Here is a 56,022-nt window from a genome sequence, read left to right on the forward strand (position 1 = left end):
GACGCCCAAGATCAAACGCGAGATGCGAAGGCGCTCCGCCATCGAGCCGGTCATCGGCCACCTCAAATCCGAGCATCGGATGGGCCGGAACTATCTCTGGCACCGCNAGGGCGATGCCACCAATGCCGTCCTCGCCGCCGCCGGCTACAACTTCCGGCGTCTCATCCGCTGGCTGGAGCTCTTGTTGCGGCTCGCCCAGCTCATCCTTCGACCTCAGTTCGTCCCGAGCTGAAATCCAGGTTCTTCACGGACGACTAGGTATGCGACATCGCGTCCGCGCTCTTGTCGTCCGCGCCTTTCAGCCCAATGTGACTTGTTTTTCGGCGAGGAGCGCTGGGAATTCTTCTCCTGCCAGATAGGCGTGCTCCCGCTCGCGCTGATCGGTGAAGGGGTCGAGGCTGGCCAGAACGTCATCGACGAATCCGGGATGGCACATCACTACGGCCTGGTCGGGCAAGCCTTCTAGAAATTCGCACATCAATCGGCCGAAATCGGGCTTTCTGGAGAAATCATAGGCGCCGGCGAAGGCGGGGTTGACCGCGATGCCGGCGCGCGCCGCCCGCGCGCGAAATTGCGCGCTCAAGGCGTCGAGAAAGAGGGCTTTCGGGGCGTTGAGCCGGCCGGCAAAGGGTCCCGGCCGACCGGCCTGGCGAACCCAGGCCGTGGGCGCCAATTCCTTCACCGCGTCGAGGAACGCATCGCGTACCAGCGGGAAGAGCTGCACGTGCTGATGGCCGTCGACAAAATCCGGCGCGCGACCGAACATCTCGCTGAAGGTTGAAAGCTGCAGCTTCAATTCGGCATTGACGATCTCGGGATCGAACCGCCGCAACAAGCCCAAACGAAACAGTTTCGCAAAGGGCGGAAACAGGCCGCCGTCGAGCGGGCGGAAATGCATGGAGAGCGGGCGGAACGGCGCGGTCAGCGTGGCGTGCAGGCCGATGGCGCAGCGCGGGCTCGCGCGCGCCGTACTTTCCAACGCCTGAACTTCCTCGCGGCCGATCGCGGGGCCGACGACCATGACGGAGGCGGCATTGAGACGCCCGCGCTCGATCAGGTCACGAATGCCGCGGTTGACGCCGGGGCTGATACCGTAGTCGTCGGCGCACAGCCAGATGCGCGCGAGCGGCGCGGCGGCGCTCATTCGGCCGCGGTCCTTTCGCCGGCGCTCTCGTCCCGGTCCGCCTCGAAGCGCTTCTCGCTGTGTTCGGCCACGAAGTAGATCGGACGCGCCTTCAGCTCCGACAGGATCTTGCCGATATATTCGCCGACGATGCCGATCATGATGAGCTGCACGCCGCCGATGGTCATCAGGCCGACCACCAGCGAGGGATAGCCGGGCACCTGCTTTCCGGTGGTCCAGACTTCCCAGATGATCGACAGGCCGAACAGGAAGGCGGCCGAGGCGAGAAGAACGCCGAGCAGGCTCGCAAAGCGCAGAGGCGCCACCGAGAACGAGGTCAGGCCCTCGATCGACAGGCCAAGCAGCCGCATGAAATTGAAGGTAGTGACGCCATGCGCGCGCGGTGCCGGCTCGTAATCGACCCGGATCTGCCGGAAGCCGATCCAGCTCGCCAATCCCTTGAAGAAGCGGTTGCGCTCGGGAAGCTGCCGCAGCGCCGCGACCGCGCGGGGTGAGAGCAGGCGGAAGTCGCCGGCATCCTCCGGAATCTTTTGCCGCGCGCCCCAATTGATCAGCGCGTAGAAGCCGTGCACCGCAAGGCGCCGCAAGAATGATTCATTGTCGCGATGGGCCTTGGCGGTATAGACCACGTCATAGCCGCCATCGATCCAGTGGCTGACGAGCTGTTCGACCAGCGCCGGCGGATGCTGGCCGTCGCCGTCCATGAACAGCACGGCGCCGAGCCGGGCATGATCGAGCCCCGCCATCAACGCGGCCTCCTTGCCGAAATTGCGCGATAGCGAGACCACCTGAACGTCGAGCGCATCGGCCGGCAAAGCGCGCGCGATCGCAAGCGTTCCATCCTTGCTGCCGTCGTCGACGTACACGATCTCGCAGCGAATCGCATAGCGGTGGCGCAGCGCCTTGGCGAGTTCGCAAAGGCGCTGGTGCAGCGCGGCCAGTCCCGCTGCTTCGTTGTACATCGGCACGACGATCGACAGCCCCTTCGCCGCGGCATTGGCCGCAGTGGTGGACAGGTTCGAAACGTCGCTACCCAGCATCATCGATCGGATTTCCCAACTCGTCCCACCGTTAACAAGTTAACATATTGCAATCATGCGCCCTTGTCGCCACCGCGCAACGCTTCGTCTCGTCGGCGCGGGCGAGGTGCAATCGCTCACGTCCGCAGGAATGCGTCGAGCTTGGCGAACAGCGGGTTCTCGCGGTCCAGCACATAGTCCAACGAGGCCACCGATACCGTATCGGCGCCGTGATCACGCAGGAAGCTGCCGAGCGCGTAGATCTGCGCCGGCGGACAGTGCAGCGTCAGCATGCCCGACGAAGTCGGTCCGCCGAAGGGGGCGACCACGCCGAAGCGGTTGTGCGCCTCGGCCAGCATTGCTGCATCGCATCCTTTGAAACGGGTGCGGACCTCGCGGTATTTGCTGGCGCGCGAGCGCGCGTGAATGTGGTCGAGGATCACGCGCGCCGTTTCGCGCGCATCGCTCGACCAGTCGGCGTCGCGCGAGGCGACGAGATTGGCCTGGCTGCGCAGGATCACACCGTCATCGAGCACCTTCAGCCCATTGGCGGCCAGTGTCGCGCCGGTCGTGGTGATGTCGACGATCAGCTCGGCCGTGCCGGTCGCGGGCGCCCCCTCGGTTGCGCCGGCGCTCTCGACGATGCGGTAGTCGACCACACCATGTGATGCGAAGAAGGTGCGGGTGAGATTGATGTATTTGGTCGCCACCCGCATCCGTCGGTTATGCTGGGCGCGGAAGCCCGTGGTGACGTCATCGAGATCGGCCATGGTGCGCACGTCGATCCAGGCCTGCGGCACGGCCACCACGACGTTGGCGTTGCCGAAGCCGAGCGCATCGATCAACAGCACGCGCTTGTCGGCGTTGACGATGGTCTCGCGCACCAGATCCTCGCCGGTTACGCCCATATGCACGGCGCCGCGCGCCAATTGCGAGGCGATCTCGCTCGCCGAGAGATAGGCGATCTCGACATTGTCGAGATCTGCGATGGTGCCGCGGTATTCGCGGGCGCCGCGCGGCTTGGCGAGGGTAAGGCCGGCGCGGCTGAAAAACGCTTCCGCGTTTTCCTGCAACCGGCCTTTGGACGGGACCGCGAGAACGAAGGGGGCGCTCATGATGTCCTCGCGCTGCGGCTATCGGCAGGCTTGCGGCCAATCCTGGTCAGCGCTTCGACCCAGATCGCAAATCCGACGGCCGGGATCGGCGTGGCCGAGCCGAGCCTCGTCATCAGCCCATCATAGCGGCCACCGGCGACCAGCGGTTCGCTGCCGCTGCCTCTGGCATGCACCTCGAATTCGAAGCCGGTATAGTAATCGAGGCCGCGCCCGAACGAGGTCGAGAAGCGCAAGCTGCTTACGTCGATGCCGCGGGCAGCCATGAAGCCGACCCGGGCCTCGAGCTGATCGATCGCCGTGGCGATGTCGAGCCTGGCGTCGCGCGCCAGCGCCCGCAGTTGCGCGACCGCCTCGTCGGCATCGCCGGAGACGGCGAGAAAGCGCTTGATCAGGCCGAGCGCGTTGCGCGGCAGCGCGCCGCCCTTCAACGTCGATTGTTCCAGGAAGCGGTCGGCGATCTCCGCGACCGTGCGTCCGCCGACCTGGGCGGTCCCGGCGATCGACATCAGGTCGGTCACCAGCGCCAGCGCCGCCTTGCGGTCGGAGCCGGCAAGCGCGGCCAGGACGCCCTCATATTCGTTGCGGCCGGCGCCGGTCGCGAGCGTCAGCCGCTCGAGATCCTGCTCCAGGGAGACCTTGCGATTGAAATCCTTGATCAGCCGCCGCCGCCAGACCGGGTAAAGATCGAGCGCGTCGATCAGCGCATTGAACAGCGCCACGTCCCCGGTGCGGATCTCCACCTCCTTGACGCCGAGCGCGCCGGTCGCTTCCAGCGCCAGCGCCAGCATCTCGGCATCCGCGGCGGCGCGATCCTGCCGCCCGAAGGACTCGATTCCGGCCTGCTGGAACTCGCTTCTCAGCCCTCCGCGATGACGAAAGACCGGACCGAGATAACTGAAGCCGGCCACCTGGCCGGCCCGCTTCGAGGCCAGATAGTCCCGCGCCACCGGGATCGTGAGGTCAGGCCGCAGGCAGAGTTCCTCGCCGCTCGCATCCGTGGTCAGGTAAAGGCTCTTGCGGATGTCCTCGCCGGAAAGGTCCAGGAAGGGCTCGGCCGGCTGCAGGATGGCAGGCTCCGCCCGCTCGTAGCCCGCCTGGGCGAACGAGGCCAGCAGGGCGCTCGCCCATGCGGCAGTTCCGGTCGAGGCAGCGGTTTCGGTCATCTAAACGGGATTCCAGGGGGCTCGAAGTTGGGCTGCCCATTAGCATGGCTTGCTGGCAGTTTCGACAGGCATCGGCCAGCTCGCTTAACGGAAAAGTCGGCCGAGGGAGGTTATTCCCGCGTGTCCGTCCAGTCGCCGAGTGCGGCTTGCACCAGCGCCAGCGCGGCCACAGCTGCCGTATCGGCCCGCAGGATGCGCGGGCCGAGTGAAAGCCGCAAAACATGCGGCTGGTGCACCAGAATTTTCCGCTCTTCCTCGGCGAAGCCGCCTTCAGGCCCGACGAGGACATCGATCCCGCGGCCATCCGCGCGGCCTTTCCGCAGCGCCTGGAGGGGATCGGCGGTCTCCGCGGCCTCGTCGCAGACAATCAAGAGGCGCTGCTCCTCGCGATTCTCGAGGTAACGCGCAAGCGGTACGGGGTCGGCCACCTCGGCGAGGCTCAAAATGCCGCATTGCTCGGCCGCTTCGATGACATTGGCCCGCATCCGCTCCCCATTGACGCGAGCGACCTGGGTGAAGCGGGTCAGCACCGGCTGCAGGCGCGATGCGCCCATTTCAACGGCCTTCTGCACCATGTAATCCAGCCGGGCATGTTTGAGCGGTGCAAAGACGTAAGCGAGGTCGGGGAGGCGATCCTGCGGGCGCGTCTGGCTGGCGATTGTAAGGGTGTCCGGCCGCTTTCGGCCCGAAATAGCTGCTTTCCATTCGCCGTCGCGTCCGTTGAACACCAAAATGTTGTCACCGGCCGCAAGCCGCAGCACATTGCCGAGATAATTGCTCTGGTCGCGCTCCAGCGTGACGGTCGCCCCCGTCGCCAGCGATGCGTCGACAAAAAGGCGGGGGGCGCGAAAGTCGAATTCAGGCATAAGTGATGTTCCCAATTAGGCCCAGGTTTTAGCCTAAAGGCTTAGAATCAGGGACAAATATTCGCCCGTGCCTGCGGCCTCGCGCCGCGCTGTTGCCAAATTCCACGGGTTGTTAACGACCTCTGGGAATCGTAATAACGCCCTTAATCGAACATCGCGCCGTGATCGGGTAGACGCTAGTGCCGGGACACTAGGGGGATCACAAGGACTTGCCGGAGAAACAGCCTTGATCATCCGCCGCTTGCTGGGACCGTTCACGGTCGCCGTCATTGCCGCCTACGCCGGTCATGCGTGGGCGCAAGGCGCGTTTCCCGCGCCGCTCCCCAACCAGGGTGTCGTGAAGAACGATCCTGCCTTTCCGCCGGTGAATGGCGCGGCCCCCAGCGCCTCGGTCGGCGCGCCGCCGAGCAGTACCTCGTTTCCAAGCAACGGCGCGGCGCCGATCATGGGTGGTGGCGGCGGCTTTGTGCCGGCGGCACCGCCACAGCAGGCCGGCCCCTCCGACGCCTGCATGAAGGAATTCCTGCCGCTGCGCGAGGAGGCGGAGCGACGCGGCAAACTGATCAAGGCTGCGAGCGACCGGCATGCTTCGCCGGATGAGGCTTGCAAGCTGATCGGCAATTTCGGCCAGGCCGAATTGAAGATGATCAAGTATGTCGAGGCGCATGCGGCCAAATGCGGAATCCCGCCGCAGATCGCCGATCAGTTGAAGTCCGGGCACAAGAACACCGAAGCGCTGCAGAAAAAGGTTTGCGCGGTGGCGCAGCAGGTGCAGGCACGCGGCCCTGCTGGCCCGACGCTCAGCGAGGTGCTGGGCTCCTCGGTTTCCGCGCCCGAGGCGACGCCGGTCAAGAAAGGCGGCAGCACCTTCGATACGCTGAACGGCAACGTGCTGGAGCGGTGAGACCGTGAGCGACGCGTCGGCACGCGTTGCGGATTCCACCGGCAACTGGGTCGATACCCATGCGCCGCTCTGGTTGCGGCCCTATTTGCGGCTGTCGCGTCTGGACCGGCCGATCGGATCCTGGCTGCTGCTGCTGCCGTGCTGGTGGTCGGCGGCGCTGGCGGCAGGCGTCGCGCACGACCTCTCGCAATTGCCCCTGACGATTGCCTTGTTCTTCCTCGGCGCGTTCGCGATGCGCGGTGCGGGGTGCACCTGGAACGACATCACCGACCGCGATCTCGATGCGAGGGTCGAACGCACGCGCTCGCGCCCGATTCCCGCGGGCCAGGTGAGCGTGAGGCAGGCGCTCATCTTTCTGGCGGCGCAAGCGCTGGTCGGTCTCCTCGTGTTGCTGCAGTTCAATCGTTTCGCCGTCATCACCGGCATCGCCTCGCTCCTGGTCGTTGCGATCTATCCGTTCATGAAGCGGATCACCTATTGGCCGCAGGTCGTGCTGGGACTCGCGTTCTCCTGGGGCGCGCTGATGGGCTTTGCGGTGATCCTGCAGCGTATCGACGCCACCGCGCTCCTCCTTTACGCGGGCTCGATCGCCTGGGTGATCGGCTATGACACCATCTATGCGCATCAGGATGCCGAGGACGACGCGCTGATCGGCGTCAAGTCGACGGCGCGCCTGTTCGGCACCCGCACGCACGAGGCGCTGGTGGTCTTCTACGGAGTTGCGGTGGTCCTGATCGGCACGGCGTTTCTGCTTGCCGGCGTGCATTGGCCGGCATGGCTCGGGCTTGCTGCATTTGCCGTCCATCTCGCCTGGCAGATCAGCCGCTTGAAGATCGACGATCCCTTGCTCTGCCTGCGCATCTTCAAATCCAACCGCGATGCCGGATTGTTGCTGTTCGCCGGCCTGCTGATCGACGCCGTGATGCGCATCTAACGCGCATAGCTGTTGATCGAAACGGACTCCCAAGTTTCACCGTCACCCTGAGGTGCTCGCCAACGGGTCGGCGCGAAGCGCGGCCCGATGACAGGCTCCTCGAGCCTCGAAGGCGACGGCCCGACTGCAGCAGCGAGGCCGTTCATCCTTCGAGGCCGCCGCTTCGCGTTGGCACCTCCAGCGACAAACGGCGGGATGACGGTTCGACAGAGCATGCCCGCTCATTCGGAGGCGAGCGCATATTTCAATTGCGCGAGATGATTTCGCGCTCGCCGCGGTGGATCTTCGCTGGCTCCAGCAAATTGCCGGCGCGCCGCCGCATCAGGAATTTCGGCCGTCGCGCGCGGATTGCGTTGCGACGCCGACGTCGCGGTGCGGGCTCGCAGGCCGCATCCTGCAACATCGGCAGCGCGAAAACATCGCTCCAGAGCTGCCAGGCGGCTGCGATCTCCTCCTCGTCGACGCCGACGCAGAGGGGAACGCTGAGCGAGGGATCGCGGTGCGCCAGCACCAGCATCCGTCCATCCTTGATGTCGCACAAGGCAACACCGAGAAAATCACTGACGCGGAGTCTGAGCGCCATGCGCATGCCGCGAACGGCACGACGCAGCACGACGCGTTCGCGATCGAGCTCGACCTGCCGCACGAACCCGTCGGCGCGGGCATCATGCGCGTGAAAGCTGACTGGCAAAGAGAGAGGGTCGAGCCGCAATGCGCGGCTCGACCCGGCGGGATTGGTCCCGCCCGTTGCTGTTTGACGCCTCACGGCTTTTGGTCTCCCCGCCGGGATTTTGTTCCCCGGTCGTTGCGCGAGACCTTACGCCGCGTCCCGTCGGTTTCGCCTTAAAAAGCCTGGTTAATCCAAAGTCACCGCCGCTCCTTTGCGCGGCATGATTGACAAGACCTTGGCTTGCATGATTGACGAGATGTTGCGAGAGAGCGGAGATTCTTAGGCTTCCGGCTCGTGAAAATGCTTGAAGTCCGCGCCAATTGCGCACATCTGACATGAATTGGGTTTGTTTCCGACACTCCCTCCATTGCTCGGGAATCTGTTCGTGATCTCTTCACCATCCTCATCGACGCACGCCAAAGGCACGAGTTCGGACCTGTTCGACCAAACCGCCTTGTCGGATCTTGCGCAGCGGCTGGTGGAAGCGGCCAAGCGTGCCGGCGCCGACGCCGCCGACGCGGTTGCGGTGCGCGGCGTCTCGCACGGCGTGGAAGTCCGCGATGGTCGCGTCGAGGAATCCGAGCGCTCGGAAGGCGACGACGTGGGCCTGCGTGTGCTCGTGGGGCAGCGGCAGGCGGTCGTCTCCACGAACGACGTCTCCGGCGACGGCGTGGCCAAGCTCGCGGAGCGGGCGGTCGCGATGGCGCGTGTCGCGCCGGAAGACAAATATGTCGGGCTGGCCGATCCCTCGTTGTTGGCGCGCGATCTGCCCGATCTCGATCTGGTCGATCCCGCCACTCCCTCGACTGCCGAACTCGAGCGACGCGCGCAGGAGGCCGAGGCCGCGGCGCTTGGGGTGAAAGGCGTCACCAGGTCTGGCGGCGCGTCGGCGTCTGCCGGCATTGGCGGCATGGTGCTGGTGACGAGCTCGGGTTTTCATGGTGCCTATTTGCGTTCCAGTCAGAGCATCTCCATGACGGCGATCTCGGGCGAGGGCACCACGATGGAGCGCGACTACGACTACAGCTCCGCGCCCCATGCCGCCGATCTCTATTCGCCCGAGCGCGTCGGCCGCAGCGCCGGCGAGCGCGCAGTTGCGCGGGCCAATCCGCGCAAGGTCGAAACCTGCCAGGTGCCGGTCGTCTATGATCCCCGAGTCTCGGGTTCGCTGGTCGGCCATCTCGTCGGCGCCATCAACGGCGCCTCGATCGCGCGCAAGACCAGTTTTCTGAAGGACAAGCTCGGCGCGCAGCTCTTCGCCGGCAACATCCGCATCATCGACGATCCGTTGCGCCGGCGCGGCTTGCGCTCCCAGCCTTTCGACGCCGAAGGCGTCAGCGTGAAAAAGCTGGCCATCATCGATCAGGGCATTCTGACCTCCTGGCTGCTCGATTGCGCCACCGCGCGTGAACTCGGCCTTGCGACCACCGGTCACGCCCATCGCGGCGTTTCCTCCTCGCCCTCGCCGGGGCCGTATAATCTGCATCTGGAAGCCGGCACCGTCACGCCCGCGGAGCTGATCTCGGATATCAAGCAGGGATTTTACGTCACCGACCTGATCGGCTCCGGCGTCAATGGCGTCACCGGCGATTACAGCCGCGGCGCGTCCGGCTTCTGGATCGAGAACGGCGAGATCACCTATCCGGTGAGCGAGGTCACGATCGCCGGCCACCTGTTGCCGATGTTCAAGTCGATGATTGCGGCCAACGACCTGGAGTTCCGTTACGGCGTCAACGCGCCGACCGTGCGCATCGAGGGACTGACGCTTGGCGGACGTTAGCCGTGAGACATTGTCGCGCGATGCAGAACTCCTGAAGGACACCGTGCGCGAGGCCGGCGCGCTGGCGCTCGCGCTGTTCCGCACCGATCTGAAAAAATGGATCAAGGGCAGCTCCTCCCCGGTGTCGGAGGCCGATATCGCGGTCAACGACCTGCTCGAGGCGAGGTTGCGCTCCGCAACCCCCCACTACGGTTGGCTGTCGGAGGAAAGCGCTGACGACGCGGACCGGCTGGCGAAACGGCGTGTTTGGATCGTCGATCCCATCGACGGCACGCGCGGCTATCTCGCCGGGCGCGAGGACTGGTGCGTGAGCGTGGCACTGGTTGAGGACAACACGCCGCTGTTCGCCGCGGTGTTCGCACCGGCCAGCGACGAATTCTTTTTCGCCGTGCGCGGACAGGGCGCCACCCGCAACGAGATGGAGCTGCTGGCCACGCCCGGTACGGCGCTGGATTTCACCCGCGTCGCCGGCCCGAAACCGCTGGTTGAGCGGCTCACTACCGATTCAGGCGACATCACGCTACATCCGCGAATCGCTTCACTGGCGCTTCGGCTGTGCCGGGTCGCGGATGGAAGTCTGGATGCGGCGTTTGCCGGCGGCAATAGTCACGACTGGGATCTTGCGGCGGCTCATTTGATCGTGCAGGAAGCGAATGGTAGGATGACCGCGCTTTCCGGCGAGGGGATTCTGTACAATTGCCGGGAAGTGACACACGGGGTGCTGGTGGCGGCAGGACGCGATCGTCATGCGAGCATTGTCGCGCATTTTCGAGATCGTTTGCCCGTTTAAGCGCCCTGACCCTGTCGCGAGATTCGAGCTTGCCGGGCATCCATCCTAGGAAAGAGAATCATGCCAGATAATGCCCCGCAGCAACAACTGCTTCATCTCGTCTTCGGCGGTGAACTGACCGACCTCGAACACAACACGTTCAAGGACCTCGAGAAAGTCGATATCGTCGGCCTCTTCCCCAACTACGCGACTGCTTACGTAGCCTGGAAAGCCAAGGCGCAGCAGACCGTCGACAACGCGCATATGCGCTACTTCATCGTGCACCTGCATCGGCTGCTCGATCCCGCCCAAGATACGAAACCCGGCCGTTGAAGAAGCTGCTTCGCAATATTTTGCGCAGCGGCTGGTTCCAGCGTGCTGTGGGGTTCCTCGCAGCCGAGTATCTGCGGCTGGTCTGGAAGACCAACAAATTCGTTATGGACCCGCCGCATGTCTATGACATGGTCGAGCCGCGCCAGCCCGCGATCTTCGTGTTCTGGCACGGCCAGCATTTCATGACGCCATTCATCAAGACCAAGAAGGACCACCGCGCCAAGGTCCTGATCTCGCGCCATCGCGACGGCGAATACAACGCCATCGCCGCCGAGCGGCTCGGCATCGGCACGATCCGCGGCTCCGGCGATCATGGTGGAGCCTTTCACCGCAAGGGTGGCGTCGGCGCGTTCAGGGAGATGGTGCGCGCGCTCGAGGAGAATTATAATGTTGCGCTGACCGCCGACGTGCCGAAGCGCGCGCGCGTCGCCGGTCTCGGCGTCATCATGCTGGCGAGAGAAACCGGACGGCCGATCATGCCCTTTGCGATGGCCACCAGCCGCTTCATACGACTAAAGAACTGGGACCGGACCACGATCAATCTGCCGTTCGGGCGCGGCGTATTGGTGGGGGTTGAGGAAATCAGCGTGCCCCGCGATGCGGACGCCGCGACCATGGAGCGGTTGCGCTTGAGGCTGGAGGCCTATCTGAACGAGGCGACCCGCCGCGCCTATGCCAAAGTGGGGCGTCCGGAGGCCGGCCGTGGCTAACTCGCTGCCGATGACGCTGCGCGTGTACCGCAAGCTGTCGTCGGTCGTGGTGCCGCTGGCGCCGGCCCTGATCAATCGGCGCTTGAGGCAGGGCAAGGAGGATCCGGAGCGCATCGGCGAGCGTCGCGGCATGTCGCGCGATCCGCGGCCCGCAGGCCCGTTGATCTGGATACATGGCGCCAGCGTCGGCGAGGTGCTGGCGGCAGCCGCCTTGATTGAGAGACTGCGGGCGCTCGACATCCGCATCCTCGTCACATCAGGCACGGTGACCTCGGCGGCGATCGTGGCCAAGCGCTTCCCGCCCGACATCATTCATCAATACGTGCCATACGATTCGCCGCGCTTCGTCGCGCGGTTCCTCGATCATTGGCGGCCCTCGCTGGCGCTGTTCATCGAATCCGACCTCTGGCCGAACATCATCCTGCAAAGCGCGGCACGGCGGCTGCCGATGGTCCTGATCAACGGACGAATGTCGCAGCGCTCGTTTCCGCGCTGGCGGCGGGTGTCGGGCACGATTTCGGCGCTGCTTGGAAAATTCGATATTTGCCTTGCGCAATCCCGCACCGATGCCGAACGCTTTTCCGCACTAGGCAGCCGCAACGTCGTCGTGACAGGCAATCTGAAGCTCGACGTTCCGGCACCACCCGCTGACGCGGTCAAGCTGGAACGGCTGACGGCGTTGACGCGCGGGCGGCCGATCGTGGTGGCGGCCTCGACCCATCCCGGCGAGGAAGAGATCCTGATCGAGACCCAGCGGGCGCTCGCCGGTTTGTTTCCGCAACTTTTGACCGTGATCGCCCCCCGGCATCCAGATCGCGGGCCCGCGATTGCGCAGATGATCGAGGCCGCGGGTCTGAAAACCGCGTTGCGCTCGCGCCAGCAATTGCCTGATACGGCGACCGAGATCTACGTCGCAGATACGCTCGGCGAATTGGGTCTGTTCTACCGCTTGGCCGAGATCGTCTTCATGGGCGGCTCGCTGGTCGAACATGGCGGGCAAAATCCGATCGAGGCGGTCAAGCTGAATGCGGCGATCGTGCACGGCCCGCACGTCTTCAACTTCGCTGATGTCTACAAGGCCCTCGACCAGGCCGGCGGTGCGCGAACCGCTGTCGACAAGGAGGCGCTGGTCAAGCAGCTCGGCCAGTTGCTGGCCGATCAGGACGCGCGCGAGAGGCTGGTTACGGCATCCACGCGCGTCGTGGCGCAGCTTGGCGGTGCACTGGACCGGACGCTGGCCGCTCTCGAGCCCTATCTCTTGCAGTTGCGGCTCGAGATGGGAGCCGCCAATGCGTGAGCCGGCCTTTTGGCACCGGCCGGCATCGTGGACATCGCATCTGCTGTGGCCGTTTGCCGCGCTCTACGGCGCGGTCGCGGGCCTGCGCATGGCTCGCAAGGGTTTTGACGCCGGCGTCCCCGTGTTCTGCGTCGGCAACTATCATCTGGGCGGCGCCGGCAAGACGCCGACCGTGCTCGCGCTTGCCGACATCCTGCGCGAGCTCGGCGAGACGCCGGTCGTGCTCAGCCGCGGCTATGGCGGACGGCGGCGCGGCCCCTTGATGGTCGACGCTGGCAGGCACACGGCTGTCGATGTCGGCGACGAGCCGCTGATGCTGGCGGTGCATATTCCGGCGGTGGTGTCGCGCGACCGCATCGATGGCGTCGCGCTCGCAAGATCGCAGCGCGCCAGCGTGATCCTGATGGATGACGGTTTCCAAAATCCCGCGCTTGCCAAGGACACCGCGCTGATCGTGATCGACAGCGAGCGCGGCCTCGGCAACGGCTGCGTCTTTCCCGCGGGCCCCTTGAGGGCGCCGCTCGCGCCGCAGCTTGCCCGCACCAGCGCGCTGATCGTGATCGGCGCGGGCACGGCGGCGAAGGACGTGGCTGCGGCGGTTGCCGCGTCCGGCAAGCCGGTGCTCGCGGCTCATCTTCGACCCGATGCGGCGGCGATCGAAAAGCTCAGGGGCAAGCGCGTGCTCGCCTTCGCCGGCATTGGCGATCCCGAGCGGTTTTTTCGCACCTTGGGAGCGGCCGGCGTCGAAGTCGCGCAACGGAAGGCGTTCGCCGATCACCACCCATTTTCAGCGCGTGAGATCGAGGCGCTGGTCACTGCGGCGAAACGAGACGGCCTGATGCTGGTGACCACGGAAAAGGATCTGGTGCGATTGCGCGGCGATGCGCAGCTTGCGGCGCTTTCGCAGGAGATCGTGCCGTTTCCGGTGAGCTTGCAATTCGAGGACGTCGCGCGCGTAAGGAAGTTGGTGTCCGACTGGCTGTTCAAGGCGCGCGAGAAAAGATTTCGAAAACCGTAGCTTGTAGGATGTATTGAGCCACCGGGTCGCGCAAATGCACGCCCGATGACAGGCCCCAAGGATCCCGTCCCACATTTTCGGACGCTACTTCTTCACCTGCTCCGGGTAATGCCGTTGCAGCACGGCGGTCGGCGTCGCATAGGCTTCCTGCAGATCGACGCTCCAATATTTCAGCTCATCGAGCGGTATCCGCACGTCGGTCACCGCGCAGCGCACATAGGTCCCGGGCGAAATCACGCGGAAATCGCCGTCAAGGTATTGCACCTGCGCTTCCCCATGGCCTGAGGGACCGAATTTGTTCAGCACGGTTGTGGGCTCCGAATTAAATCCCGGTAATCTGCCGGTGTGAGGCTCAAATCCTGCTAACATAAATAGGTCGTGCTGTCCGCCTGCGAAACCCACTGATTCGTGATGTTTTGCGGTTCGGACCGCATGGTACTTTTTTCCGCGGATGAGGCTGGTGTCCCCCGCCGGCATAGATTTGCAGAGTTCGATGCGCCGTCTTGCCGTCCTCGCATTGTTGCTGCTTGTCGCCCCGGCGCTTGCCCTGTCCTCGCCGGCGGCCCCGCGCCAGGTGGAGATCCCGTCCGGCAGCGTCACCCTGCGCGCCCAGCTCTATAAGCCGGATGGCGACGGGCCGTTTCCGACCGTCATCGCGCTCCACGGCTGCGGCGGCTTGGCCAGCCGTTCCGAGCCCGTGTTGCCGCGTTACCGCGATTGGGCCGAGCAGCTCGTGAAGAACGGCCGGGCGGTTTTGCTGCCGGACAGCTACGGCTCGCGCGGGCTTGGGCCCCAATGCCGGGCCAAGGAGCACCGGGTGACCGCGCGTCGCGAACGCGTGACCGATATTCTGGCGGCACGGCAATGGCTGATCCAGCAACCTTGGGCGAGGGCCGATCGGATCAGCCTGATCGGCTGGGCCAACGGCGCCAGCGCGTTGCTCTGGGCGGTGCGCCCGCAATTGCTCTCCGGCAACGGCGAGCCGGATTTCCGCTCGGCGATCGCCTTCTATCCGGATTGCCGGCTCTCGGCCGGGCTCGGCTGGAGCGCACGCGTGCCGACGCTACTCCTGATCGGCGCCAAGGACGATGTGTCCTCGCCACCGGCCTGCCGGCAGATGATCGATGGCGCGCGCGGCCGCAGCGCGCTGACGCGGATCGTGATCTATCCTGGCGCCTATCATGATTTCGATCGCGCCAACCTGCCGATCCACGCCGTGGCGGCCTCTGTCGACGATGCCGGCTTGCCCGAGCGCGGCCATGTCGGCACTGACCCCCAAGCGCGGCAGGACGCGCAAAAGCTCGTCGCGGAGTGGCTGTCGCGCTGAGCGTTCGTTAGGTCGTCATTCCGGGTTCGATGCTTTCGCATCGCCCCGGAATGACGGCGTCCTAAAACAGGCTCCCCTGATCGACCGGTTTTACGATCCGCTTCGGCGCCTTCGGCTCGCGCGCGGCTGGCTTCGGCCGCTCGGGCCGGACCACTGCCGGCCGATCCGCATCGGCGGTCGCGCCGACGCGCCCATCGGCAAATTCCAGCTCGAGCCGTGCGCCGCCGCCGATCTCCGCCGCCCCGTGCAAGGGATGGCCGGCCTCGTCGCGCACCAAGGCAAAGCCGCGCGCCAAGACGCTGCGATAGGACAAAGCGGCAAGCAATTGGCCGCTATGGCTGACGCGGGCGTCAAGCCGCTGCAGCGACGTCAGCAGCGCGCGATGGGCGCGCTCGGAAAGCCTTAGCGTTCGCTCGCGCTGGCGCGCGATGGTCTGGCGCTGCGCCTGCGCATTGGCAAGCTTTGAGGCCCTCAGTCTTGCCTCTAACCCGGCAAAGCGGTCGCGGCGGCGGCGCAGCAGCGAATGCGCGGCATGGGTCAGCCTTTCGCCGCAGACGAGGTGTCGATGCCGCGCCTGCTCGACCTGTCCGTGCAGCACTCGCAAGGTGAGCCGCGCGCTCGCCGCGACAAAGCGGCGGAAATGGGCATGGGTATTGGCGCGCAAGCCGCGGGGCAGGGCGGCGCCGGCGCCATCGAGCCGTTGGCGCGGGATCGCGAGCAACTCGCCGGCCGCAGGCAGGGCGCGCGCGGCCGCCCGCAACTCATTGCGGCGGCTCTCCTGACCGCGCTGCCAGCACATCCTGGTGCGTCGAGCGAGGCTCTCCACCTCGGCCATCAATTCGCTGCGCACGGGGACCGCCATTTCGGCTGCCGCAGTTGGCGTCGGGGCGCGCTTGTCGGCGGCGAAGTCGATCAGCGTGATGTCGGTCTCGTGGCCGACCGCCGAAATCAGCGGGATGCGGCTTTCAGCCGCCGCGCGCACCACGATCTCCTCGTTGAAGGACCAGAGATCCTCCAGCGAGCCGCCGCCGCGCGCGACGATCAAGACGTCAGGACGCGGGATCCTGCCGTGTTCCGGCAGCGCGTTAAACCCGCGGATCGCGGCAGCGACCTGCTCGGCCGAGCCATCGCCCTGCACCTTGACCGGCCATACCAGTACATGGCGGGGGAAGCGGTCGGACAGGCGATGCAGGATGTCGCGGATCACGGCGCCGGTCGGCGAGGTAACCACGCCGATTACCTCGGGCAGCCAGGGCAGCGCCCGCTTGCGCCGCTCGTCGAACAGGCCTTCGGCGGCCAGCTTCTTCTTGCGCTCTTCCATCAGCGCCATCAGCGCGCCGATGCCGGCCGGCTCCAGGGCCTCGATCACGATCTGATATTTGGAGGCGCCCGGATAGGTGGTGAGCTTGCCGGTCGCGATGACCTCGAGCCCCTCCTGCGGCTTGAACCGCATCCGGTAGAGCGAGCTCTTCCAGATCACGGCCTCGATCTTGGCGTTCTCGTCCTTGAGCGCGAAATAGCAATGACCGGAGGAATGCGGGCCGCGGAAGCCAGAGATCTCGCCGCGTACCCGGACATGACCGAAACGATCCTCCACCGTCCGCCGCAGGGCATTGGACAGCTCGGAGACGGTGAATTCGGGCGCGTTGATCAGAGGTTCGGCAGCAGGCATCTCGAATCGCGAATCTAGGGTAGGCGCCCAAGTTAGGGATTTTCGCCGCCGATCGCCAATCCAGCCTTGTTTTATCATATACTCTGTAATACAGAGTACTCCATCGTATAACTAGGGAGGACGATCATGCTGAGATGGCTGGTATGGTTCCCGCTGAACCTGTTGCAATGGGGTCTATGCATCGTCGGGGCGGCCGCTCTGCTGCTCCTTGCCATGATCGCGACTCCCTTGGTCCAGCCGCCCGAACTGCATTCCATTTCCGAAACCGCGCGGGCGGTGGATCGCAGCACCATGCCGGCTCTGGAGCACTTCAGCGCGCGCGATGGCACGCAACTGACCTACCGCCACTATGCAGCCCGCGGTCCCGCGGCCGGCCCGGTCACCATCCTCGTTCATGGCTCTTCGGGATCGAGCGTGGCCGTCCATGCCCTGGCGGATGCCTTGGCCGGCCATGGCGTCGAGACCTTTGCGCCCGACATCCGCGGCCACGGCGGATCCGGTACGCGTGGCGACATCGGCTATCTCGGCCAGCTCGAGGACGATCTCGCCGATCTGGTCGCACTGATCCGGCGGACGGCAGCGAACGCGCCCATCACTCTGCTCGGCCATTCCGCCGGTGGCGGCTTTGCGCTACGCGTGGCGGCTTCACCGATCCAGAATCTGTTCGTCCGCACCGTGCTGCTTGCGCCCTATCTCGGTTACGACGCGCCGACGAATCGTCCCAATTCGGGCGGCTGGGCCAACCCCGATATTCCGCGCATTCTCGGCCTGCTCGCGCTGCGCAAGCTCGGCGTCGATTGCTGCGATGCCTTGCCGGTGCTCGCCTATGCGGTGCCGCCGCATTCGGAGAAGATCCTGGTGCCGGCCTATAGCGAGCGGTTGATGCGCAATTTTGCCACCCGCGGCTACAAAATCGATTTTGCTGCTGCGACCCGGCCAATCACACTGATCGCAGGCAGCGAGGATGAATTGATGTTATCGGACAGATACGCCGATGCCGTGCACGCGATCGCGCCGGCGGTCGACGTGAAGCTGATCGAGGGCGCCAATCACATGAGCATCTTGAGTGACCCGAAGGCCGTCTCGGCAATCGCCGATGACGTCGCCAAGCGCGGAATGACCGGCACATGATCGACAGCAAGCAAGCCGCCGATGCGCTGAGCGATATCGACGACATCGTTCGTCGCGTGCGGCAGTCGCGAACCTACGAGATCGCAAGCTTGATCATGATCTGGTGGGGCGTGCTGGTCCTGATCGGCAATCTCGCGAACTACGGCTGGCCGCGCCACGGCGCTCAGATCTGGACGGCCGTCAATATTGCTGGCGTCATTGGCACGTTCCTGATCGGCGTGCTCATAAACGCGCGAAGCGGCATGCGCGGCTTCGAGGGCAGGTTGTTGGCGGCTTATCTGCTGTTCTTCGCCTTCGGGCTGCTCTGCTCGCAAGTGCTCGGCGATTTTGGCCCACGCGAGCTCGCAGCCTTTTGGCCGATCTATTTCATGCTGTTCTATATTCTCGCCGGCCTGTGGTTCGGTCGCGCCTTCATCGCAATCGGAGCCGCGATCACCCTGCTGACGCTGATCGGCTATTTCTACGTCCTCGGCGCCGCCTTCCTGTTGTGGATGGCGGTCGTGAACGGCGGCGGCCTTATTCTGGGCGGCCTCTGGATGCGATGGGATTAGCGGCGTGGCTGAGCTCGACGAGATCATCCACCAGCCGCTGCGCCTGAGGATCATGGCGGCGCTCAACGCACTGCCGCAAGGCATCGGGCTGGAGTTTTCCCGGCTCAAAAAGCTGACCGGCGCAACGGACGGCAATCTCGGTGCCCATATCGAAACGTTGGCCAGGGCCGGCTATGTCGGGGTGGAGAAAGCCTTCGTGGGCAAGAAGCCGCAGACCACGGTGACCGCGACCGCGGCCGGACGCGGCGCGTTCGCACGGCACGTCGCAACGCTGCAGGAGATCATCGCGGGAGCGGGGCGAGAATCTTAGCTGTTCCCCGTCATTCCGGGGCGCGCAAGCGCGAACCCGGAATCTCGAGCCGATGATATGAGCGGATGCCAGACAAGCTCGAGATTCCGGATCGGCGCGGCGTCCGGAATGACGGTGAAATCGGCTGATCCCCCTTGCGAGGAGGCGGGGAGTCGTGCGAACCGCTCTGGCATCTTTCCCGTTTGAGACTGCGGTTTACGCATGCACATTCTCCTGCTCGGTTCCGGCGGCCGCGAGCACGCCCTGGCCTGGAAAATCGCGGGCTCTCCGCTACTGACAAAACTCTGGTGCGCGCCCGGCAATGCCGGCATTGCGCGCGAGGCCGAATGCATTGCGCTCGATGTTGCCAACCATGCCGCGGTGATTGACTTCTGCAGAACGAATGCCATTGACCTTGTCGTGGTTGGGCCGGAGACGCCGCTCGCGGCGGGCATTGTTGACGACCTTGAAGCCGCCGGGATCAAGGCCTTCGGCCCGAGCAGGCAGGCGGCGCAGCTCGAGGCCTCCAAGGGCTTCACCAAGGCTCTCTGCAGCGAATTCAACATTCCGACCGGCGCTTATCGGCGCTGCACCAGTGCGACCGAGGCTCTGGATTACGTGCGTGCGCAAGGCGCGCCCATCGTGGTCAAGGCGGATGGGCTTGCCGCCGGCAAGGGCGTGGTCGTCGCAAAGACGCAGCAGGAGGCCGAGGCCGCCATCGCCATGATGTTCGAGGGCGCGTTCGGCGCGGCCGGCGCCGAGGTCGTGATCGAGGAATTCCTGGAAGGACGCGAGGTCAGCTTCTTTGCGCTGTGCGACGGCGAGACCGCGATCCCGCTCGCCTCGGCCCAGGACCACAAGCGCGTGTTCGATCGCGACCAGGGCCCGAACACCGGCGGCATGGGTGCCTATTCGCCGACGCCGTTCGTGACCGACGAAGTTCATGGCCAGATCATGAACCGCATCATCCTGCCGACGGTTGCCGGCATGAAGACGCGCGGCACGCCGTTCCGCGGCGTGCTCTATGCCGGCGTGATGCTGACCAAGGACGGGCCGAAACTCTTCGAATTCAACGTTCGCTTCGGCGATCCCGAGTGCCAGGTGCTGATGCTGCGCATGATGTCGGACATCGTGCCGGCCTTTCTTGCCGCCTGCGACGGCGAGCTGAAGCACTTTGATCTGCGCTGGTATCCGGAGCCCGCCGTTACGGTGGTGATGGCAGCAAAAGGCTATCCCGGCGACTACAAGAAGGGCAGCGTCATCGCGGGGCTTGATGAAGCCGCCAATGTCGAGGGCGTGGAGATCTTTCACGCAGGCACAGCCGCCAAGGACGGCGCCATTATCGCCAATGGCGGGCGCGTGCTGAACATCTGCGCGCTGGGCAAGACCATCACCGAAGCGCAGGCCCGCGCCTATCAGGCGATCGACCGCATCAAATGGGCGGACGGTTTCTGTCGCCGCGACATCGCGTGGCAGGCCGTGGAGAAGGAGCGTGCGGGTTCATAAAGGCGCGTCTTTGCGGACGACGCGCAGCGCGCGTCGGTCCGGGATCTTGAGCTTGTTTGGCACGTCGTAAAATGCTGTCGCCGCGTGTTCGCTGCGGCAACTACGAATAGAGTTTGACACGCGCCGCTTTGGGCATGCACGCTGCGCAGTAATGCCGAGCCGCTTGTTGTCAAAGCCGATGTTGGTGTTTATTCCGACATCGAGGTGAGCCGGATCGCGCAAGCCTTGGAGCCGGAGCGTGAGACCCACGGCGTCGGCAAATAATGATGGGTGTGCACCATGTCCGACCTCGCCGACCTCTTTCCCGGCTTTGCTTCCGAGTGGATCAGCACGACGTCCGGGCGTGTCTTCGCGCGTGTCGGCGGCGAGGGGCCGCCGCTGCTTCTGCTGCACGGGTTTTCCGAAACCCACGTGATGTGGCACCGCGTCGCGCCGCAACTTGCGGATCGCTTCACCCTCATCATCGCCGATCTGCCGGGCTATGGCTGGTCGGATATGCCCGAGAGCGATGCGGAGCACAGGCCGTATACAAAGCGGGCGATGGCGCAAACGATGGTGGAGGCCATGGAGCAGCTCGGCCATGTGCATTTCGCCATGGCCGGCCATGACCGCGGTGGGCGCGTCGCCTATCGGCTGGCGCTCGATCATCCGGGACGGCTCGCAAAGCTTGCCGTGCTGGATATCCTGCCGACCTACAATTATTGGGAACGCATCAACCGGCTCTATGCGCTGAAGATCTATCACTGGACCTTTCTGGCGCAGCCATCCCCGCTGCCGGAGACGCTGATCACGGCGAGCCCCGATTTCTTCCTGAAGACCAAGATGGCGAGCCAGACCAAGGCCAAGAACCTCGACGCCATCGATCCGCGGGCGCTGGAGCATTACCTCGCCCCGTTCCATGACCCTTCGCGGGTGCACGCGATGTGCGAGGACTATCGCGCCGGCGCCTACGCCGATTACGACATCGACAAGGCGGACTTCGATGCCGGCAAGAAGATCACTATTCCGATGCTGGCCTTGTGGGGCGATGCCGGCATCGCGCGCGCCGCTGCCACGCCGCTCGATACCTGGAAGATGTGGGCCACCAACGTCTCCGGCGCGCCGGTCGATTCCGGGCATTTCCTGACCGAGGAGAATCCGGAGCAGACGGCGAAGCTGCTCAAGGAGTTTTTTACCGCGCCGTAGTTCACCGTCATTGCGGGGGAAGCGAAGCAGTCCAGGATGGTCTCCGCGGAGAAAGTCTGGATTGCTTCGTCGCGGAGCCTGTCATCGGGCGCGCGCTCGCGCGACCCGTTGGCTCCTCGCAATGAAGGGGGAGTTGGCAGCGCGAGCCGTTCCCTACCGACGCGCCCGGAAAAATTCCTTCAGCATCGCCGCCGCCTCGCTCTCGCCGACCGCGGAATAGACCTCCGGCGCGTGGTGGCAGGTCGGAGACGTGTAGAACCGCACGCCGGAATCGACGGCGCCGCCCTTGGGGTCGGCTGCGGCGTAATAGAGCCTGCGGATACGGGCGAAGGAGATGGCGGCGGCGCACATGGCGCAGGGCTCGAGCGTTACATAGAGGTCGCAGTCGATGAGCCGCTCGCTGCCGAGGCTTGCTGCCGCCGCACGGATGGCGAGCATTTCGGCATGCGCCGTGGGATCGCGGTCGACCAACGTGCGGTTCCCGGCCGAGGCGATCACCTCGCCATCGCGCACGATCACGCACCCGATCGGCACTTCCCCGGCTCTTTCGGCCCCGCGGGCCGCAGCGAGCGCCAAATCCATGAAAGAAGGTGCGGTCATGCCTCGTATCACCGAACAAAACCTGCTAAACGGGGCGCCTTCAGCAAAAGTGGATACCGGTTTTGCGAGAAAGCGCCGCGACGGCGCGCGGATTGCCTTTTGACCTGACTTAACGAAAAGAGAGCCTTTCATGCCCCGCGACAAAGATAAAGACAACGCCTCTTGGCGCGGCCGGCGCGATCGGCCGGGTGGCCGCAAGGACCGTGCTGAAGCGGCGCGGGGTGGCGAGAGGAAGTTCGCCAAGCGAGGCTTTGCGGGCAGGCAGGAGGACGGCAGGGAGCGCGGTCGCGGTGACCGCGATGAGCGTCCGTTCCGCCGGCGAGAGGAACGCGGCGAGCGCTGGGGTGTCCGCGAAGATCGCAGCGACCGCGGCCGTTTCCGCGAAGATGGCCCACGCAAGCGTTTTGGCGGCCGGCAGGACGGGGCTGGCGATACAAAACCCTGGCGCAAGCGCGATGATCGGGGACGTGAGGAGCGCAGTGGTGGCGAGCGCGGTCGCGGGGAGCGCCCGCAATCCGCGCGCGGGCGGGAGGCGCGCGGCAGCGAGGATCGTCCAAAATTCGGCCGCCCCCGTTTCGAGCGACCACGTCGCGAACAAGAAGAGGATCGGAAAGGCTTCACCAAGCGTCCGGGCGCTGACCGCGAACGTAAGGGCGACTTCGAGAGGCGCGGCCCGCGCGAGGAGCGTAGCGGCGAGGAGCGTTCTCGCTTCGCGCGCGGGCGGGATCAGCGCGGACATGATGATCGGCCCAAATTCGATCGCCCGCGTTTCGAACGGCCGCGCCGGGATAGCGAAGAGGGGCGTGAGGGTTTCGCCAAACGACCGGCGTTCGGCGGCCGTGGCGCCTATCGCGAACGCAAGCCCGACACAGGCAAACGTGCCGCGCGCGAGGAGGTCAAGCCCAAGAAGGCCGGCGAGCGCATCGCCAAGGTACTGGCGCGCGCCGGGCTTGCATCACGCCGCGACGCCGAGGAGTGGATCGTGCAGGGGCGCGTCAGTGTCAATGGCAGGGTAATCAATTCGCCCGCGCTTGATGTGACCGCCAATGACGTGATCGCAGTCGACGGCAAGCCATTGCCGGCGCGCGAGCGCACGCGGCTGTTTCTCTATCATAAGCCGCGCGGGCTGATGACGACGCATGCCGACCCCGAAGGGCGTCCGACGGTGTTCGACAATCTGCCGGAAGGGCTGCCGCGTCTGATCAGCGTCGGCCGGCTCGACTTCAACACCGAGGGGCTGTTGCTGCTCACCAATGACGGCGGCCTCGCGCGCGTCCTGGAATTGCCGGAAACCGGCTGGCTGCGTCGCTATCGCGTTCGCGCCCATGGCGAGATCAGTCAGGCCCAGCTCGCCGAGCTGAAGAACGGTATCGAGGTCGATGGCGTGAAATACGGTCCCATCGACGCGACACTGGACCGCGAGCAGGGGGCCAATGTCTGGCTGGTGTTCGCGATCCGGGAAGGCAAGAACCGCGAGGTGCGCAACGTGCTGGCGCATCTCGGGCTCGAGGTGAACCGGCTGATCCGCGTTTCCTACGGGCCGTTCCAGCTTGGTGAAATCGCCGAAGGCGCGGTCGAGGAGGTGAAGACGCGCGTCCTGCGCGAGCAGCTCGGAGACAAGATCATTGCCCAGGCGGGCTGCGATTTCGCGCAAACCGCGCCTGATCGCGGCGGTGATGAGGAGCGCGAAGCATCGCCCGGCCAAAAGCAGCTTCGGCCGGCCGGCAAGAGCGCGCTGATCGCCGACCGCAAGGGCCGCCGCGTCCTGGTCCAGCGTACCGGCAGCGAGGAGGCTCGCGCCCGCAACGAACTCGAGGCTCGCGGTTACGGCCCGCCGCGCCGCCCCAAGCGCGGCTATCATGGCAAGCGCGATTTGAAGCCAAGGGACGAGTAGTTCCGAGATGCGCGTTGTCGGTGGAAGGTTGAGGGGCCGCAACCTGGCATCGCCCGCCTCGCGTGAGATCCGCCCGACCGCGGACCGCTTGCGCGAGTCGGTATTCAATATCCTCACCCACGCGTATGGCGATCCGATTTCCGGCGCGCGCGTGCTCGACCTGTTTGCCGGCACCGGTGCACTCGGGATCGAAGCGATCTCGCGCGGCGCGACGTTTGCGCTGTTCGTCGACAACGGCACCGAAGCGCGCGCGCTGTTGCGTAACAATGTCGAAGCGCTGGGCTTGGGCGGAGTGACGAAAGTCTTTCGCCGCGACGCCACCAATCTCGGGCCGGCGCACCCGGTCGAGCCGTTTGCGCTCGCGTTCCTCGATCCTCCTTACGGTAAGGGCATGGCCGAGAAGGCGCTGGGCTCTTTGCGTGATGGCGCCTGGCTGACGTCGGGCGCGCTCGTCGTGGTAGAGGAGGCGAAGGCAGCCGGTTTTGCTGCACCGGACGGCTTTGAAGAGCTGGAGCGGCGCGCCTACGATGACACGGAGTTCGTGTTCTTGCGCGCTCTCGCCGCATAGCACGATGTCGTCCCGGCGAAAGCGGGGACGACATCGAGATGGGGTGCTACTTCCGCCCAAACAGCCGTTCGATATCCGACAGCTTGAGCTCGACATAGGTCGGCCGGCCGTGGTTGCACTGGCCGGAATTGGGCGTTTCTTCCATTTCGCGCAGCAGCGCGTTCATCTCTTCCGGCCGCAAGCGCCGCCCGGCGCGCACCGAGCCGTGGCAGGCCATGGTGGCCGCGACATGCATCAGTTTCCTTTCGAGCGGCAGCGCCTCGTCCCATTCATCCATGTGCTCGGCGAGGTCGCGCAGCAATGCGCTCGCGTCGATCTTGCCGAGCAGCGACGGCGTCTCGCGCACCGCGACGGCGCCGGGGCCAAAGGATTCGATTGCAAGCCCAAAGGAAGCGAGCTCCCTATCGCGCGCCAGCAGCCGCTCGACCGTCGCCTCGTCCAATTCGACGATTTCGGGAATCAGGAGGATCTGCCGCTGCACGCCATTCCTGGCGAGCGAGCCCTTCAGTTTCTCATAGACGATGCGCTCATGCGCCGCGTGCTGGTCGACGACGATCAACCCGTCGCGCGTTTGCGAGACGATATAGGTCTCGTGGATTTGCGTGCGCGCAGCGCCCAGCGGGCGGTCGAGCAAATCGGGCGGCGGTTGCGCCTCGAAACGCACGTCGGCGGTGGGCGCGCCGACATCGAAGACCGCCTGATCCGGCTCGGCGAAGGCCGGCGTGGCTGCGCCCGCAAAGCCCGGCAGCGGGCCCGTCGGCAGCGACGGCGAGCGGCGCCAATCCCAGTTGCCGGGGCGCGGCGCGAGCTGCGGGCGGAACGAGGCGATCGCAGCGCTCGCGCCATTGGCGGCGGTGCGCCGGCCCTCGCGCGCGAGCCCCTCCTTCAAGGCATGTACGATCAGCGCACGCACCAGGCCCGCATTGCGGAAGCGCACCTCGGTCTTGGCGGGATGCACATTGGCGTCGACCTCGCGCGCATCCAGCGTCACGAACAGCGCCACCACCGGGTGCCGGTCGCGCGGCAAATAATCCGCATAGGCCGCGCGCACCGCGCCCAAGATCAGCTTGTCGCGCACCGGACGGTTATTGACGAACAGATATTGCCCCAGCGCATTCGCGCGGGTCAGCGCGGGCGAGGCGGCAAAGCCCTCGACAAGCACGCCGTCGCGTTCGGCGCGCACCTCGATGGCATGGCTGCGAAACTCCGCGCCCAAGACGTCGCCGAGCCGCGTGAGCCGGCCCGCGGCGCCCGGCAGCGCCGCAGCCCAGGTCACCGGCGCGCGCTCTTCGCCGGCGAGCGTGAACGCGATGTCGGGCCGCGCCATCGCAAGTCGCCGCACCACTTCCCGGATCGCCTCGGCCTCGGTGCGGTCGGTCTTTAGGAATTTTAGGCGCGCCGGCGTTGCGTAGAAGAGGTCGTTGACCTCGACGCGCGTGCCCTGGCCAAGTGCTGCTGGCATCGGCCTCGCCTTCACCCCGCCTTCCACCGAAAGCGACCAGGCATGCGGTTCGCTGGCATGGCGCGTGGTGATGGAGAGCCTTGCCACCGCGCCGATCGAGGGCAGCGCCTCGCCGCGAAATCCGAGGGTGCGGATCTGCAGGAGATCTTCATTATCGAGTTTCGAGGTCGCGTGGCGCTCAACCGCAAGCTCGAGGTCCGTGGCCGTCATCCCGGAGCCGTCGTCGGTGATGCCGATGCGCCGCCGCCCGCCGCCGTCGGTAAAGACGTCGATCCGGCTCGCGCCGGCGTCGATGGCGTTCTCGACCAGCTCCTTGACGACACTGGCAGGCCGCTCCACCACTTCGCCCGCGGCGATACGGTTGACGAGCTGTTCGGGAAGTTGGCGGACGGGCATGGGTTCCAGTCAGATTCGGGTCAACCCACATTGTAAGCATTGCGCGCGCGTCCTCAAAGCAAGGAGCATTCCCGTTGGGGATGAGGTGGGTCTATCACATTGAAGATATTGATGTTCGATGCCGACCCGTAAAGCCTGGCCAGACCGTGCTAACCGCTGCGAGCATTGTGACGCGGGGCCGGCGGGTATATGGTTTCAAGAAAAACGATCATGCGACGAGAGGAAACCATGTGCCATTTGTTCGCGCATCAGCCGCAACGCGACTACGAATCCCAGACCCGATCGTTGCGCATCGGGGGCCATTGCACGTCGATCCGTCTCGAAATGTCGTTCTGGGATACGCTGGAGGAGATTGCAGCGACGCAGAACATGAGCCTGGCAAAATTCCTCACGACGCTGCATGACGAGGTGCTCGATCACCATGGCGAGGTCAAGAATTTCGCCTCGCTCTTGCGGTGCTCCTGCTTGATCTATCGCGCAAGAAGCGCGCAGGCCGTGGCGGAGTTTCGTCACACGGCAGCGCCCATCCTAGATGCTGCCGAATAGTCATTTGACAGGGTGCGCGATAGCGAAATCGTTTTTGCCTCCTACACGCGCCGATCTTAAACCGTCATGCTGAGGCGCGAGCCTCGAAGGATGAACGGCCCGGCTGCGAGAGCCGGGCCGTCGCCATTCGAGGCTCGCTTTGCGAGCGCCTCAGGTGACGGGGCTGTTTTGAGAGCCTGCTTCAACCAAGGTCCGTTAGTTCTCTGATTCGGGAGTAAGCGGCTCTGGGCTTGCGCACAGAGCCGCCGCGCGTGGGTCCAATCAAATCTCCTTCTTCTGCATCGCGCCGGCGATGTAGTCGGCCTGGCGGATGGCCAGCGATACGATGGTGAGTGTGGGGTTGCAGGCCGCGCCGCTGGTGAACTGGCTGCCATCGGAGATGAACAGGTTCTTGATGTCGTGGGTCTGGCCGAACTTGTTCACGACGCCATCCCGCGGTTTCTCGCTCATTCGATTGGTCCCGAGATTATGGGTGCTGGGATAGGGCGGTGTCGGATAGGTGACGGTCGCGCCGACCGCCTCGTAAACCGCCGCGCCTTGCTTGTAGGCGTGTGTCCGCATCGCGACGTCATTGGGGTGATCATCGAAATGCACGCTGGCGACCGGCAGGCCGAACTTGTCCTTGGCCTTCGGATCGAGGGTGACGCGATTGGTCTCCTGCGGCATGTCCTCGCCGACGATCCACAGACCCGCCATCCGCGGATATCCCTCGATGGCGCTGGTGAACTCGCGTCCCCAGGCGCCTGGATTGAGGAAGGCCGCCATAAAGGGCAGGCCCAGCGAGAGCGTCTCCATTTCGTAGCCGCCGACGAAACCGCGCTTCGGATCGTTGCGCGCCTCATCGCGGATGATGCCCGCCATTGTGGTGCCGCGATACATGTGGACTGATTTCTCGAACACCGCGTAGACGCTGCCGGTCGTGTGCCGCATGTAATTGCGCCCGACCTGGCCCGACGAATTGGCTAGCCCGTCAGGGAACATGTTGGAGGCGCTGTTGAGCAGCAAACGCGGGCTCTCGATGGAGTTGCCCGCGACCGCCACCACACGTGCTTTCTGCCGTTGCATGGCGCCGGTCTCGTCGGCATAGACCACGCCCGTGACCTTGCCGCTCGCATCATGCTCGATCTTGAGCACCATGCTGTTCGGGCGCACCTCCATATTTCCCGTCGCCTCGCCCTTCGGGATCTCGGTGTAGAGCGTCGACCACTTCGCCCCGGATTTGCATCCCTGGAAGCAAAAGCCGATCTGCAGGCACGAACCGCGGCCGTCACGCGGTTCGCTGTTGATTGCCATCCGCCCGGTATGGACTTCCTTGTAGCCGAGCGTCTTGGCGCCGGCTTCGAGCACCTTGAAATTGTTGTTGCCGGGCAGGCCGGGAATGCCGTTGGTGCGCGTCACGCCCATCTTGTCCTCGGCCTTGGCGTAATAAGGCTCCATCTCGGCGAGCGTGATCGGCCAGTCCAACAGATTGGCACTGGGAATATCGCCATAGGTGCTCTTGATCTTGAACTCATGCTCGCCAAAGCGCAGCGATGCGCCGGCCCAGTGCGTGGTCGAGCCGCCGACCGCCTTCACGATCCACGCCGGAAGATTGGGGAAGTCCTTGTGAACGCGCCAGCTTCCCGAAGTCGTGCGCATGTCCTTCCAGGCAAGTTGGGTAAAGCTGTCCCATTCGTCGTTGACGAAGTCCTGGTTCTCGATGCGCGGGCCCGCCTCTAGGATGACGACCTTCACGCCCTTTTGCGCAAGCTCGTTGCCCAGCGTTCCGCCGCCGGCGCCCGAACCTATCACGACGACCACGCCGCTGTCGTTCAGATCGAATTTTGCCATGTTGATTTCCTCCCTGATGTTCTCTGTCCAGGTGCCTAGACTTTCGGGAGCCAGTCGATGTCGGCGAAGCCGCGCTTGATGTAGCCGCCATACTCCGCCGAGGAGCCCTCGTAGCCGAACTTCGGCCATACCTCCTTCTGGTTGTAGAGCGAGACGATGAGATCGCCGCGGACCTTCTGGAAGAAGTCGCTCTGCTCGATGCGGCGCAAGAGCGCCACCCGATCCGCTTCCCAGGGCACTTCGACGTAAGCGAGTTGGTGACGCTCGCGGGCGTCCTGGTCGAGCCGGTTCACGCCATCCGTGATCAGCGTCTTGATGGCGGGATCTTTCGCCGCTTTGTCGTCCCAGGGCTTGATCGCCGTGATGTAGTAGCTGTCGCCCAGGAAGTCGTGCGGATAGATGTCGCGCGCGACCTTGAGCAGCGTCTTCAGCGTCGCAGGCGGAAGCGCGACGCTATCCTCCGCCCAGGCGTCTTCGATGCTGAAGCCCGCAGTGGTCGCGGCCGCGACCACCGGCACCGTTGTTGCCGCGCCCTTGAGAAAGGTCCGGCGATCATATTTGCTGCGACGATCAACTTCTCTCATGAGCTCCTCCACTGATCTCTTGTTGATTGTAGTTGGCTAGCCGAAACGTCCGCCCTTCTGGATCACTTCGATCTTGTAGCCGTCGGGATCGCTGACGAAGAAGAACCGCGCCAGTGTCCTGCCGTCGTGCTTGAAATCGCGCAGCGGCCCCGGAGACAATTGCTCCTGCGTAAAGCGCGCATGCTCGGCGTCGACATCGTCGACCACCACCGCAAGGTGGCCATAGCCGTCGCCGAGCGAATAGGGCTCCTTGCGGTCGAAATTAACCGTCAGCTCGACTTCGAAAGGCGAAGAGGGATGACGCAAATAGACCAGGGCGAACTCCGCGAATTTGAAGCGGTCGGCCACCTCGAGCCCGAATGCGCGCGCGTAGAAATCAAGCGATCTCGCTTCATCGAGAACGCGGATCATCGAGTGGACGGGTTTGGCCATTCAGTTCAGCTCCTTCAAATAGGCGATGATCGCCGCGCGAGTCTCGGGCTTGGCTTGGCGGTAAACCATGAAAGCGTCGGGAACGACGCCTTGCGGGTTGGTGAGCCACGCGTCCAGCCTGGCCTCGTCCCAGACGAAATCCGCTTTTGCGAGTCCCGGCGAATAGCGGAAGCCGTCGACCTTGCCGGCGGGCCTGCCGACCACCTTGGAGAGCTGCGGGCCCTGCCGGATCGGCTCAGACGGGTTGATGGTGTGGCAGGTTGCACATTGCTGCTTGAACAGCGTGGCGCCATCGGGCGGCTTTGCGGCGGGCAGCGGTATTTGCGCGGCCGCCATTCTCACTGCCAGCAGCGCGCCGCAAAATACCAGCCCGATTGCGTATCGCCCGCGCAAGCTTGTCATCCGTCTTACCTCGCCATGCGCGGATGTTAGGCGGCGGCAAACGGGCCGTGGTAGTAGCGGGCTGTTTCAGGGCAGAACAAAACAGGTCGCGGCGTCACGTCGGCCGCGCGTTGCCGAAACGCCTGGTTTAATCCTCAAATCCGCGCGAGCCGCGCCGGGCCTTGATGTCGCCGCGGCGCTTCTTGCCCTCGAGCCGGCGCCGTTTTGAGGCCAGCGTCGGCTTGGTCGGCCGGCGTGGCGTCGGCCTGACCATCGCCTCGCGCAACAGGCTGACCAGCCGCTCGATGGCGTCGGCGCGGTTGCGCTCCTGGGTGCGAAAGCGCTGGGCGTGGATCACGATCACGCCGTCCTTGGTCATGCGCTGGCCGGCGAGGCGAACAAGCCGGGTGCGGGCGTCCGGCGGCAATACGATCCGATTGGTATCGAAGCGCAACTGCGCGGCAGTCGCGAGCTTGTTGACGTTCTGCCCGCCGGGCCCGGAGGCACGGACAAAGCCGATCTCGAGATCGTTTTCGTCGATGGAGAGATCGCGGGAAATCCGCAGCATGACGGCACCGGGAGATGGAATCGGTGCGCAGGATAGCGGGTTTGCGGCGAAACGGGCTCGCAATCTCTCCGTCGTCCTGAGGTGCCGGGGCCAACGGGGTCCGCGCGAAGCGCGGCCCGATGGCAGGCTCCGCGGCGGCCCCGAAGGGCGACGGCCCGGCCGTCGCGCCGGGGCCGTTCATCCTTCGAGGCTCATTGCGTTCGCGCCTCTGGATGATGGGTCTGAGGTGTCCGACTTAACCAGACAGCCTCAATCCGCCTTGGCCGGACCCGGCGCGGCGACCGGCTGCGCGGCGGCTTGCGGGGCACGGCCGACGATCACCGTGAGCAGGCCTTGGTCCCAGAGCCGCTTGGCGGCCTGCTTGGCATCATCCAGCGTCACCGCATCGACCAGGCTGTTGCGCTTTTCCAGATAGTCGATCGGCAGGCCGTCGAGCTGATACTGCAACAGCCCCGACGCGAGCTTCGATGAGGTGTCGAGCGCGAGCATCTGCGAGCCCTTCAGATAGGACTTGGCCTCATCGAGTTCCTGTTGCGTCGGACCGTCTTGCGCCATGCGGCGGACTTCCTTCTCGATCGCGGTGATGGTCTCGCCGGCGCGGTCGGCGCGGGTGCCGGTGTTGCCGATGAACAGGGCCGAGTGTTCCATCCACGACAGCGCTCCGTAGATGGAATAGGCAAGCCCTCGCTTTTCGCGGACCTCGTGATAGAGCCGGGAGGACAGTCCGCTCCCGCCGAGAATGTGGTTGACGACATAGCCCGCCATGAAGTTCGGATCATGCCGCATGATGCCCGGGCTGCCGAAGGTGATCACGGTCTGCGGCACATCGAGCGGGACAAAGGCGCGCTGCGGCGGCTTGGCGGCCTCGACGTCGGGAACCGGGGTCAGGTTCGCCTTGGCCGGCAGGTCGCCGAAAGTCTGGTCGAGCAGCTTGCCAAGCGTCGCCGGGTCGACGTCGCCGACCACGGCGATCTTCAGCTTGTCCTTGGCCAGCACGCGGCCGACGTAATCCTTCATGTCCGCGACGGTGATGGTCGGAACGGTGTCCAGCGTACCGGAGGTTAGCCGGCCATATGGATGATCGCCGTAGGCGACTTCCAGGAATTTGCGCCCCGCCAGCGCATTGGGATTGGCGCTGTCGCGCTTGAGCCCGGACATCACCTGCGAGCGGATCCGTTCGACATCGGCGGCGTCGAAATGCGGCGAGGTCAGCGCGCTGTGCAGCAGCGTGAAGGCTTCGTCCTTGTTGTCCTTCAGCATGCGCAAGGATCCTCGGAAGTAGTCCCGCGTCACGGAGAAGCTCAATTCGATGGCGCGGCGCTCGAGCCGCTCATGGTAGGCCTTGGAATCGAGATTGCCCGAACCCTCGTCGAGCAGATCGGCAACCAGGTTGCCGACCCCGGGCTTGTCCGCCGGGTCCTGGCTGGCGCCGCCGACAAAGGCATACTCCATTGCGATCAGCGGCACGGTGGAATCCTGTACGTACCAGGCTTCGATGCCGCCAGGCGAGGTCAGGTGCTGGATCTTGGTCGCGGCCTGTGACGGCGCGATCGTCGGCAGTGTTGCGCCGAGCGCCACCGCGAGCGTGCAGACAAAGCGCCGCGTGAACTTCAGATGATGGGTCACGAACGCTTCTCCTCGTGCTTGGTGGCCTGAGTGTCCTTGATGAGATAGCCGGTAACGGAACGCTTCTTGTCGAGCCATTTCTGTGCCGCCTGCCGCACCTGTTCGGCGGTGACGGCCCGGATCCGGTCTGGCCAGCTTCTGATGTCCTGGATGCTCAATCCGGTGGTCAACGCACCGCCATACCAGCGTGCCATGGTTGCCTGGTTGTCCTGCGCGTAGATCGCTTCCGCAATCAACTGGTTCTTCACGCGCTCGAGATCTTCGGAGGACGCCGGATTTTCCGCAACTTTGGCGACGACGCCATCGATCGCCTGCTCGACCTGCGCGAAATCAATGCCGGGCTTGGGCGAGGCGGAGATCGAGAACTGCGAGGGATCGAGCGCGGTGCCCTGATAGGCCGCGGAGGCCGCGACCGCCAGCGGATGGTCGACGACGAGCGCGCGGTAAAGATAGGAGTTGTTGCCGCTGCCCATGAGCTGCGCCAGCACGTCGAGCGCGGCGCTTTCGCCGGGGCTCGCGGTGGTGGCGGAGGGCACGAGGTAGAAGCGTTTCACCGTAGGCTGCTCGACATGCGGATCGGCCACCGTCACGGTACGCGGGCCCGCCGGCTCCGGCTCCTGCGGGCGAACGCGATGCGCAGGAATCGAAGATTGCGCCGCGACCTTGCCGAAGGTCTGCTCGGCCAGCGGCCGGACTTCGCCGACATCGACGTCGCCGGCAATCACCAGGATCGCATTGTTGGGCGCGTAGAAACGCCGGTAAAACGCCAGCGCATCCTCGCGGCCGAGCTTTTCGATCTCCGGATGCCAGCCGATCACCGGACGCCCGTAAGGGTGGTTGAGGTAAAGCGCCGCCATGATCTGCTCGTTCAGCCGTGCCTCCGGATTGTTGGCGACGCGCATGTTGTATTCCTCGAGCACGACGTCGCGCTCAGGCAGCACGTTCTCGTCCTTCAGGATCAGGCCGGTCATGCGGTCGGCTTCGAACTCCATCATCTTGGCCAACTGGTCGCGCGGCACGCGCTGGAAGAAGCCGGTGTAGTCGTAGGACGTGAACGCGTTTTCGTTGCCGCCGATGCGCAGCACCGTCTGGGAGAATTCGCCGGCCGGGTGCTTGGCGGTCCCCTTGAACATCAGGTGTTCGAGGAAGTGGGCGAGCCCGGACTTGCCGGGCGTCTCGTCGGCGGAGCCGACCTTGTACCAGATCATTTGCGTGACCACCGGCGTGCGATGATCCTGGATCACCACCACCTGCAATCCGTTGTCGAGCGTAAACGTCGCTGGCGGGGCCGAGGTCGAGGTTGGGGCTGGGGTGGTCTCCGCGAAGGCGGGGGACGCAACGAGGAAGAGCGCAAGCAAGGCGGCTGTGGAGCGATGTAAGGGCATCATGACCTATGTAAAAGCCCGAACGTTGCCGTTCGGGTCAAAAGCACCCTTGTCCCCACGCAAATGGGTGCGACCGACGCTTTCGCGTCATGGAGTTCGATGCACGACGCGGAAAACTGGATACCGGTTTTCCGCAACATCATGCGCGAACAAGTAAGCAGAGACGATTATTGATCGCCATACTTTCCGGCGGCCGGATTGTATTCCTTGTAGACCGATTCCATCTGCTTGCCGGTGCCGTAGGCGAAGTTCGGCGACGGAGTCTGGTAGCCGGGCGGCGGCTGCGTCAGCGCTTCGCGCGGCGGTTCGCCCTTGAATTCCGCGGTCTCGGTCTTGTTACCGCCGAACAGGCTGGTGAAGCGCCCCTCAAAGCCAAGCTGGTCCGGGCTCAGGACCGCGTGGCTACCCGGATCGCCGCCGGGCTGCTCGGATTCCGACGTGTGGTTGTTGCCGCCGGAGGGCGCTGTTCTCGCAACATTGAGTTCGCTGGGCGACAGCACGCGACTCGCTTCGCGGCTCTTCTCGACAGCGTCCCTGGTGTCTTTCTTGTCCTTCTTGCGTTTCTCGATGGCCGCCTTGCGACGGGCGTCGTCAGGATCTTTCGGCCAGTTCGGCACGTTCACTTCGGCCTTGGCGGACACCGGCGGCGGCAGGTCAAGCTTGGGCGGCACGACAAGGGGCGAGCGTTCGCGGTAATCGATACCGCTGTTATCCATGTTGGTGGCGCCGATGCCCTTCATGATGCCTTCGATGATCTTCTCCTCGAAGGTCTTGTCGTCCTCGTCATCGTCCTGGGCACGGGCGGCGCCGGAGGCGACCAGCAGGCCGATGCCCAGCGCGACGGCCGAGAGCCGAACGCTGCGGTTAAGCACCACCGACGAGGTCTTAGCCATCCAGCCCGAGGCATGTTGCTTACGCATCGCTTTACCTGTTCAAAACCTCACGGAATTGCCGCTGACGACGCAGTCGTATCGGCCGGGATCAGGGCGCTTTTGCGGCGGGTAGCCCCACAAAGGAATCATACAATAGGGCTATGACTCCGGCAACGATGGCCACGTCCGCGAGGTTAAAGACGTACCAATTGAAGGTTTTTCCGCCGATCTGGATGTGGAACAGGGCAAAATCGACGACCGCGCCATAGGCCGCGCGGTCGATGGCGTTTCCGATAGCTCCGCCGATGATCAGGCCCAGCGCGACCGTTGCCATGACCGCCTGGGAGCGGACCATCCAGATCCCGAGCGCGATCACCGCCACGCCCTTCACTGCCATCAGCGCGATCTGGGCGGCCGGGTTGTCGCTCTGAAACCAGCCAAAGCTGATGCCGATGTTCCAGGCCAGCACCAGATCAAAGAACGGCGTCACCCTTACGGTGCCGCGGTGGGCAATCTCGAACACGTTGAGCAGCCACAGCTTGGCGGCCTGGTCGACCACCACGGTGACCACGGCGGCGATGAGACCCGCGCGGAGAGGGCGGGTCATGTAATGCGACCCGCAGGCACCCACGATGTCGTCCCGGCGGCGAAGGCCGGGACCCCCAGCGCGAGCGCCTTGGCGCTCGTCGCGGCCGCGGGATGCAAATTGGTTGAAATATTGTTGGTCATCGACCTTCGTCTGCTCAGACGCCTGTGGTTGTGGGTCCCGGCTTTCGCCGGGACGACAACGTCACGGCGTGACTCCCAGCGCCTTCCATTCGCGCAGCGCCTGCGCATCGCGCGGCGAGACGTCGGGATAGTCGGGGTCCTCGCCGACGGTCGGGAGGATCTTCCAGGAACGCGCGCATTTTGTCCCGATCGCCTTCTCGACCACCACCGCGACGCCCGGCACCTCGTTAAGGCGGAAGGCACCTTCCGGTGCTTCGCCCTCCTGCACTTCCGCATTCGAGGTGATGCAGATCTCGGCGAGATCGACGTCGAATAAGGTGGCCAAAAGGCTTCTGTCCGAGACATAGATCACGGGGGAGGCTTCCAGCGACGAGCCGATGCGCTTGGCGGCGCGCTCGATCTCCAGCGCGCCGGTGACGACGCGGCGCACTTCGCGAATGGTCCGCCATTTCGCGGCCAGCGCGTCGGCGCGGTAGTTCTCAAGCCCCTCCGGAAACAGGGTCAGATGCACGGAAGGTTCGGCATCGGGTCTGTAGAGGTGCCACGCCTCGTCGCAGGTGAAGCTCAGGACGGGCGCGAGCCAGCGCAGGATCGCGTCGCAGATGATATCGATCGCGGTCAGCGCCGCCTTCCGCGTCGATGACGACGGCGGATCGCAATACAGCGTGTCCTTGCGGATATCAAAATAGAACGCCGACAATTCGCTGTTCATGAAGGCCGCGAGCGTGGCGACTACGGTCTTGTAGTCGAATTCGGCATAGGCCTTGCGCACAATCTCCGCCTGCTCGGCCAGCTCGTGCAGCATCAAGCGCTCCAGCTCCGGCATGTTGCCGTGAGCGACCTTGTCGGCCGGCTTGAAGTGATGCAGCGTGCCGAGCATCCAGCGGATGGTGTTGCGCAGCTTGCGATAGGTCTCGACCGTGTTCTTCAGGATTTCCGGGCCAATGCGCTGGTCGTCTGCGTAATCGGTCGCGCAAACCCAGAGCCTCAAGATATCGGCGCCCGAGTCCTTGATCACTTTTTGCGGCTCGACCGTGTTGCCGAGCGACTTCGACATCTTGCGGCCGTTCTCGTCCAGCGTGAAGCCGTGGGTCAGGACGACGTCGTAGGGCGCGCGGCCGCGGGTGCCGCAGCTCTCCAGGAGCGAGGAATGGAACCAGCCGCGGTGCTGGTCCGAGCCTTCCAGGTACATCACGCTGTCCCGACCGCCATCGACCTTGCGCCTGATGCCGGCGAGCCCGGGGAAATGCACGGGATCTTCGAGCACGAAGGCGTGCGTCGAGCCCGAGTCGAACCAGACATCAAGGATGTCGTCGACCTTCTGCCAATCCTCATTGGCGCGCTTCCCAAGGAAGCGCTCGCGCGCGCCTTCCATGTACCAGGCATCGGCGCCTTCCTTCTCGAAGGCCTCGGCGATGCGCTGGTTGACGGCGTCATCCTGCAGGATTTCGGCGGAGCCGTCGCCCTTCTCGCGCACGAACACCGCGATCGGCACGCCCCATGCGCGCTGGCGCGAGATCACCCAGTCGGGCCGGTTCTCGATCATGCCGTTGATGCGGTTTTGCCCTGCGGGCGGCACCCATTGCGTCACCGAGATCGCGTGCAGCGCGCGGGCTCGCAGGGTATCGCCGGGCTTGGCCTTGCCATCGTTCGCGATCGGCTTGTCCATCGCGATGAACCATTGCGGCGTGTTGCGGAAGATCACCGGCTTCTTCGAGCGCCATGAATGCGGATATTGGTGCTTGAGCTTGCCGCGCGCGAGCAGCATGCCCGCCTCGATCAACGCCTTGATCACGGCCTCGTTGGCGTCGCCCTTTTCGCCCTTGTCGTTGATGACGCGCTTGCCGACGAACCCCGGCGCATGGTCGGTAAAAGCGCCGTTCTCATCGACCGTATAGGGAATCGCGGTGTTGATGCCGCGCGCCTCCAATTCGCGCGAATGGGCAGTCCACACGTCGAAGTCTTCGCGGCCATGACCGGGCGCGGTGTGCACGAAGCCGGTGCCGGTATCGTCGGTGACGTGGTCGCCGGGCAGGAGCGGGACCGTGAATTCGTAGCCGCCGGCGAGGCCTTTCAGCGGATGCGCGCACTCGACCGCATCCAGCGTGTCGCCCGGCACGTCGCGCACTTTCTCGTAAGCGGTGACGCGCGCCTGTTTGAACACGCTCTCGGCCAGCGCACTCGCCAGGATCAGGAGATCGCCCGGCTTGGCCCAATTGTCGGCGGGCGCTTCCGTCACCCTGTAAAGGCCGTAGGCAATCTTCGGCGAGAAGGCGATGGCGCGGTTGCCGGGCAGCGTCCAGGGCGTCGTGGTCCAGATCACCACCGAGGCGCTGGCAAGCGCGCCATGGGCGGGGGAAGTGATCGGAAACTTCACCCACACCGTATCCGAGGTGTAATCCTCGTACTCGACCTCGGCTTCGGCGAGCGCGGTCTTCTCGACCACGCTCCACATCACGGGCTTGGAGCCGCGATAGAGCGTGCCGTTGGCGGCGAATTTCATCAATTCGCGCGCGATCTGCGCCTCTGCCGGATAGCTCATCGTGGCGTAGGGGTGGTCCCAGTCGCCGATGACGCCAAGCCGCTTGAACTCCTCGCGCTGGATGTTGAGCCAGTGCGTCGCATAGGCGCGGCATTCCTTGCGGAACGCCACCATCGCCGCGGAATCCTTGAAGTTCGGCTTGGTCTTGCCTTTGGAGCGGTAGTTTTCTTCCTCGATCTTCCATTCGATCGGGAGTCCGTGGCAGTCCCAGCCCGGTACATAGTTGGAATCGAAGCCGAGCATCTGCTGGCTCTTGGTCACGACGTCTTTGAGGATCTTGTTCAGCGCATGCCCGATATGGATGCTGCCGTTGGCGTAGGGCGGCCCGTCATGGAGCACGAATTTCGTCTTGCCCTTGGCCTGCTCCCGCAGCTTTCCGTAGAGGTCCATCTGGTTCCAGCGTGCCAGGATTTCCGGCTCGCGCTGGGGCAGGCCGGCGCGCATCGGGAAATCCGTCTGCGGCAGGAACAAGGTTTTGGAATAGTCTTTGGCGACGGACTTTTGCGGCTTCTCGGACATAAGGCTCTGTTTGGCTCAAAAAGGGCGCGAAAACGCTCAAATAGCGGGCGAGGTGGAAAAACCCGGTCTTGCGCCAAGCCGAAGGCTCAGGCGGAAGCCGGGCCGCTAATGCCGATTATGATGCGCCGCGCAAACATGGCGCCGTCATAGCAGGGGGGCGTCGAAATCGCAAAGGCTTGCGCCGGGAATTACCCGACCTCGCCGAGTGTCGGGAAGGCGTCTGGCGCCGCAGCCAGTTGGGCGCGGGCGATGGCGGAATCCTGGTCCATCCGCCGGATCAGCGCCTCCACGCTGTCGAATTTCAGTTCGTCGCGAATGAAGCCGATAAAGGCGACATCGAGCGTTTCGCCATAGAGGTCGCCCTTGAAATCGAACAGGAAGATTTCGAGCAGCGGCGCGCCGTTGTCGAAGGTGGGGCGTCGGCCGAAGCTGGCGACCCCGTCGATCCGCGTCTTGCCCCGCCCGACCCGCACCGCATAGATCCCGTGCTTGAGCCCGCAATTGTTGTCGAGGCGGATATTGGCGGTGGGATAGCCGAGATCACGGCCGCGCTTGTCGCCATGAATGACGCTGCCGGTCACGAACCAGGGCCCCCCCAACATGGCGGTGGCATCGGCAAGGTGGCCCTCGGCGAGCGCCATCCGGATGGCGGTTGAGGAGACCGGCCGCTCGTCGATGTCGATATGCGGCTGCACGTCGACCTCGATGCCGAGCCGGGGCGCCTCGGCGACCAGAAGGCTCGGGGAGCCGCCGCGGCCCTTGCCAAAATGGAAATCGTAGCCGACGGCGATGCCGGAGACCCCGAGCCGCTCGATCAGGTCATGGTGAATGAAGTCTTGCGCCGAGGTTTCGGCCCGCCGCTTGTCGAAGGTCATCACGACCGCCCCGGCAAGACCGGTGCCCGCCAAAAGCCTCAGCTTGGCGGTTTCGTCCGTCAGGCGGAACTGGGGCGTGTTCGGGCTGAAGTAGCGGCGCGGGTGGGGCTCAAATGTTACGGCGAGGGCAGGCCGGCCGTGCGCTCGCCCCATCTCCAGGGCCGCCGCGATCACCGCCCGGTGGCCGAGATGGACGCCATCGAAGTTGCCCATCGCCACCACGGCCCCTTTTGGCAGCAGCGCGGCGGGTGTGTCATCGCGGATCACGGAAAAAACAGTAGACATTTCAAAGACGTTTCTTGAGGGCTGGTTGCGGCCTTCGGCGCGGCGGGACCGTGGCTTAGCGGGGTGCGGGAAGTCAAGCCGGGCGCTTTCATCTAGCCTTCGTTACCGGACAGGCGGCCGCGCAGGGTGGTGAGTTAACGGGCTGTTTAAGGGCTGATGCTAGTGCTTTTCAGAGAACTGCGGGGCGGGGCAACCGCCCCGAGCAGAATGGTTTTGATCTGACGCTGGTTCGCGTGGGGGAGTCAAGAAATGGCGGTTGATTTGTCGATGCCGGTCCTGGTGGTGGACGATTACAGCACCATGATCCGTATCATCCGGAATCTTCTGAAGCAGCTTGGTTTCGAGAATATCGATGACGCGAGCGACGGCTCGGCAGCGCTGAACAAGATGCGCGGCAAGAAGTACGGGCTCGTGATCTCGGACTGGAACATGGAGCCGATGACCGGCTACGACCTGCTCCGCGAGGTCCGCGCCGACCCCAACCTTGCCACCACGCCCTTCATCATGATCACGGCGGAATCCAAGACCGAGAACGTGATCGCGGCCAAGAAGGCCGGGGTGAACAATTATATCGTCAAGCCCTTCAATGCGGCGACGCTGAAGACCAAGATCGAGGCGGTCTTCCCGGACATGGCCAGCACCTGATCTTATTGAATCTTATTGCGCCGTCATTCCGGGGCGATGCCACCGGTCCGCGCGAAGCGCGGCCGGATCACAGGCTCCGCATCGAACTATGGTGCGCAATTGCGCACCTGAGAATCTCGAGATTCCGGGTTCGCCTCTTCGAGGCGCCCCGGAATGACCGCGCGAGGAGGGACGGCGGGCACCCTCATCACCACCTCAACTCGCGTATCAGCGCCTTCGGCGGGTGGCCGAACAGCTCCTTGACCGAGGCCGGGTCGAGCTGATCGATGCCTTCGAACTCCTCGGAGTGGATGCCCCGCGTCACGAACAGGCAGTCGATGCCGAAGCCGTGGGCGCCGGCGAGATCGGTGCGCACGGAATCGCCGATGGCCAGCACCCGGTTGCGCTGAACCGGGCCGCCCTGTTGCGCAGCGGCCAGTTCCATTGCGCGTTCGTAGATCGGCCGGTGCGGCTTGCCGTAGAAGATCACCTCGCCGCCGAGTTCGCGATAGAGCTCGGCGATTGCGCCGGCGCAATAGATCAGGCGATCGCCGCGCTCGACCACGATGTCGGGATTGGCGCAGATGAAGGTCAAATTGCGTTCGCGCGCCTTCAGCATCATCGGCCGGTAATCCTCGGCCGTTTCGGTCTCGTCATCGAGCAGGCCGGTGCAGACCAGGTAATCGGCCTGCTCCAGCGGCGAGAGAACGGCATCAAGCCCGCGATGGATGGAGCTGTCGCGCTCGGGGCCGAGCCAGAACAGCTTGCGGCCGGGATGGCCGGCGACATAAAGCCGGGTCAGGTCGCCGGACGAGACGATGGCGTCATAGGTGTCGTCCGCAACATGAAGCTTGCGCAACTGTCGCTGGACCGAATCGGCCGGGCGCGGCGCATTGGTGATGAGAATCACCGTCCCGCCCTGATTGCGGTGGTTGCGCAGAGCCTCGCAGGCTTCCGGGAACGCCTCCAGCCCGTTATGGACGACGCCCCAGATGTCCGACAGCACCACGTCGACGCCGCCGAGTACGTCGCGCAACCGCTCGACAAATCGCAAGCCGCTCATGTTGGCGGGCGCCGATCAGGCCGGTCCGGCGACGCGGCGCACCAGCGCGGCGTTTCCGGTCATGCGTGGGGATAGCGCCTCGGCTGCCGCCCTTTCGCTTCCGCTTGGCTTGGCGACGCTGTTGCCGCCCAGCTTGGGCTCTTTCTTCGGTTCGGCCTTGGGTTCTGATTTGGTCTCCGGCTTGGGCTCGTCTTTGGCCTCTTGCGCATTGGCCGCTGCTGCGGCGTTTGCCGCTCCCTCGGGACGCAGCGGGCGCGGCGGGGCGAACAGAAAACCCTGTCCGAATCGCATGTCGTAATCGAGCAGATCGACCACCGAGCGTTCGCCCTCTATGCGCTCGGCGATGAGATCGATACCGAAGCGGCCGAGCAGATCCGAGAGGTCGGTCGGATGAATGTCGGAGGCCGCGCTCTGCTTCGGATCGAGCAACAGCGCCGCCGGCACCTTGATGTAGCGGACGCCACGGTCGGCGAGTTCCCGCGGCTCGAGGCGCAGATCGGTGACGTGATCGATTGAGAAGCGATAACCGCGCTGCGCCAGCGCCGCGAGATGCTCGGTCTCGACCGGGCCGAGGTTCCGGAACATCGACTGCTTGAATTCCAGGATGAAGGACGGCGCGAGCGCCCGGTTGGCCTCGAGGAAATCTAGGCATTGCGAAAAGATTTCCGCATTGGCCAACGTTGCGGCGGCAACATTGCAGAACACGCCGACATCCTTGTTGCGGACCATGAGGCGCCGCAGCACCTGCACGCAGCGTTGGATCACCATCTGATCGACGCGGCCGATCAGGCCGGCGGCCTCGGCGAGCCCGATGAAATCCTCGGCAGGCAGGATCTGGTCCCGTTCGTCGCGCAACCGCGTGACCGCCTCGTAGAAACGCACCTTTCGTTGCGGCAAGGTCACAATCGGCTGCAGATAGAGGTCCAACCGGTTCTCCTCGACCGCGCTTCGGAGCGCAGCGAGAATTTGCCTCTCACCGCGGGGCGCCGGGCTGTCGCTGGCTTTGGGCGCCGTGACCGCGATAACCGGAGGCTTTTCGGCTGCAGGCGGTTGCGGCGGCGAGGTCGGCTGTTGCGGCTCCGCTTCGGTTTTCGCGGCCGGTTCTGCCTCGACGGTGGCGTCGGCCGGCGCGGGGGCATGCTCAGCAAGCAGTTCCTCGTGATTGGCGACCGAGGCCGCGAGCTGCTTGACCAGCCCGCCAAGTTCGTTGATCTCGCTCACAACCGCCTGGATGCGGTCGGCACCGCTCGAATTGGCGGACGCCATCTTGGCTTCGATGGCTGAAAGCCTGCGGCCGAATTCGGCGACTTGGCGGGCAAGATCGGCGGTGCCGCGTGACAAATCCGCAATCTGGTTGCCGACGTCGGTGCGGTCGCGCAGCCGCATCGATACAGCGTTGTAGAGGATCAGGAAGGTCAGCGCGGCGAGCGCCACGATCGCGGATTCCGATCCGCTGATGCCGGCCACTGAATAGAGAACGAGGCCCAGCGAGGCCGAAACCAGCACCATGCAAATGGCAATGAAAATCGTAGAAATGCGGATCATGTTGCGCGCGACGCTCCCCGAAGCAGTGCAACCTTAGCACTCAATTTGATTCGAGATGCTAGCCATTCTGCAACACAGCGGTATTGCCGACGAAGCGCGAAGCGAGCGCTTCTGTTGGACCGTCATCCCCGCGCAAACGGTTACGCCGTTTGTCGCTGGAGGTGCTCGCGAAAGCGAGCCTCGAAGGATGAATGCCCCGCCTGCGGGCACCGGGGCTGTCGCCCTTCGAGACGACTGCGGTTCGCGGCCTCCTCAGGGTGACGGTCGCAATTTGTAGGCCGCCGCGACGAGCAAGCCTCGCCGCCAAGCTCATCCCTAGGCCACCGCGCGAATCACCTTGCCGAGCTTGTCGATGATCTCGCCGATCTGGTCCTCGCTGATGATCAGGGGCGGGGACAATGCCAGCGTGTCGCCGGCGATCCGCATCATCATGTCGTTGTCGTGGAAGGCGCTGACCATCGCATCATAGCCGCGCTTGCCGACCTGGTCGGCGGCACGGGGCGCGAGATCGATGCCGGCGGTCAGCCCCACGGTGCGAATATCGAGCACGTTCGGCAGGCCCTTCAGTGTCATCACCGCGTCGGCAAATTTCGGCTCCAGCTCACGGGCGCGCTCGAACAGCTTTTCGTCGCGGTAAATGTCGAGCGTGGCAAGCCCGGCTGCGCAGGCGAGCGGATGCGCGGAATAGGTGTAGCCGTGGGTCAGCTCGACCACGTGTTCGGGGCCGTTCATGAAGGCGTCATGGATGGTGTCGCGCACCAGTACGCCACCCATCGGAGCCGAGCCGTTGGTTACGCCTTTGGCGAAGGTGAGCATATCGGGCAGCACGCCGTAGCGCTCGGCGGCGAACGCATGGCCAAGCCGGCCATAACCGGTGATGACCTCATCGAAGATCAGGAGAATGCCGTGCTTCTGGGTGATCTCGCGCAGCCGCTTCAGATAGCCCTTCGGCGCCGGCAGCACGCCGGTCGATCCCGCCATCGGCTCGACGATGACGGCAGCAATGGTGTTGGCACCGTGCAGGTTGACCAGGTTCTCCAGCTCGTCGGCGAAGTGCGCGCCATAGTCCGGCTCACCCTTGGTGAAGGCCTGCTTCTCGCGGTCGTAGGTCGCAGGCAGATGATCGACGCCGGCGAGAAGTGAGCCGAAGATCTTGCGGTTGCCGACGATGCCGCCAACCGCGGTGCCGCCAAAGCCGACGCCGTGATAGCCGCGCACGCGGCCGATCAGGCGGGTGCGGGAGCCCTGGCCGTTGAGCTGGTGGTAGGCCAGCGCGATTTTCAGCGCGGTATCGGCGGCTTCCGAGCCGGAATTGCAGAAGAAGACGTGATCCAGACCGTCGGGCGCGAGCTCGGCGATGCGGCTGGCGAGTTCGAAGGCTTGCGGAATGCCGAACTGGAACGGCGGCGCATAGTCCAGCGTCTCCGCCATCTTGGTGATCGCCGAGGAGATCTCCTTGCGGCCATGGCCGGCGTTGGTGCACCACATCCCCGAGGCGGCATCGATGATCTTGCGGCCGTCGACGGTGATGTAATGCATTCCGGTCGCGCCCGCGAGCAGCCGCGGCTGCTTCTTGAAGGCGCGGTTGGCGGTGAACGGCATCCAATGCGCGGCAAGATCGTTGGGGACGTTGACGGGAGTGGGGCGGGCGCTCTTGTCCAGCATGGGGGCCTCTTTTTGGGAATGTTTCGATCGATTGGCCGTCAGGCTATCAGCTTCTGCGTTTTACGGAAACCGCGCCACAATTGATATTTCTGTGCACGCCTCAACCGAGATCGGCGGCTGCAATCCAGAACACTTCGCCTTCCGAATCCTCGCTGTCGAGCCAGAGCAGCGGCAACCGCGGAAACGCGGCCTCCAGCCGCTCCCTGCCGCGGCCGATTTCGCAAAGCAACCCGCCCTGCGGCGTCAGGTGGGTTCCGGCCTCGTTCAGGATGCGCCGCACAAGGTCGAGCCCGTCAGTGCCGCCGTCAAAGGCGAGCTTCGGTTCGGCGCGGCATTCGAGCGGTAGCGCCGCCATGCCCTCGGCATCGACGTAAGGAGGGTTCGAAATGATGAGGTCGTAGCGCGCGTCGCCGAGCGGGGCGAACAGGTCGCCGCGATGGAGTTTGACTCGTCCCTCGAGCCCATGTTCGGAAACATTTCGCGCGGCCACCGCGAGCGCCTCCTTGGAGATATCCACCGCATCGACCAGCGCATTCGGAAAATGGCGTGCGGCCAGAATGGCGAGACAGCCCGAGCCGGTGCAGAGATCGAGCACGTGTTCGACCTCGGCGGGATCGCCGAGCAGCGCATAGCCGCCATCCTCGCCGCCCCCCAAATGCGAGTCCAGAATCTCGCCGATGAAGGAGCGCGGTACGATCACGCGCTCGTCGACATAGAACGGCAGGCCGCGCATATAGATCTTGTTGACGAGATAGGCGGCCGGCTTTCGCGTTCGCACCCGGCGCTCGATCAGTTCCAGAATTGCTTTTGCCTCGGCTGCGGTGACGCGCGCCGCGGCGAAAGTGTCGAGCTGATCGGGGTGCAGGTGCAGGGCCTCGCAGACCAGGAAGGCGGCTTCCGCCACCGGATCGGTGGTGCCGTGGGCGAACACCAGCTTCGCCTCGACAAAGCGGCTGACTGCGAAGCGGACGAAATCAAGCAGGGTGAGCAGCTCGCCGCGGGCGACTTTAGCAAACTTCGATCCCGCGCTTGCACGTTTGGCGGCCGGTTTGACGGGCTTGGCCATCAGGACTTGGTCCAACGGGCGGCCGCGGCATCATCCTGCGCCTGCGCCTCGACCCAATTGCTGCCGGAGGCGTTTTCCTCCTGTTTCCAGAACGGCGCGCTCGTCTTCAAATAATCCATCAAGAACTCCGCGGCCTGAAATGCCGCCTGGCGGTGGGCCGAGGCCGTCAGCACCAGCACGATGTTTTGTCCGGGCGTGAGGCGGCCGACGCGGTGGACGACGGTGACACCATTCAGCGGCCATCGCGCGATGGCTTCGTCCACGTGTCGCCTGATCTCGGCCTCCGCCATGTCAGGATAATGCTCCAGCGTGAGCGCCGAGACACCATCGCCGTCGCTGCCGCGACAGATGCCGGAAAAACTCACGACCGCGCCGATATCGGTGCGACCTTCGGCGAGCAGCGCGATCTCGCGTGCGATGTCGAAGTCAGATTCCTGGATGCGGATGGTGACGCTGGTCATGGTGACGGCGGCCTCACGGCCCGAAGTATTGATGAGCTGCGGCGGAGGTTCACCTCTCCGCGACGGGGAGAGGTCGGCGCGTAGCGCCGGATGAGGGGCCGCAGCTCCCACGAGAGGGTGAAATCCCTCACCCGACTTGCTGCGCAAATCGACCTCTCCCTGTGGGAGAGGTGAGACCGAATGCGCCGACAGATCGACTCAACCAAGATCATCTCACTCTACCCGCCGGTCATCGGCGGGAAGAAGGCGATCTCGCGGGCGCCCGCGATTACCGTGTCTGGTTTGACATGGGCGTGGTCGATCGCGGCGCGGATCACCTTCGGCTTTTCGAACGCATAGGCGTAAGCTTCGCCGCGCTGGGTGAGCCAGGCGATCAGGTCCTCGATGGTGCGCACGCTGGCCGGCGGCTCGATCGTCTCCTCGGCCTTGCCGACGCGCTCGCGCACCCAGGCGAAATATTTCAGCTTCATGCCTCATCCTCCTTGATGAGGTGATGGATGCCGGCGCGGAAATAGTCGTAGCCCGTATAGATGGTGATCAGGGCCGAGGTCCACAACAGCAGCAGCCCGATCTGGGTGACGAGAGGGCCTATCTCGGTGGAGATGATGGAGACGGCGAGGTCGCCGGCTTCGCCTGCAAGCAAAAAGCCGATCGCGACGAGCTGCAGGGTGGTCTTCCACTTCGCGAGCTTGGTCACGGGCACGCTGACGCGCAACGCGGCGAGATATTCGCGCAAGCCCGACACCAGGATTTCGCGGCAAAGAATGATGATGGCGGCCCACAGCGACCAGCCATGGATGATGCCGTCGGCCGCAAGCATCAAAAGGCAGGACGCCACCAACAACTTGTCCGCGATCGGATCGAGCATGCGGCCGAATGCCGATTGCTGATTCCAGATGCGGGCGTAATAGCCGTCGAGATAATCGGTGACGCCCGCAGCGATGAAGACCGCGACGGCCACCCAGCGCAGCCAGAGCGGGCCATCCAGGATCGACTGCACATAAATGCAGCCGACCACCACGGGGATGGCAGCAATCCGCCCATAGGTCAGGATATTGGGCAGCGACCAGGAGGTCTTGGCGGCCCCTCGTGTGGTTGCGATGTTCATCCGTTCTACCAATACCGCTCGAGCGCCCAGGTCAACCCGGCCAAATCAACCCCGGCCAATTCAACCGGGCCAAGTCAACGGGGCCAAGTCAACCAGACAAGTCAAGCCGCCAGGACCAACCGGCCGGTTTGAGATGATCCGCCGCGGGCGACGCCCATGTGACCCGAATCCCCTTTTAGCGTGGCTCGGCGTGGAAAAACTCGAAAATCTTGCGCGCGCTCTCGGCGGAGACGCCCGGAACCTTGCCTAGATCGGCGATCGAGGCCCGTTCGATCTCCTTCAGCGTACCGAAATGATGCAAAAGAGCGCGCTTGCGCGACGGTCCGATACCGGGAATCTCCTGCAGGCCGGCTTCTCGGATGTCCTTCTTGCGCAGCTTGCGGTGCGATCCGATCACGAAACGATGCGCCTCGTCGCGCAGCCGCTGGATGAAATACAGTACGGGATCGCGCGGCTCGAGCTTGATCGCGTCGCGATCCGGCATGAACAGCGTCTCGCGGCCGGCATCGCGGTCCGGTCCTTTCGCGACCCCCAACAGCGAGACCTGCGTCGCACCCAGTCCGTCCAGGATTTCCTTGGCGGCATTGAGCTGGCCACGGCCGCCATCGATGATCACAAGATCGGGCCATTGCGGGAAGGAGTCATCGTCCCTCTTCTCGTTGGCCTTGCCGGCCTCCTCGTTATTGGCGCTCACCAGCCGCTTGAAGCGCCGCTGCAGCACCTCGCGCATCATGGCGTAGTCGTCGCCGGGAGTGAGGCCTTCCGACTTGATGTTGAACTTGCGGTACTGGTTCTTCGCAAAGCCCTCGGGCCCGGCCACGATCATGGCGCCGACGGCATTGGTGCCCTGGATGTGGCTGTTGTCGTAGACCTCGATGCGGCGCGGCGGGTGCGGCAGGCCGAGCGTGGTCGCGAGTCCCTCCAGCAGCCGTCCTTGGGTGGATGTGTCCGCAAGCTTGCGGCCCAGCGCCTCGCGCGCGTTGGTCAGCGCATGCGCCACCAGCTCCTTTTTCTCGCCGCGCTTGGGCACGGAAACCTCGACCTTGTGTCCGGCCTTGACCGAGAGCGCGTCGGCCAAGAGCTCGCATTCCTCGATCTCGTGTGAGAGCAGGACGAGCTTTGGCGGCGGCTTGTCATCGTAGAATTGCGCAAGGAAGGATGACAGCACTTCCTCAGGCGTAAATGACTTCTCCGCGCGCGGGAAATAGGCGCGGTTGCCCCAGTTCTGCCCGGTGCGGAAGAAGAACACTTCGACGCAGGAGTAGCCACCCTCCTGATGGATGGCGAACACGTCGGCTTCTTCCACGGTGCGCGGATTGATGCCCTGCTGCGACTGGATCGCGGAGAGCGCCGCGAGGCGGTCGCGGTAGAGCGCCGCGGTCTCGAATTCCAGCTCGCGCGAGGCTTTTTCCATCTCGGCCGCGAGTTCCTGCTTCACCTGCTGGCTGCGCCCGGACAGGAAATCGACGGCTTCGCCGACGAGCTTGGTATAGCCGGGGAAATCGATCTCGCGCGTGCACGGGCCCGCGCAGCGCTTGATCTGGTAGAGCAGGCAGGGCCGGGTGCGGCTTTCGAAAAACGAATCGGTGCAGGAGCGGATCAGGAACGCCCGCTGCAGCGCCGTGATGGTGCGGTTGACCGCACCGGCGGAGGCGAACGGTCCGAAATAGCGTCCCGGCCGGCTTTGCGCGCCGCGGTGCTTGAGGATTTGCGGCGCCCAATGGTCGCCGGTGATCAGGATGTAGGGGAACGACTTGTCGTCGCGTAGCTGCACGTTGAAGCGCGGCCGGAGCTGCTTGATCAGATTGGCTTCCAGCAGCAGCGCCTCGGTTTCGGTGGATGTCGAGACGATCTCGACCGACACCGTGGCCGCGATCATGCGCAGGATACGCGCCGCGAGCGGCGCATTGACCCGCGCATAGGAAGAGAGCCGCTTGCGGACGTTCTTCGCCTTGCCGACATAGAGCACGTCGTGGGCGGCGTTCAGCATGCGGTAGACGCCGGGCGAGGTGGGGGCGAGCCGCACCGCCTTTTCGATCGCTGCATGGCCGATCGCAAGCGGTCCCTCGGCTACAGCTTCCGTGCTTTCCTCGGCGAGTTCCGGCAGCCGGGCCTCGTCGTCCTCCTCGGCGGGGGCGTTCGCGGGATCGATATCCGGAGGCGTGAGCCCCTCCGGCGGCAAATCGCTTGCGGAACCGCGCTGCGCGTTCGTTGCGCCGGGCACCTTGGTCTGATCGCTCTTGTGGATAGTCATGTCCGCAAATTTAAGCGCTGGCGTTCGCGATTTGAAGTTCCTGTGCCGGCTTCCGGTGGATAGCGCGGGACAACGGATCCGCAGGTCGCGCGAAGGCGTCGGTAAGGCTTCCTTAAGACTACCGAGCGGGCGGCAACCGCGCTTAACAAGGCTTTAACTTAAAGCTCTCGATAAATCTTCGCGAAAAGTACTGGAGTTTCGTAACCATGCGGTTCGTGGAGCGCCTTCGCTTTGGCGTATTTCGGACCTCTTGGTCGCGGCAGTTGCGTTGGAGTGTTGCGATGAAAAGGTTCGCTGTCGGGGCCGCTGCGCTGACGCTTGCGAGCACGGTGCCACCCGCGAGAGCGGCCGATTATTATGCTCCGCGCCAGCCCTATACGGTGAACCAGCCGCTCAACGCCTATAGCTGGGCAGGGCCTTATCTTGGCGGCAATCTCGGTTATGCCTGGGGCACGGTGTCAAACAACCCGACCAAGCCGTCCGGCATCGTCGGCGGTGTGCAGGGTGGCTACAATTTCCAGGACGGCCCCTGGGTGTTCGGCATCGAAGGCGATCTCGAAGCGACCGGCGCCGACGACACGTTTGCGCCCTGGAAATTTTCCAATCCCTGGTTCGGCACCGTGCGCGGTCGCGTGGGTTATGCGTTCAGCAACATCCTGTTCTACGGCACCGGCGGTCTCGCCTTTGGCGAATTGCGCGGCCAGACGTTTGGCTTAACGGAATCGCAAACCAGCGCTGGCTGGACCTTGGGTGCGGGCGTCGAATTTGGCGTGGCACAGAACTGGACCGCCAAGGTCGAATATCTCTACGTCGATCTCTCGGAAAGCAACTTCGCGATCACCGGCACCTCGAACGGCTATCGCTTCGACATGCTGCGCGTCGGCGTGAACTACCATTTCTAGAGCACGATCCGGAGGGCCGTGTCGGCGCAAAGTTGAGCTCGGCTATTCCGAACCGATCTGCTCAATCGATAAAGTTTCAAGAAGAAAAGACGAACAAGCAACAACCTCCCGGCCGTAGCTCACGGTCGGGATTTTTTTGCAGCATCTTCCGCGCAGCGTCCTTCGAGCAAAGGCTCACTTTGAACCCGCCGCCTGAACGGATTGCGGGTTCAGATGAGCAAAATGCGTCCTAACTCAAACCGACACTAGGATTGGATCACCAGATTGACCGCCTTCGGGCCCTTGCCCTTCTTGTCCGGTTCAACCTCGAATGTGATGCGTTGTCCTTCGGTCAGGTCCTTCAATCCTGCCCGCTCAACCGCGGTGATGTGAACGAACACATCGCGCCCGCCGTCATCGGGCTTGATGAAGCCATAGCCACGTTCTCCATTGAAGAACTTGACCGTACCAGTCATGGCCATCGGGAAACTCCTCCCCCGTACTGCTTCCGGCCGCTACGCCTCACGCGTATCGGCCCGACCGGACATTCGCTGCCGGAAAGCTGGGCCACCTTAACGTCCCTGCGTCTTGCCCCGCCGGGTCGCCTGGATTTTTTTTGGCCTCCATCGCTCCGCCGCAACCATTCGCGGAAGCGGGGCGTAAAGCCAGTCTCATCGACTTAAGCATAATACGGTTCGCCGCGAATTGACTACGGCTTTTCCACCGTCTTCGCCTTCACGGTTTCGGTGTTTCGAGCCGGAAGCGGGCGGTGCCGCCCTGGCCCAGCGGCCTTTCCAGTTCCGGCAGGATGGTCTTGAGCTCGCCATGCAGTGTCCATGGCGGGTTGACGATCAGGAGTCCGGTCGAGGCAAGCGGAGCCCCTGCTGTTTGCGGCGCCACGCTGAATTCGAGCCGCAGGCATCTGCCCGCCGGTTTGACGTTGCCGGCAGCCTGGACGACGGCGCGGGCGAGATCATCCGTCGCGCGCCGGCTCTTGGCGGGATACCAGAGCAAATAGATACCGGTGGGCCATTTGGCGAACGCCGCGGCGAAGCGATCGGCGAGGCGCTCGAACTCGTCTTTGGCCTCGAACGGCGGGTCGATCAGCACCAAGCCGCGCCGCTCGTTGGGCGGCACGAAGGCCGGCAGCGCCACCCAGCCGTCCAGGTCGACCACTTTGGCCTGGGCGTCGCGGCGCAGGGCATCGATCAGGCGCTTGCGGGAGCGCGGCTCGACCTCGCAAGCGGTAAGTCGATCCTGCGGGCGAAGCAGCGCGCGCGCAATCAGCGGCGAGCCCGGATAGGCGGTGAGATCGGATTGCGGATTAAAGGCCGCCACGATGTCGAGATAAGGTTTGATCAGCGGTGCGGCGCCCTGCGAGAACTGCGCCTGCATCAGGCGGGCAATACCGGTACGCCATTCGCCGCCGCGGCTCGCTTCGTCCGAGGTCAGATCATAGAGGCCGGCGCCGGCGTGGCTGTCGATGACGCGAAACGCAGCCGGCTTTTCCTGCAGGTAAAGCAGGGTGCGCACCAGCACGATGTGCTTCAGACAATCGGCAAAGCCGCCGGCGTGAAAGGCGTGACGGTAGTTCATGGCGGAGGGTTACGACATCGCGGAGCGAAAGTAACCCTGCGCTGTCGCAGCGTATCGCTGGCAGGAATTGGCACAGTCATTCCGGGGCGCTCGCGCAAGCGAGCGAACCCGGAATCTCGAGATTCCGGGTTCGATGCGACCGGCGCCGGCGCTTCGCGCAGCCCCGTCGTCATCGCCCCGGGATGACGGCGCCTAGGACTACCCGCCGCGCATCGGCGGCATCATCACCTGGTCACGGCGGCAGGCGCGGCTATCGATCTCCTCGCAATTCCGGAACTGCAGATCCTTGCTCATGCAGATGCGCACCTCCGACAGCCGCGTCCGACTGCAGGTGACAGCAATACCGGAAGGGGAGAGGCCCGGGTTAGCCTTGATGAACGCGTCCTCGACGTCGCCTGGCGCCACCGTCTTGGGCTCGGATAACTGCAGGAACTCAGGCGGAATCTTCACCGCCGCGCGCGCCTTCCGGACGGTCTCGAAATAGGCACGCTCGGAAAGACCCGAACAGGTCCCGTGCTTATCCCATTCATTGTAGATCAGGCCCGGTGCCGGCATCACGTCGAGCATCGACAGCATGATGTTGCGCTCGAGCCGCGGTGACGGCCGCTGGCAATATTCGGGATAGCCGTGCTCATATTGCGGCCACAGCCCGTGCACCACGAAGGAAAACGGCCGCCCACCGCACTGGGCCTGCTGGGACCGTCCGTTATTTCCCCGCTCTTCCGCCTCTTCGCAGTAGGACGGCGACCACGACAGCGACAGCACGTAATAATCGAACTCGCCGGGGGTATTCTGGCGCGTGTCCTGGGCCGAGGCCGGTCTGGCGGCCGCAACCAAGCTGCACGCGAGGAGAAACCCACAAATCCGGATTGAGACAGACATCACAAAACCTCCCTACACCGGCGCGGAGCCTAGCAGGCGAGCGGAACATTTCAAGAACAAATTGTGGGCCGGTGCGCAATCAGGACGAAGGCACGATCGGAAGACCACGATCGCAAGACGGTGTCCTTCGCAATATACGTGAAACGCGCGGACACCATCCTCACCTTGCCGCCGCGCGACTGATTCGCGGCAGGCGGCCTACGGACCGGCGAGGCGGCAGCGCGGATTATAGGCCCAATTGCGGTCGAGCCCGGTCACGCACCATTCGACGCCCTGGTCGAAACCGGCAAACCCGCCGTCCTCAATGATGGAGTAATTGACGGTCCGAACCTTGCCGTCGCTGGTCATAGCCTTGCCGCTGCAAAAGCGACGCGGAATGTTATCGGACTGCCAGGGGCGGAAGGCCACCTCGTGGATGTTGCCATAACCCGTGATCGTCAGGCTCGAATTCCAGTACATGCTCTCTTTTTCCTGGAATTGCGACGTGATCGTGCTGAGCGCCTTCTCGCAAGGCGCGACCCGTCCCTCGTATAGCGGGCCCGAGAGCCAGAAATTCAATTCAAGCGGGTTGGCGGCCTGTGCCGTTTGCGCGAACGCCAAAAGGCCCAATGCCGTCGCAAGCGCGGTCGCGCTGCCAAGCCGTTTGAACGAGGTGATGAGGTCGCGCATGGTCTTTTCCAGCAAAGCTGATCAATGAACACTGACCGTGCCGCGAAGGCGCGACCGGGTCAAGTGCAGCGCGGCAACACTTTCCCGCAACCCAATCGTCCAAGAGACAACGTCGCTTTTCAGCCTCTATCGGCGGCCCTAAGATGCGCGCAAGCGAAAGGGAGTCTCTGATGCGAAGGATTGTGGCCGCGGGCCTGGTTGCCATTTGCGGAATGCTGGGAGGTGACCCGGCGCGGGCCGACTGGGTGCCGCCTTTCAAAGGCAATGATACCGGCGGCATCATCGCCTATTCTCTGGCCCAGCAGGTTGACGCAAGGCAGCTCGCCGTCAATCACTGCGCTTCCTATGGCAAGGTGGTGAAATTCCTCGCGGTCGACGCGCAATATGGCGGCTACATCTCGTTTTCCTGCCGCTGGGTGCCCTATGGGACCAATGAGCGGCCGCTGCGCACGCTTTACTGAAACTTCCCGACCCACGCGCAACCAGTTAGGGCCCGCATCATGAGGCGGCGGCTTGTTCCTGTGTGTCTCGGCGGTGGCGCGCTCGCACTCTTGCTGTCGGTGGCGCATGCCGAGGACTTGCCGCTGCGCAAGCCGGGTCTGTGGGAGATGAAGCTTGTGCGCAACGGCTCCGGTCTGCCGGAATTGACGATGCAGCATTGCACCGACGCGGCAACCGACAAGGACATGAACAACACCGTCTCGCCGATGGCAAAGCAAATCTGCTCCAAGCAGGACGTGCAGAAGACCGCGAACGGTTATGTCGCCGATTCCGTCTGCAGTGTCGGCGGGGGCACCCTGACCTCGCACTCGGAAATAACCGGCGGCTTCGATTCCGCCTACACGATCGTGACCACGTCGCACAGCGACAAGGGCGTGGCCAATTTGCGCGATCTGACCACCCGGATCGAAGGCAAGTGGCTCGGTGAGTGCAAGCCGGGCCAGAAGCCGGGCGATATCGTGATGCCCGGCGGCTTCAAGCTCAATGTCAGGGACGCGGAGAAGCTGAAAGGCCTGTTGCCGAAATAAGCAAGCTGCGAGGCGCCGACTTCGGCGGCCTTCTCCGTAAGGCGAGGAGGCGCTTTGTGCCGGGGCGAGGGTTATCCCCTCGCCGCCGCCTTCTTGCGCCAGGCGAGATGCGCCGCGCAGGTGCAGCCGGGCGGATGCGACGCCATATCGTTGGCGGGCATCGCCACGGGCGCGGCCGTCGGCATCGCCTCCTGCACCGCGCGATCCGCGGGCGAGCGATCTTGCGCCGGGATGTAGTTCAGGATCGGCGCGAGCCATCGCTCGATCTCGGCGGCGCTCATCCCCTTGCGCGCAGCATAATCTTCGACCTGGTCGCGTTCGATCTTGCCGACGCCGAAATAGTAGCTCTCGGGGTTACTGAAATAGAGCCCCGACACCGAGGAGCCAGGCCACATCGCAAAGCTCTCGGTGAGCTTCACGCCGGCCTGCTTCTCCGCGTCGAGCAATGCAAACAGCATCTTCTTCTCGGTGTGATCGGGCTGCGCGGGATAGCCGGGCGCCGGACGAATGCCCTGATACTTCTCCAGGATCAGCTCCTCGTTCGACAACGCCTCATCCGGCGCATAAGCCCAGAACTCCCGGCGCACGCGTGCATGCATGCGCTCGGCAAAGGCCTCGGCCAGGCGGTCGGCCAGCGCCTTGCACAGGATCGAGGAGTAATCGTCGTTGGCGTTCTTGAAGCGATCGGCGACCGCGTCCTCGCCAATGCCCGCTGTAACGACGAACCCGCCGATATAATCTGCAATCCCCGAGGCGCGCGGCGCGATGAAGTCGGACAGCGCGGCGTTGAAGCGGCCCTCGCGCTTCTCGAGTTGCTGGCGCAGCGTGTGCAGGGTCGCGACCTTCCTGGTCCGCGTCTCGTCGGCATAGACCGCGATGTCGTCGCCTTCAGCATTAGCCGGCCAGAAGCCGATCACGGCCTGCGCCTTGAACCATTTCTCTTGGATGATGCGCTCGAGCATCTGGCGCGCATCGTCGTAGAGCGCGCGGGCGGCTTCGCCCACTTTGGCGTCGTCAAGGATCGCCGGGAAGCGGCCGGAGAGCTCCCATGTCTGGAAGAACGGCGTCCAGTCGATATAGTCGACGAGCTCGGCGAGGTCGTAATCCTCAAAGCTCCTGGTGCCGATAAAGGTCGGCTTCTTCGGCGGCGCGGCCGCAAAATCGATCTTCACCGCATTGGCCCGCGCAGCGGCAAGTGATAGCCGCTTCTTGTCGGCCTGCGCTCGAAAATGCGCCGCGGAGATTTTTGCATATTCGGCGCGGATCTCCGCCGCATAGGCCTCACGCTTGTCGGACAGAAGCGAGGACGCGACGCCCACGGCGCGGCTCGCATCATTGACATGCACCACCGGCCCGCTGCGATAATTCGGGTCGATCTTGACAGCGGTGTGCACACGGCTCGTGGTGGCGCCGCCGATCAGGAGCGGGATCTTCAGCCCCTCACGCTGCAGCTCGGACGCGAAAAACGCCATCTCGTCCAGTGAGGGCGTGATCAGCCCGGAGAGGCCGACGATATCGGCGCGTTCGGCCTTGACGGTCTCGACGATCTTCGCGGCCGGCACCATAACGCCGAGATCGATGACCTCGAAATTGTTGCATTGGAGCACGATGCCGACGATGTTCTTGCCGATATCGTGGACGTCGCCCTTCACCGTGGCCAGCACGATCTTGCCGGCGGCATGGCGATCCTCGGCATTGCCGGC

56 protein-coding genes and 1 pseudogene (1 of these 57 only partly in view) are annotated in these 56,022 nt (G+C 64.4%); 22 read left to right on the top strand and 35 right to left on the bottom strand.

The annotated features are described in order from the left end of the window. Positions 1–232: pseudogene (locus F758_RS0109115) on the top strand (IS5/IS1182 family transposase); the annotation flags it as partial. Between the two features lie 66 nt (positions 233–298). Here the strand turns inward: F758_RS0109115 and F758_RS0109120 are convergent. From F758_RS0109120 to F758_RS0109140, 5 genes are all read right to left on the bottom strand, one after another. Then, complete coding sequence (locus F758_RS0109120; protein WP_024507573.1) at positions 299–1,144, bottom strand: ChbG/HpnK family deacetylase; 846 nt, start codon at positions 1,142–1,144, stop codon at positions 299–301. Further along, a complete protein-coding gene (locus F758_RS0109125) occupies positions 1,141–2,187 on the bottom strand; it encodes a glycosyltransferase family 2 protein (RefSeq protein ID WP_024507574.1) in 1,047 nt (348 codons plus the stop codon). Before F758_RS0109125 ends, F758_RS0109120 begins: the two co-directional genes overlap by 4 nt. A gap of 113 nt (positions 2,188–2,300) precedes the next feature. Beyond that, the gene (gene hisG / locus F758_RS0109130; protein WP_024507575.1) at positions 2,301–3,278 is read right to left on the bottom strand and encodes an ATP phosphoribosyltransferase; all 978 of its coding nucleotides are present in this window, start codon (positions 3,276–3,278) and stop codon (positions 2,301–2,303) included. Beyond that, positions 3,275–4,441: an ATP phosphoribosyltransferase regulatory subunit gene (locus tag F758_RS0109135; RefSeq protein WP_024507576.1), complete on the bottom strand. Its 1,167-nt coding sequence runs from the start codon at positions 4,439–4,441 to the stop codon at positions 3,275–3,277. The genes hisG and F758_RS0109135 overlap by 4 nt, the downstream gene beginning before the upstream one ends. A 110-nt stretch (positions 4,442–4,551) precedes the next feature. Then, entirely contained in the window at positions 4,552–5,307 is a 756-nt protein-coding gene (locus tag F758_RS0109140; protein ID WP_024507577.1) for a 16S rRNA (uracil(1498)-N(3))-methyltransferase, read from the bottom strand. A 229-nt stretch (positions 5,308–5,536) separates the two neighbouring features. On the opposite strand from F758_RS0109140, the gene F758_RS0109145 reads away from it, so the two are divergent. Then, a complete protein-coding gene (locus F758_RS0109145) occupies positions 5,537–6,211 on the top strand; it encodes a hypothetical protein (RefSeq protein WP_024507578.1) in 675 nt (224 codons plus the stop codon). A gap of 4 nt (positions 6,212–6,215) precedes the next feature. Then, positions 6,216–7,145 carry a 4-hydroxybenzoate octaprenyltransferase gene (gene ubiA / locus F758_RS0109150; RefSeq protein ID WP_024507579.1) on the top strand — a complete coding sequence of 310 codons (930 nt, stop codon included), beginning with the start codon at positions 6,216–6,218 and terminating at the stop codon, positions 7,143–7,145. A gap of 244 nt (positions 7,146–7,389) precedes the next feature. Here the strand turns inward: ubiA and F758_RS0109155 are convergent, their stop codons facing one another. Beyond that, on the bottom strand, positions 7,390–7,911 hold the full coding sequence (locus F758_RS0109155) for a DUF6101 family protein (RefSeq protein WP_024507580.1): 522 nt from the start codon (positions 7,909–7,911) through the stop codon (positions 7,390–7,392). A gap of 289 nt (positions 7,912–8,200) precedes the next feature. Between F758_RS0109155 and F758_RS0109160 the strand changes: the two genes are divergently transcribed. The 6 genes from F758_RS0109160 to lpxK are packed head-to-tail and all read left to right on the top strand — an operon-like array spanning position 8,201 to position 13,722. Next, positions 8,201–9,595 (top strand): TldD/PmbA family protein, encoded by a 1,395-nt coding sequence (locus F758_RS0109160; RefSeq protein ID WP_024507581.1) that lies wholly within the window; start codon positions 8,201–8,203, stop codon positions 9,593–9,595. Then, positions 9,582–10,385, top strand: a complete 804-nt coding sequence (locus tag F758_RS0109165; RefSeq protein WP_024507582.1) for a 3'(2'),5'-bisphosphate nucleotidase CysQ — start codon at positions 9,582–9,584, stop codon at positions 10,383–10,385. The genes F758_RS0109160 and F758_RS0109165 overlap by 14 nt, the downstream gene beginning before the upstream one ends. Positions 10,386–10,445: 60 nt before the next feature. Then, positions 10,446–10,697 (top strand): DUF4170 domain-containing protein, encoded by a 252-nt coding sequence (locus F758_RS0109170; RefSeq protein WP_024507583.1) that lies wholly within the window; start codon positions 10,446–10,448, stop codon positions 10,695–10,697. Continuing rightward, a complete protein-coding gene (locus tag F758_RS0109175; protein ID WP_024507584.1) occupies positions 10,694–11,407 on the top strand; it encodes a lysophospholipid acyltransferase family protein in 714 nt (237 codons plus the stop codon). Before F758_RS0109170 ends, F758_RS0109175 begins: the two co-directional genes overlap by 4 nt. After that, positions 11,400–12,704, top strand: coding sequence for a 3-deoxy-D-manno-octulosonic acid transferase (locus F758_RS0109180; RefSeq protein WP_024507585.1), 1,305 nt, complete (start codon positions 11,400–11,402; stop codon positions 12,702–12,704). The genes F758_RS0109175 and F758_RS0109180 overlap by 8 nt, the downstream gene beginning before the upstream one ends. After that, complete coding sequence (lpxK, locus tag F758_RS0109185; protein ID WP_024507586.1) at positions 12,697–13,722, top strand: tetraacyldisaccharide 4'-kinase; 1,026 nt, start codon at positions 12,697–12,699, stop codon at positions 13,720–13,722. The genes F758_RS0109180 and lpxK overlap by 8 nt, the downstream gene beginning before the upstream one ends. An 84-nt stretch (positions 13,723–13,806) precedes the next feature. On the opposite strand, the gene F758_RS0109190 is transcribed toward lpxK, so the two are convergent. Continuing rightward, on the bottom strand, positions 13,807–14,028 hold the full coding sequence (locus F758_RS0109190) for a DUF2093 domain-containing protein (protein WP_024507587.1): 222 nt from the start codon (positions 14,026–14,028) through the stop codon (positions 13,807–13,809). A 187-nt stretch (positions 14,029–14,215) separates the two neighbouring features. Here F758_RS0109190 and F758_RS0109195 point away from each other — a divergent pair, with 187 nt between their 5' ends. Then, entirely contained in the window at positions 14,216–15,049 is an 834-nt protein-coding gene (locus F758_RS0109195; RefSeq protein WP_024507588.1) for a dienelactone hydrolase family protein, read from the top strand. Between the two features lie 61 nt (positions 15,050–15,110). Here F758_RS0109195 and xseA read toward each other — a convergent pair whose 3' ends face one another. Next, positions 15,111–16,721, bottom strand: a complete 1,611-nt coding sequence (gene xseA / locus F758_RS0109200; protein WP_024507589.1) for an exodeoxyribonuclease VII large subunit — start codon at positions 16,719–16,721, stop codon at positions 15,111–15,113. A gap of 126 nt (positions 16,722–16,847) precedes the next feature. On the opposite strand from xseA, the gene F758_RS0109205 reads away from it, so the two are divergent. The 4 genes from F758_RS0109205 (at position 16,848) to purD (ending at position 20,198) form a co-directional block, all read left to right on the top strand. Further along, positions 16,848–17,852, top strand: a complete 1,005-nt coding sequence (locus tag F758_RS0109205; protein ID WP_024507590.1) for an alpha/beta hydrolase — start codon at positions 16,848–16,850, stop codon at positions 17,850–17,852. Beyond that, positions 17,849–18,403 carry a hypothetical protein gene (locus F758_RS0109210; protein WP_024507591.1) on the top strand — a complete coding sequence of 185 codons (555 nt, stop codon included), beginning with the start codon at positions 17,849–17,851 and terminating at the stop codon, positions 18,401–18,403. The genes F758_RS0109205 and F758_RS0109210 overlap by 4 nt, the downstream gene beginning before the upstream one ends. A 4-nt stretch (positions 18,404–18,407) precedes the next feature. Further along, complete coding sequence (locus F758_RS0109215; RefSeq protein WP_024507592.1) at positions 18,408–18,713, top strand: winged helix-turn-helix domain-containing protein; 306 nt, start codon at positions 18,408–18,410, stop codon at positions 18,711–18,713. Between the two features lie 201 nt (positions 18,714–18,914). Next, positions 18,915–20,198 carry a phosphoribosylamine--glycine ligase gene (gene purD, locus F758_RS0109220; protein WP_024507593.1) on the top strand — a complete coding sequence of 428 codons (1,284 nt, stop codon included), beginning with the start codon at positions 18,915–18,917 and terminating at the stop codon, positions 20,196–20,198. On the opposite strand, the gene F758_RS0109225 is transcribed toward purD, so the two are convergent. After that, positions 20,193–20,420, bottom strand: coding sequence for a hypothetical protein (locus F758_RS0109225; protein ID WP_157449922.1), 228 nt, complete (start codon positions 20,418–20,420; stop codon positions 20,193–20,195). The genes purD and F758_RS0109225 overlap by 6 nt on opposite strands. Before the next feature lie 57 nt (positions 20,421–20,477). Between F758_RS0109225 and F758_RS0109230 the strand changes: the two genes are divergently transcribed. Next, complete coding sequence (locus tag F758_RS0109230; RefSeq protein ID WP_024507595.1) at positions 20,478–21,383, top strand: alpha/beta fold hydrolase; 906 nt, start codon at positions 20,478–20,480, stop codon at positions 21,381–21,383. Between the two features lie 153 nt (positions 21,384–21,536). On the opposite strand, the gene F758_RS0109235 is transcribed toward F758_RS0109230, so the two are convergent. After that, positions 21,537–21,983, bottom strand: a complete 447-nt coding sequence (locus F758_RS0109235) for a nucleoside deaminase (protein ID WP_024507596.1) — start codon at positions 21,981–21,983, stop codon at positions 21,537–21,539. Between the two features lie 130 nt (positions 21,984–22,113). On the opposite strand from F758_RS0109235, the gene F758_RS0109240 reads away from it, so the two are divergent. Further along, positions 22,114–23,877, top strand: a complete 1,764-nt coding sequence (locus F758_RS0109240; RefSeq protein WP_024507597.1) for a pseudouridine synthase — start codon at positions 22,114–22,116, stop codon at positions 23,875–23,877. A 7-nt stretch (positions 23,878–23,884) separates the two neighbouring features. Next, complete coding sequence (gene rsmD / locus F758_RS0109245) at positions 23,885–24,445, top strand: 16S rRNA (guanine(966)-N(2))-methyltransferase RsmD (protein ID WP_024507598.1); 561 nt, start codon at positions 23,885–23,887, stop codon at positions 24,443–24,445. Positions 24,446–24,491: 46 nt separating this feature from the next. Here rsmD and mutL read toward each other — a convergent pair whose 3' ends face one another. Continuing rightward, positions 24,492–26,303, bottom strand: coding sequence for a DNA mismatch repair endonuclease MutL (mutL, locus tag F758_RS0109250; protein WP_024507599.1), 1,812 nt, complete (start codon positions 26,301–26,303; stop codon positions 24,492–24,494). Positions 26,304–26,531: 228 nt separating this feature from the next. Between mutL and F758_RS0109255 the strand changes: the two genes are divergently transcribed. Then, positions 26,532–26,849: a ribbon-helix-helix domain-containing protein gene (locus F758_RS0109255; protein WP_024507600.1), complete on the top strand. Its 318-nt coding sequence runs from the start codon at positions 26,532–26,534 to the stop codon at positions 26,847–26,849. A 261-nt stretch (positions 26,850–27,110) separates the two neighbouring features. Here F758_RS0109255 and F758_RS0109260 read toward each other — a convergent pair whose 3' ends face one another. The 11 genes from F758_RS0109260 to F758_RS0109310 form a co-directional block, all read right to left on the bottom strand. Further along, positions 27,111–28,679: a GMC family oxidoreductase gene (locus F758_RS0109260; protein ID WP_024507601.1), complete on the bottom strand. Its 1,569-nt coding sequence runs from the start codon at positions 28,677–28,679 to the stop codon at positions 27,111–27,113. A 35-nt stretch (positions 28,680–28,714) separates the two neighbouring features. Further along, on the bottom strand, positions 28,715–29,263 hold the full coding sequence (locus F758_RS0109265; RefSeq protein WP_024507602.1) for a twin-arginine translocation signal domain-containing protein: 549 nt from the start codon (positions 29,261–29,263) through the stop codon (positions 28,715–28,717). A 36-nt stretch (positions 29,264–29,299) separates the two neighbouring features. Next, a complete protein-coding gene (locus F758_RS0109270; protein ID WP_024507603.1) occupies positions 29,300–29,695 on the bottom strand; it encodes a VOC family protein in 396 nt (131 codons plus the stop codon). Then, complete coding sequence (locus tag F758_RS0109275; protein WP_157449937.1) at positions 29,696–30,031, bottom strand: c-type cytochrome; 336 nt, start codon at positions 30,029–30,031, stop codon at positions 29,696–29,698. 193 nt (positions 30,032–30,224) lie between these two features. Further along, a complete protein-coding gene (arfB, locus tag F758_RS0109280; protein WP_024507605.1) occupies positions 30,225–30,644 on the bottom strand; it encodes an alternative ribosome rescue aminoacyl-tRNA hydrolase ArfB in 420 nt (139 codons plus the stop codon). 249 nt (positions 30,645–30,893) lie between these two features. Further along, complete coding sequence (locus tag F758_RS0109285; RefSeq protein WP_024507606.1) at positions 30,894–32,270, bottom strand: M16 family metallopeptidase; 1,377 nt, start codon at positions 32,268–32,270, stop codon at positions 30,894–30,896. Beyond that, entirely contained in the window at positions 32,267–33,658 is a 1,392-nt protein-coding gene (locus F758_RS0109290) for a M16 family metallopeptidase (protein ID WP_198026447.1), read from the bottom strand. Before F758_RS0109290 ends, F758_RS0109285 begins: the two co-directional genes overlap by 4 nt. A 164-nt stretch (positions 33,659–33,822) precedes the next feature. After that, positions 33,823–34,575 (bottom strand): hypothetical protein, encoded by a 753-nt coding sequence (locus F758_RS0109295; protein ID WP_024507608.1) that lies wholly within the window; start codon positions 34,573–34,575, stop codon positions 33,823–33,825. A 61-nt stretch (positions 34,576–34,636) separates the two neighbouring features. After that, entirely contained in the window at positions 34,637–35,134 is a 498-nt protein-coding gene (gene lspA / locus F758_RS0109300; protein ID WP_024507609.1) for a signal peptidase II, read from the bottom strand. A 183-nt stretch (positions 35,135–35,317) separates the two neighbouring features. Then, positions 35,318–38,317 (bottom strand): isoleucine--tRNA ligase, encoded by a 3,000-nt coding sequence (ileS, locus tag F758_RS0109305; RefSeq protein ID WP_024507610.1) that lies wholly within the window; start codon positions 38,315–38,317, stop codon positions 35,318–35,320. A gap of 188 nt (positions 38,318–38,505) precedes the next feature. Next, positions 38,506–39,477: a bifunctional riboflavin kinase/FAD synthetase gene (locus F758_RS0109310; protein WP_024507611.1), complete on the bottom strand. Its 972-nt coding sequence runs from the start codon at positions 39,475–39,477 to the stop codon at positions 38,506–38,508. Between the two features lie 249 nt (positions 39,478–39,726). Between F758_RS0109310 and F758_RS0109315 the strand changes: the two genes are divergently transcribed. Continuing rightward, positions 39,727–40,122 carry a response regulator gene (locus F758_RS0109315; protein WP_024507612.1) on the top strand — a complete coding sequence of 132 codons (396 nt, stop codon included), beginning with the start codon at positions 39,727–39,729 and terminating at the stop codon, positions 40,120–40,122. 187 nt (positions 40,123–40,309) lie between these two features. Here the strand turns inward: F758_RS0109315 and F758_RS0109320 are convergent, their stop codons facing one another. The 8 genes from F758_RS0109320 to uvrC all read right to left on the bottom strand — a co-directional run bounded on the left by F758_RS0109320 (position 40,310) and on the right by uvrC (position 49,263). Beyond that, entirely contained in the window at positions 40,310–41,164 is an 855-nt protein-coding gene (locus F758_RS0109320) for a TIGR01459 family HAD-type hydrolase (RefSeq protein WP_024507613.1), read from the bottom strand. Between the two features lie 15 nt (positions 41,165–41,179). Further along, positions 41,180–42,709, bottom strand: a complete 1,530-nt coding sequence (locus F758_RS0109325) for an EAL domain-containing protein (protein WP_024507614.1) — start codon at positions 42,707–42,709, stop codon at positions 41,180–41,182. Between the two features lie 315 nt (positions 42,710–43,024). Further along, positions 43,025–44,374, bottom strand: coding sequence for an omega-aminotransferase AptA (aptA, locus tag F758_RS0109330; RefSeq protein WP_024507615.1), 1,350 nt, complete (start codon positions 44,372–44,374; stop codon positions 43,025–43,027). 100 nt (positions 44,375–44,474) lie between these two features. After that, the gene (gene prmB, locus F758_RS0109335) at positions 44,475–45,440 is read right to left on the bottom strand and encodes a 50S ribosomal protein L3 N(5)-glutamine methyltransferase (RefSeq protein ID WP_024507616.1); all 966 of its coding nucleotides are present in this window, start codon (positions 45,438–45,440) and stop codon (positions 44,475–44,477) included. Continuing rightward, positions 45,440–45,901: a molybdenum cofactor biosynthesis protein MoaE gene (locus F758_RS0109340; RefSeq protein WP_024507617.1), complete on the bottom strand. Its 462-nt coding sequence runs from the start codon at positions 45,899–45,901 to the stop codon at positions 45,440–45,442. The genes prmB and F758_RS0109340 overlap by 1 nt, the downstream gene beginning before the upstream one ends. Before the next feature lie 218 nt (positions 45,902–46,119). Beyond that, the gene (moaD, locus tag F758_RS0109345; RefSeq protein ID WP_024507618.1) at positions 46,120–46,371 is read right to left on the bottom strand and encodes a molybdopterin converting factor subunit 1; all 252 of its coding nucleotides are present in this window, start codon (positions 46,369–46,371) and stop codon (positions 46,120–46,122) included. After that, positions 46,368–47,009: a CDP-diacylglycerol--glycerol-3-phosphate 3-phosphatidyltransferase gene (pgsA, locus tag F758_RS0109350; RefSeq protein ID WP_024507619.1), complete on the bottom strand. Its 642-nt coding sequence runs from the start codon at positions 47,007–47,009 to the stop codon at positions 46,368–46,370. Before pgsA ends, moaD begins: the two co-directional genes overlap by 4 nt. 175 nt (positions 47,010–47,184) lie before the next feature. Continuing rightward, positions 47,185–49,263, bottom strand: coding sequence for an excinuclease ABC subunit UvrC (gene uvrC / locus F758_RS0109355; protein ID WP_024507620.1), 2,079 nt, complete (start codon positions 49,261–49,263; stop codon positions 47,185–47,187). Between the two features lie 281 nt (positions 49,264–49,544). On the opposite strand from uvrC, the gene F758_RS0109360 reads away from it, so the two are divergent. Beyond that, on the top strand, positions 49,545–50,165 hold the full coding sequence (locus tag F758_RS0109360; RefSeq protein ID WP_024507621.1) for an outer membrane protein: 621 nt from the start codon (positions 49,545–49,547) through the stop codon (positions 50,163–50,165). Positions 50,166–50,410: 245 nt separating this feature from the next. Here F758_RS0109360 and F758_RS0109365 read toward each other — a convergent pair whose 3' ends face one another. The 4 genes from F758_RS0109365 to F758_RS0109380 form a co-directional block, all read right to left on the bottom strand. Next, entirely contained in the window at positions 50,411–50,626 is a 216-nt protein-coding gene (locus F758_RS0109365; RefSeq protein WP_024507622.1) for a cold-shock protein, read from the bottom strand. A 253-nt stretch (positions 50,627–50,879) separates the two neighbouring features. Next, positions 50,880–51,740, bottom strand: coding sequence for a 23S rRNA (adenine(2030)-N(6))-methyltransferase RlmJ (locus tag F758_RS0109370; protein ID WP_024507623.1), 861 nt, complete (start codon positions 51,738–51,740; stop codon positions 50,880–50,882). A gap of 198 nt (positions 51,741–51,938) precedes the next feature. Further along, positions 51,939–52,622 (bottom strand): ribonuclease T2 family protein, encoded by a 684-nt coding sequence (locus F758_RS0109375; RefSeq protein ID WP_024507624.1) that lies wholly within the window; start codon positions 52,620–52,622, stop codon positions 51,939–51,941. Positions 52,623–52,820: 198 nt separating this feature from the next. Continuing rightward, on the bottom strand, positions 52,821–53,291 hold the full coding sequence (locus F758_RS0109380; protein WP_024507625.1) for a hypothetical protein: 471 nt from the start codon (positions 53,289–53,291) through the stop codon (positions 52,821–52,823). A gap of 170 nt (positions 53,292–53,461) precedes the next feature. On the opposite strand from F758_RS0109380, the gene F758_RS0109385 reads away from it, so the two are divergent. Next, positions 53,462–53,752, top strand: a complete 291-nt coding sequence (locus tag F758_RS0109385; RefSeq protein WP_024507626.1) for a hypothetical protein — start codon at positions 53,462–53,464, stop codon at positions 53,750–53,752. A gap of 39 nt (positions 53,753–53,791) precedes the next feature. Then, the gene (locus F758_RS0109390; protein WP_024507627.1) at positions 53,792–54,319 is read left to right on the top strand and encodes a DUF3617 domain-containing protein; all 528 of its coding nucleotides are present in this window, start codon (positions 53,792–53,794) and stop codon (positions 54,317–54,319) included. 71 nt (positions 54,320–54,390) lie between these two features. Here the strand turns inward: F758_RS0109390 and metH are convergent, their stop codons facing one another. Continuing rightward, on the bottom strand, positions 54,391–56,022 hold the end of the coding sequence (metH, locus tag F758_RS0109395) for a methionine synthase (RefSeq protein ID WP_024507628.1). The gene runs 2,238 nt beyond the window's last position; only the last 1,632 of its 3,870 coding nucleotides appear in the window; its start codon lies beyond the right edge, outside the window — the gene reads right to left on this strand; its stop codon occupies positions 54,391–54,393.

Origin of the sequence: Bradyrhizobium sp. ARR65, assembly GCF_000472385.1 — a bacterium.
In the GTDB taxonomy this organism is placed as follows: Bacteria; Pseudomonadota; Alphaproteobacteria; order Rhizobiales; family Xanthobacteraceae; genus Bradyrhizobium.

What these genes read in the sequence shown, in the direction of transcription:
- F758_RS0109240 (WP_024507597.1), top strand. Translation starts at nt 22,114, where the DNA reads ATGCCCCGCGACAAAGATAAAGACAACGCCTCTTGGCGCGGCCGGCGC.
- pgsA (WP_024507619.1), bottom strand. Translation starts at nt 47,009, where the DNA reads ATGAACATCGCAACCACACGAGGGGCCGCCAAGACCTCCTGGTCGCTG.
- F758_RS0109260 (WP_024507601.1), bottom strand. Translation starts at nt 28,679, where the DNA reads ATGGCAAAATTCGATCTGAACGACAGCGGCGTGGTCGTCGTGATAGGT.
- hisG (WP_024507575.1), bottom strand. Translation starts at nt 3,278, where the DNA reads ATGAGCGCCCCCTTCGTTCTCGCGGTCCCGTCCAAAGGCCGGTTGCAG.
- F758_RS0109380 (WP_024507625.1), bottom strand. Translation starts at nt 53,291, where the DNA reads ATGCGCGACCTCATCACCTCGTTCAAACGGCTTGGCAGCGCGACCGCG.
- F758_RS0109360 (WP_024507621.1), top strand. Translation starts at nt 49,545, where the DNA reads ATGAAAAGGTTCGCTGTCGGGGCCGCTGCGCTGACGCTTGCGAGCACG.
- F758_RS0109120 (WP_024507573.1), bottom strand. Translation starts at nt 1,144, where the DNA reads ATGAGCGCCGCCGCGCCGCTCGCGCGCATCTGGCTGTGCGCCGACGAC.
- F758_RS0109265 (WP_024507602.1), bottom strand. Translation starts at nt 29,263, where the DNA reads ATGAGAGAAGTTGATCGTCGCAGCAAATATGATCGCCGGACCTTTCTC.
- F758_RS0109170 (WP_024507583.1), top strand. Translation starts at nt 10,446, where the DNA reads ATGCCAGATAATGCCCCGCAGCAACAACTGCTTCATCTCGTCTTCGGC.
- F758_RS0109205 (WP_024507590.1), top strand. Translation starts at nt 16,848, where the DNA reads ATGCTGAGATGGCTGGTATGGTTCCCGCTGAACCTGTTGCAATGGGGT.
- F758_RS0109270 (WP_024507603.1), bottom strand. Translation starts at nt 29,695, where the DNA reads ATGGCCAAACCCGTCCACTCGATGATCCGCGTTCTCGATGAAGCGAGA.
- F758_RS0109290 (WP_198026447.1), bottom strand. Translation starts at nt 33,658, where the DNA reads ATGATGCCCTTACATCGCTCCACAGCCGCCTTGCTTGCGCTCTTCCTC.
- mutL (WP_024507599.1), bottom strand. Translation starts at nt 26,303, where the DNA reads ATGCCCGTCCGCCAACTTCCCGAACAGCTCGTCAACCGTATCGCCGCG.
- moaD (WP_024507618.1), bottom strand. Translation starts at nt 46,371, where the DNA reads ATGAAGCTGAAATATTTCGCCTGGGTGCGCGAGCGCGTCGGCAAGGCC.
- F758_RS0109210 (WP_024507591.1), top strand. Translation starts at nt 17,849, where the DNA reads ATGATCGACAGCAAGCAAGCCGCCGATGCGCTGAGCGATATCGACGAC.
- lspA (WP_024507609.1), bottom strand. Translation starts at nt 35,134, where the DNA reads ATGACCCGCCCTCTCCGCGCGGGTCTCATCGCCGCCGTGGTCACCGTG.
- uvrC (WP_024507620.1), bottom strand. Translation starts at nt 49,263, where the DNA reads ATGACTATCCACAAGAGCGATCAGACCAAGGTGCCCGGCGCAACGAAC.
- F758_RS0109315 (WP_024507612.1), top strand. Translation starts at nt 39,727, where the DNA reads ATGGCGGTTGATTTGTCGATGCCGGTCCTGGTGGTGGACGATTACAGC.
- purD (WP_024507593.1), top strand. Translation starts at nt 18,915, where the DNA reads ATGCACATTCTCCTGCTCGGTTCCGGCGGCCGCGAGCACGCCCTGGCC.
- F758_RS0109230 (WP_024507595.1), top strand. Translation starts at nt 20,478, where the DNA reads ATGTCCGACCTCGCCGACCTCTTTCCCGGCTTTGCTTCCGAGTGGATC.
- F758_RS0109140 (WP_024507577.1), bottom strand. Translation starts at nt 5,307, where the DNA reads ATGCCTGAATTCGACTTTCGCGCCCCCCGCCTTTTTGTCGACGCATCG.
- lpxK (WP_024507586.1), top strand. Translation starts at nt 12,697, where the DNA reads ATGCGTGAGCCGGCCTTTTGGCACCGGCCGGCATCGTGGACATCGCAT.
- ileS (WP_024507610.1), bottom strand. Translation starts at nt 38,317, where the DNA reads ATGTCCGAGAAGCCGCAAAAGTCCGTCGCCAAAGACTATTCCAAAACC.
- F758_RS0109385 (WP_024507626.1), top strand. Translation starts at nt 53,462, where the DNA reads ATGCGAAGGATTGTGGCCGCGGGCCTGGTTGCCATTTGCGGAATGCTG.
- F758_RS0109255 (WP_024507600.1), top strand. Translation starts at nt 26,532, where the DNA reads ATGTGCCATTTGTTCGCGCATCAGCCGCAACGCGACTACGAATCCCAG.
- F758_RS0109325 (WP_024507614.1), bottom strand. Translation starts at nt 42,709, where the DNA reads ATGATCCGCATTTCTACGATTTTCATTGCCATTTGCATGGTGCTGGTT.
- F758_RS0109370 (WP_024507623.1), bottom strand. Translation starts at nt 51,740, where the DNA reads ATGAACTACCGTCACGCCTTTCACGCCGGCGGCTTTGCCGATTGTCTG.
- F758_RS0109390 (WP_024507627.1), top strand. Translation starts at nt 53,792, where the DNA reads ATGAGGCGGCGGCTTGTTCCTGTGTGTCTCGGCGGTGGCGCGCTCGCA.
- F758_RS0109125 (WP_024507574.1), bottom strand. Translation starts at nt 2,187, where the DNA reads ATGATGCTGGGTAGCGACGTTTCGAACCTGTCCACCACTGCGGCCAAT.
- F758_RS0109195 (WP_024507588.1), top strand. Translation starts at nt 14,216, where the DNA reads ATGCGCCGTCTTGCCGTCCTCGCATTGTTGCTGCTTGTCGCCCCGGCG.
- arfB (WP_024507605.1), bottom strand. Translation starts at nt 30,644, where the DNA reads ATGCTGCGGATTTCCCGCGATCTCTCCATCGACGAAAACGATCTCGAG.
- xseA (WP_024507589.1), bottom strand. Translation starts at nt 16,721, where the DNA reads ATGCCTGCTGCCGAACCTCTGATCAACGCGCCCGAATTCACCGTCTCC.
- F758_RS0109365 (WP_024507622.1), bottom strand. Translation starts at nt 50,626, where the DNA reads ATGGCCATGACTGGTACGGTCAAGTTCTTCAATGGAGAACGTGGCTAT.
- F758_RS0109340 (WP_024507617.1), bottom strand. Translation starts at nt 45,901, where the DNA reads ATGACCAGCGTCACCATCCGCATCCAGGAATCTGACTTCGACATCGCA.
- F758_RS0109275 (WP_157449937.1), bottom strand. Translation starts at nt 30,031, where the DNA reads ATGGCGGCCGCGCAAATACCGCTGCCCGCCGCAAAGCCGCCCGATGGC.
- F758_RS0109235 (WP_024507596.1), bottom strand. Translation starts at nt 21,983, where the DNA reads ATGACCGCACCTTCTTTCATGGATTTGGCGCTCGCTGCGGCCCGCGGG.
- prmB (WP_024507616.1), bottom strand. Translation starts at nt 45,440, where the DNA reads ATGGCCAAGCCCGTCAAACCGGCCGCCAAACGTGCAAGCGCGGGATCG.
- F758_RS0109135 (WP_024507576.1), bottom strand. Translation starts at nt 4,441, where the DNA reads ATGACCGAAACCGCTGCCTCGACCGGAACTGCCGCATGGGCGAGCGCC.
- F758_RS0109295 (WP_024507608.1), bottom strand. Translation starts at nt 34,575, where the DNA reads ATGCGTAAGCAACATGCCTCGGGCTGGATGGCTAAGACCTCGTCGGTG.
- F758_RS0109320 (WP_024507613.1), bottom strand. Translation starts at nt 41,164, where the DNA reads ATGAGCGGCTTGCGATTTGTCGAGCGGTTGCGCGACGTACTCGGCGGC.
- aptA (WP_024507615.1), bottom strand. Translation starts at nt 44,374, where the DNA reads ATGCTGGACAAGAGCGCCCGCCCCACTCCCGTCAACGTCCCCAACGAT.
- F758_RS0109375 (WP_024507624.1), bottom strand. Translation starts at nt 52,622, where the DNA reads ATGTCTGTCTCAATCCGGATTTGTGGGTTTCTCCTCGCGTGCAGCTTG.
- F758_RS0109310 (WP_024507611.1), bottom strand. Translation starts at nt 39,477, where the DNA reads ATGTCTACTGTTTTTTCCGTGATCCGCGATGACACACCCGCCGCGCTG.
- rsmD (WP_024507598.1), top strand. Translation starts at nt 23,885, where the DNA reads ATGCGCGTTGTCGGTGGAAGGTTGAGGGGCCGCAACCTGGCATCGCCC.